54 protein-coding genes and 5 pseudogenes (1 of these 59 only partly in view) are annotated in these 56,913 nt (G+C 59.5%); 33 read left to right on the forward strand and 26 right to left on the reverse strand.

Annotated features, from left to right (window positions below):
* Positions 1–309, reverse strand: a pseudogene (locus EN949_RS03645) (MipA/OmpV family protein); the annotation flags it as partial.
* Between the two features lie 249 nt (positions 310–558).
* Here EN949_RS03645 and radC point away from each other — a divergent pair.
* Positions 559–1,218 (forward strand): DNA repair protein RadC, encoded by a 660-nt coding sequence (gene radC / locus EN949_RS03650; RefSeq protein WP_127365651.1) that lies wholly within the window; start codon positions 559–561, stop codon positions 1,216–1,218.
* Positions 1,219–1,364: 146 nt separating this feature from the next.
* A complete protein-coding gene (locus EN949_RS03655) occupies positions 1,365–2,618 on the forward strand; it encodes a site-specific integrase (RefSeq protein ID WP_127365650.1) in 1,254 nt (417 codons plus the stop codon).
* A gap of 56 nt (positions 2,619–2,674) precedes the next feature.
* On the opposite strand, the gene EN949_RS03660 is transcribed toward EN949_RS03655, so the two are convergent.
* The 5 genes from EN949_RS03660 to EN949_RS03680 all read right to left on the reverse strand — a co-directional run bounded on the left by EN949_RS03660 (position 2,675) and on the right by EN949_RS03680 (position 9,363).
* A complete protein-coding gene (locus EN949_RS03660) occupies positions 2,675–4,840 on the reverse strand; it encodes a phage infection protein (RefSeq protein ID WP_127371634.1) in 2,166 nt (721 codons plus the stop codon).
* Between the two features lie 165 nt (positions 4,841–5,005).
* Complete coding sequence (locus EN949_RS03665; protein WP_127365648.1) at positions 5,006–6,043, reverse strand: hypothetical protein; 1,038 nt, start codon at positions 6,041–6,043, stop codon at positions 5,006–5,008.
* A gap of 2 nt (positions 6,044–6,045) precedes the next feature.
* Positions 6,046–6,264 (reverse strand): KTSC domain-containing protein, encoded by a 219-nt coding sequence (locus EN949_RS03670; RefSeq protein ID WP_206523555.1) that lies wholly within the window; start codon positions 6,262–6,264, stop codon positions 6,046–6,048.
* A gap of 2 nt (positions 6,265–6,266) precedes the next feature.
* Positions 6,267–8,159, reverse strand: coding sequence for an ATP-binding protein (locus EN949_RS03675; protein ID WP_206523554.1), 1,893 nt, complete (start codon positions 8,157–8,159; stop codon positions 6,267–6,269).
* 4 nt (positions 8,160–8,163) lie between these two features.
* Positions 8,164–9,363 (reverse strand): SIR2 family protein, encoded by a 1,200-nt coding sequence (locus tag EN949_RS03680; RefSeq protein WP_127365646.1) that lies wholly within the window; start codon positions 9,361–9,363, stop codon positions 8,164–8,166.
* A 744-nt stretch (positions 9,364–10,107) separates the two neighbouring features.
* Here EN949_RS03680 and EN949_RS03685 point away from each other — a divergent pair.
* A complete protein-coding gene (locus EN949_RS03685) occupies positions 10,108–11,250 on the forward strand; it encodes a hypothetical protein (RefSeq protein WP_127365645.1) in 1,143 nt (380 codons plus the stop codon).
* A 130-nt stretch (positions 11,251–11,380) separates the two neighbouring features.
* Here EN949_RS03685 and EN949_RS03690 read toward each other — a convergent pair whose 3' ends face one another.
* Positions 11,381–11,962 (reverse strand): hypothetical protein, encoded by a 582-nt coding sequence (locus EN949_RS03690; protein ID WP_127365644.1) that lies wholly within the window; start codon positions 11,960–11,962, stop codon positions 11,381–11,383.
* Positions 11,963–12,081: 119 nt separating this feature from the next.
* On the opposite strand from EN949_RS03690, the gene EN949_RS03695 reads away from it, so the two are divergent.
* The gene (locus tag EN949_RS03695) at positions 12,082–12,321 is read left to right on the forward strand and encodes a helix-turn-helix transcriptional regulator (protein WP_127365643.1); all 240 of its coding nucleotides are present in this window, start codon (positions 12,082–12,084) and stop codon (positions 12,319–12,321) included.
* Here EN949_RS03695 and EN949_RS03700 read toward each other — a convergent pair.
* Together EN949_RS03700 and traA are read right to left on the reverse strand one after the other, a co-directional pair.
* A complete protein-coding gene (locus EN949_RS03700; RefSeq protein WP_127365642.1) occupies positions 12,318–12,515 on the reverse strand; it encodes an AlpA family phage regulatory protein in 198 nt (65 codons plus the stop codon). The genes EN949_RS03695 and EN949_RS03700 overlap by 4 nt on opposite strands.
* A 128-nt stretch (positions 12,516–12,643) precedes the next feature.
* Positions 12,644–15,691, reverse strand: a complete 3,048-nt coding sequence (traA, locus tag EN949_RS03705; RefSeq protein WP_127365641.1) for a Ti-type conjugative transfer relaxase TraA — start codon at positions 15,689–15,691, stop codon at positions 12,644–12,646.
* 172 nt (positions 15,692–15,863) lie between these two features.
* On the opposite strand from traA, the gene EN949_RS03710 reads away from it, so the two are divergent.
* The 3 genes from EN949_RS03710 (at position 15,864) to EN949_RS03720 (ending at position 17,519) form a co-directional block, all read left to right on the forward strand.
* Positions 15,864–16,190, forward strand: a complete 327-nt coding sequence (locus tag EN949_RS03710) for a conjugal transfer protein TraD (protein ID WP_127365640.1) — start codon at positions 15,864–15,866, stop codon at positions 16,188–16,190.
* A 1-nt stretch (position 16,191) separates the two neighbouring features.
* Positions 16,192–16,440, forward strand: a complete 249-nt coding sequence (locus EN949_RS03715; protein WP_127365639.1) for a conjugal transfer protein TraD — start codon at positions 16,192–16,194, stop codon at positions 16,438–16,440.
* Between the two features lie 554 nt (positions 16,441–16,994).
* Complete coding sequence (locus EN949_RS03720; RefSeq protein ID WP_127366688.1) at positions 16,995–17,519, forward strand: MucR family transcriptional regulator; 525 nt, start codon at positions 16,995–16,997, stop codon at positions 17,517–17,519.
* An 87-nt stretch (positions 17,520–17,606) separates the two neighbouring features.
* Here the strand turns inward: EN949_RS03720 and EN949_RS03725 are convergent, their stop codons facing one another.
* Positions 17,607–17,918, reverse strand: coding sequence for a DUF736 domain-containing protein (locus EN949_RS03725; protein ID WP_127366687.1), 312 nt, complete (start codon positions 17,916–17,918; stop codon positions 17,607–17,609).
* Between the two features lie 984 nt (positions 17,919–18,902).
* Here EN949_RS03725 and EN949_RS03730 point away from each other — a divergent pair.
* Together EN949_RS03730 and EN949_RS03735 are read left to right on the forward strand one after the other, a co-directional pair.
* Positions 18,903–19,346 carry a hypothetical protein gene (locus tag EN949_RS03730; protein WP_127366686.1) on the forward strand — a complete coding sequence of 148 codons (444 nt, stop codon included), beginning with the start codon at positions 18,903–18,905 and terminating at the stop codon, positions 19,344–19,346.
* Positions 19,347–19,739: 393 nt separating this feature from the next.
* Positions 19,740–21,425, forward strand: coding sequence for an SIR2 family protein (locus tag EN949_RS03735; RefSeq protein ID WP_127366685.1), 1,686 nt, complete (start codon positions 19,740–19,742; stop codon positions 21,423–21,425).
* Positions 21,426–21,482: 57 nt separating this feature from the next.
* On the opposite strand, the gene EN949_RS35770 is transcribed toward EN949_RS03735, so the two are convergent.
* Complete coding sequence (locus EN949_RS35770; RefSeq protein ID WP_164755320.1) at positions 21,483–21,629, reverse strand: hypothetical protein; 147 nt, start codon at positions 21,627–21,629, stop codon at positions 21,483–21,485.
* 92 nt (positions 21,630–21,721) lie between these two features.
* Between EN949_RS35770 and EN949_RS03740 the strand changes: the two genes are divergently transcribed.
* From EN949_RS03740 to EN949_RS03755, 4 genes and pseudogenes are all read left to right on the forward strand, one after another.
* Complete coding sequence (locus EN949_RS03740) at positions 21,722–22,153, forward strand: potassium channel family protein (protein WP_127366684.1); 432 nt, start codon at positions 21,722–21,724, stop codon at positions 22,151–22,153.
* 192 nt (positions 22,154–22,345) lie between these two features.
* Positions 22,346–23,314, forward strand: coding sequence for a helix-turn-helix domain-containing protein (locus EN949_RS03745; protein WP_127366683.1), 969 nt, complete (start codon positions 22,346–22,348; stop codon positions 23,312–23,314).
* 144 nt (positions 23,315–23,458) lie between these two features.
* Positions 23,459–24,976, forward strand: coding sequence for an aldehyde dehydrogenase (gene adh / locus EN949_RS03750; RefSeq protein WP_127371635.1), 1,518 nt, complete (start codon positions 23,459–23,461; stop codon positions 24,974–24,976).
* Between the two features lie 63 nt (positions 24,977–25,039).
* Positions 25,040–25,337 (forward strand): annotated as a pseudogene (locus EN949_RS03755) (DUF779 domain-containing protein).
* A 101-nt stretch (positions 25,338–25,438) separates the two neighbouring features.
* Here the strand turns inward: EN949_RS03755 and hemN are convergent.
* On the reverse strand, positions 25,439–26,788 hold the full coding sequence (gene hemN / locus EN949_RS03760) for an oxygen-independent coproporphyrinogen III oxidase (protein WP_127371636.1): 1,350 nt from the start codon (positions 26,786–26,788) through the stop codon (positions 25,439–25,441).
* A 162-nt stretch (positions 26,789–26,950) separates the two neighbouring features.
* On the opposite strand from hemN, the gene EN949_RS03765 reads away from it, so the two are divergent.
* A complete protein-coding gene (locus EN949_RS03765) occupies positions 26,951–27,679 on the forward strand; it encodes a Crp/Fnr family transcriptional regulator (RefSeq protein ID WP_127365815.1) in 729 nt (242 codons plus the stop codon).
* A 3-nt stretch (positions 27,680–27,682) separates the two neighbouring features.
* On the opposite strand, the pseudogene EN949_RS03770 reads toward EN949_RS03765, so the two are convergent.
* A pseudogene (locus tag EN949_RS03770) lies at positions 27,683–28,092 on the reverse strand (hemerythrin domain-containing protein).
* Between the two features lie 245 nt (positions 28,093–28,337).
* Here EN949_RS03770 and ccoN point away from each other — a divergent pair.
* The 11 genes from ccoN (at position 28,338) to EN949_RS03825 (ending at position 39,595) form a co-directional block, all read left to right on the forward strand.
* Entirely contained in the window at positions 28,338–29,948 is a 1,611-nt protein-coding gene (gene ccoN, locus EN949_RS03775) for a cytochrome-c oxidase, cbb3-type subunit I (protein ID WP_127365816.1), read from the forward strand.
* Between the two features lie 11 nt (positions 29,949–29,959).
* Positions 29,960–30,691 carry a cytochrome-c oxidase, cbb3-type subunit II gene (gene ccoO, locus EN949_RS03780; protein WP_127365817.1) on the forward strand — a complete coding sequence of 244 codons (732 nt, stop codon included), beginning with the start codon at positions 29,960–29,962 and terminating at the stop codon, positions 30,689–30,691.
* A 12-nt stretch (positions 30,692–30,703) separates the two neighbouring features.
* Entirely contained in the window at positions 30,704–30,853 is a 150-nt protein-coding gene (locus EN949_RS03785; RefSeq protein ID WP_127365818.1) for a cbb3-type cytochrome c oxidase subunit 3, read from the forward strand.
* A 2-nt stretch (positions 30,854–30,855) separates the two neighbouring features.
* Complete coding sequence (gene ccoP / locus EN949_RS03790) at positions 30,856–31,719, forward strand: cytochrome-c oxidase, cbb3-type subunit III (protein WP_127365819.1); 864 nt, start codon at positions 30,856–30,858, stop codon at positions 31,717–31,719.
* A 173-nt stretch (positions 31,720–31,892) separates the two neighbouring features.
* On the forward strand, positions 31,893–33,452 hold the full coding sequence (gene ccoG / locus EN949_RS03795) for a cytochrome c oxidase accessory protein CcoG (protein WP_127365820.1): 1,560 nt from the start codon (positions 31,893–31,895) through the stop codon (positions 33,450–33,452).
* Positions 33,449–33,946 (forward strand): FixH family protein, encoded by a 498-nt coding sequence (locus tag EN949_RS03800; RefSeq protein WP_127365821.1) that lies wholly within the window; start codon positions 33,449–33,451, stop codon positions 33,944–33,946. Before ccoG ends, EN949_RS03800 begins: the two co-directional genes overlap by 4 nt.
* Positions 33,943–36,231 (forward strand): cation-translocating P-type ATPase, encoded by a 2,289-nt coding sequence (locus EN949_RS03805; protein WP_127365822.1) that lies wholly within the window; start codon positions 33,943–33,945, stop codon positions 36,229–36,231. Before EN949_RS03800 ends, EN949_RS03805 begins: the two co-directional genes overlap by 4 nt.
* Positions 36,228–36,398, forward strand: coding sequence for a cbb3-type cytochrome oxidase assembly protein CcoS (gene ccoS, locus EN949_RS03810; RefSeq protein WP_127365823.1), 171 nt, complete (start codon positions 36,228–36,230; stop codon positions 36,396–36,398). Before EN949_RS03805 ends, ccoS begins: the two co-directional genes overlap by 4 nt.
* A gap of 64 nt (positions 36,399–36,462) precedes the next feature.
* Positions 36,463–37,119 carry a CBS domain-containing protein gene (locus EN949_RS03815; RefSeq protein WP_127365824.1) on the forward strand — a complete coding sequence of 219 codons (657 nt, stop codon included), beginning with the start codon at positions 36,463–36,465 and terminating at the stop codon, positions 37,117–37,119.
* Positions 37,120–37,560: 441 nt separating this feature from the next.
* Positions 37,561–38,667 carry a copper-containing nitrite reductase gene (nirK, locus tag EN949_RS03820; protein ID WP_127365825.1) on the forward strand — a complete coding sequence of 369 codons (1,107 nt, stop codon included), beginning with the start codon at positions 37,561–37,563 and terminating at the stop codon, positions 38,665–38,667.
* A 52-nt stretch (positions 38,668–38,719) separates the two neighbouring features.
* A complete protein-coding gene (locus EN949_RS03825; protein WP_127365826.1) occupies positions 38,720–39,595 on the forward strand; it encodes an SUMF1/EgtB/PvdO family nonheme iron enzyme in 876 nt (291 codons plus the stop codon).
* A 57-nt stretch (positions 39,596–39,652) separates the two neighbouring features.
* On the opposite strand, the pseudogene EN949_RS03830 reads toward EN949_RS03825, so the two are convergent.
* Positions 39,653–40,826, reverse strand: a pseudogene (locus EN949_RS03830) (NnrS family protein).
* Between the two features lie 106 nt (positions 40,827–40,932).
* Positions 40,933–41,370, reverse strand: a complete 438-nt coding sequence (locus tag EN949_RS03835) for a pseudoazurin (protein ID WP_127365827.1) — start codon at positions 41,368–41,370, stop codon at positions 40,933–40,935.
* A gap of 150 nt (positions 41,371–41,520) precedes the next feature.
* Here EN949_RS03835 and EN949_RS03840 point away from each other — a divergent pair, with 150 nt between their 5' ends.
* The gene (locus EN949_RS03840) at positions 41,521–42,222 is read left to right on the forward strand and encodes a Crp/Fnr family transcriptional regulator (RefSeq protein WP_127371314.1); all 702 of its coding nucleotides are present in this window, start codon (positions 41,521–41,523) and stop codon (positions 42,220–42,222) included.
* Between the two features lie 3 nt (positions 42,223–42,225).
* On the opposite strand, the gene EN949_RS03845 is transcribed toward EN949_RS03840, so the two are convergent.
* The 3 genes from EN949_RS03845 to EN949_RS03855 form a co-directional block, all read right to left on the reverse strand.
* Positions 42,226–42,441, reverse strand: a complete 216-nt coding sequence (locus EN949_RS03845; protein ID WP_127367688.1) for a DUF1858 domain-containing protein — start codon at positions 42,439–42,441, stop codon at positions 42,226–42,228.
* A 160-nt stretch (positions 42,442–42,601) separates the two neighbouring features.
* Positions 42,602–43,297, reverse strand: a complete 696-nt coding sequence (locus tag EN949_RS03850; protein WP_127367687.1) for a VIT family protein — start codon at positions 43,295–43,297, stop codon at positions 42,602–42,604.
* Positions 43,294–43,821 carry a cytochrome b/b6 domain-containing protein gene (locus EN949_RS03855; RefSeq protein WP_224619433.1) on the reverse strand — a complete coding sequence of 176 codons (528 nt, stop codon included), beginning with the start codon at positions 43,819–43,821 and terminating at the stop codon, positions 43,294–43,296. Before EN949_RS03855 ends, EN949_RS03850 begins: the two co-directional genes overlap by 4 nt.
* Before the next feature lie 689 nt (positions 43,822–44,510).
* Here EN949_RS03855 and EN949_RS36385 point away from each other — a divergent pair.
* Genes EN949_RS36385 through EN949_RS03870 form a run of 3 tightly spaced genes read left to right on the forward strand, consistent with a single transcriptional unit; the run spans position 44,511 to position 47,069 of the window.
* Complete coding sequence (locus EN949_RS36385) at positions 44,511–44,813, forward strand: FMN-binding protein (RefSeq protein WP_224619435.1); 303 nt, start codon at positions 44,511–44,513, stop codon at positions 44,811–44,813.
* 25 nt (positions 44,814–44,838) lie between these two features.
* Positions 44,839–45,561, forward strand: coding sequence for an FAD:protein FMN transferase (locus EN949_RS03865; protein ID WP_224619445.1), 723 nt, complete (start codon positions 44,839–44,841; stop codon positions 45,559–45,561).
* Positions 45,558–47,069 (forward strand): RnfABCDGE type electron transport complex subunit D, encoded by a 1,512-nt coding sequence (locus EN949_RS03870; protein WP_127366133.1) that lies wholly within the window; start codon positions 45,558–45,560, stop codon positions 47,067–47,069. Before EN949_RS03865 ends, EN949_RS03870 begins: the two co-directional genes overlap by 4 nt.
* Positions 47,070–47,076: 7 nt before the next feature.
* On the opposite strand, the gene EN949_RS03875 is transcribed toward EN949_RS03870, so the two are convergent.
* The 3 genes from EN949_RS03875 to EN949_RS03885 form a co-directional block, all read right to left on the reverse strand.
* A complete protein-coding gene (locus EN949_RS03875) occupies positions 47,077–48,339 on the reverse strand; it encodes a HAMP domain-containing sensor histidine kinase (RefSeq protein ID WP_224619447.1) in 1,263 nt (420 codons plus the stop codon).
* Between the two features lie 80 nt (positions 48,340–48,419).
* Entirely contained in the window at positions 48,420–49,085 is a 666-nt protein-coding gene (locus tag EN949_RS03880; RefSeq protein WP_127371637.1) for a response regulator transcription factor, read from the reverse strand.
* Positions 49,085–49,396, reverse strand: a complete 312-nt coding sequence (locus EN949_RS03885; RefSeq protein WP_224619663.1) for a PepSY domain-containing protein — start codon at positions 49,394–49,396, stop codon at positions 49,085–49,087. The genes EN949_RS03880 and EN949_RS03885 overlap by 1 nt, the downstream gene beginning before the upstream one ends.
* A 142-nt stretch (positions 49,397–49,538) precedes the next feature.
* Between EN949_RS03885 and EN949_RS03890 the strand changes: the two genes are divergently transcribed.
* The 3 genes from EN949_RS03890 to EN949_RS03900 all read left to right on the forward strand — a co-directional run bounded on the left by EN949_RS03890 (position 49,539) and on the right by EN949_RS03900 (position 51,188).
* The gene (locus tag EN949_RS03890; RefSeq protein WP_127366130.1) at positions 49,539–49,772 is read left to right on the forward strand and encodes a hypothetical protein; all 234 of its coding nucleotides are present in this window, start codon (positions 49,539–49,541) and stop codon (positions 49,770–49,772) included.
* A gap of 117 nt (positions 49,773–49,889) precedes the next feature.
* Complete coding sequence (locus tag EN949_RS03895) at positions 49,890–50,357, forward strand: DUF2231 domain-containing protein (protein WP_127366129.1); 468 nt, start codon at positions 49,890–49,892, stop codon at positions 50,355–50,357.
* 132 nt (positions 50,358–50,489) lie between these two features.
* Positions 50,490–51,188 carry a CBS domain-containing protein gene (locus EN949_RS03900; protein WP_127366128.1) on the forward strand — a complete coding sequence of 233 codons (699 nt, stop codon included), beginning with the start codon at positions 50,490–50,492 and terminating at the stop codon, positions 51,186–51,188.
* A 114-nt stretch (positions 51,189–51,302) separates the two neighbouring features.
* On the opposite strand, the gene EN949_RS36390 is transcribed toward EN949_RS03900, so the two are convergent.
* From EN949_RS36390 to EN949_RS03925, 5 genes and pseudogenes are all read right to left on the reverse strand, one after another.
* Positions 51,303–51,500: a hypothetical protein gene (locus EN949_RS36390; RefSeq protein ID WP_224619451.1), complete on the reverse strand. Its 198-nt coding sequence runs from the start codon at positions 51,498–51,500 to the stop codon at positions 51,303–51,305.
* A 347-nt stretch (positions 51,501–51,847) separates the two neighbouring features.
* A complete protein-coding gene (locus EN949_RS03910; protein WP_127366127.1) occupies positions 51,848–52,117 on the reverse strand; it encodes a DUF6455 family protein in 270 nt (89 codons plus the stop codon).
* 62 nt (positions 52,118–52,179) lie between these two features.
* A pseudogene (locus EN949_RS03915) lies at positions 52,180–52,649 on the reverse strand (NUDIX domain-containing protein).
* Positions 52,650–52,672: 23 nt separating this feature from the next.
* Positions 52,673–55,390: a magnesium-translocating P-type ATPase gene (gene mgtA / locus EN949_RS03920; RefSeq protein ID WP_127371638.1), complete on the reverse strand. Its 2,718-nt coding sequence runs from the start codon at positions 55,388–55,390 to the stop codon at positions 52,673–52,675.
* Positions 55,321–56,130, reverse strand: a complete 810-nt coding sequence (locus EN949_RS03925; protein WP_127367698.1) for a universal stress protein — start codon at positions 56,128–56,130, stop codon at positions 55,321–55,323. The genes mgtA and EN949_RS03925 overlap by 70 nt, the downstream gene beginning before the upstream one ends.
* Positions 56,131–56,324: 194 nt before the next feature.
* On the opposite strand from EN949_RS03925, the gene EN949_RS03930 reads away from it, so the two are divergent.
* Positions 56,325–56,913: the 5' portion of a PAS domain-containing sensor histidine kinase gene (locus tag EN949_RS03930; protein WP_127371639.1), read on the forward strand. 968 nt of this gene lie beyond the right edge of the window; only the first 589 of its 1,557 coding nucleotides appear in the window; it begins with the start codon at positions 56,325–56,327; the stop codon falls past the right edge of the window.

Below are 56,913 nucleotides of genomic sequence, written 5' to 3' on the forward strand. Positions count from 1 at the left end.
TGTCGGATCGATCGTCACCGTGTCGAGGAACGTCGCCGTGACGAAAGGCACCGGCATGATCTTGAACTCATTGCTGCCCTCGTATTTGGGGACGATGATGGCGCCGCCGCCGAGCACGACGTGCCAGTCGGACAGTTTCTGTTCGAAGCGCCCGAAACGGGAAGGCTCGGGCGGCAGGGTAAAATCGTCGGAATTCACCGCAATGGCGTCTGCCGCCAGCGCGCCGTCCGAATGGGCTGAAAGCAGGATTGCCATGACCGCAAGAGATGCCCGGCCGGCAAATAGTCCAGAGTCAATTTTGGCGAACATGCGTGCTCCAGTATAGCGAGGCAAAGAGCCTCCGGTGGCGTCACCATGTCAGGTGAAAGTGGCCGCATGCGTTAAGTGATGTTAAGTTTTGTTGCGCAATCGTGGTTTCATCTTGCCGTATAGGGAGGCCATAGGCTGACAGCGGGCTGCCACGATCTGCCGTGGATCGTCTCGCGATCGGAGAACGGAACTGTTTCAATCCAGGCCAGAACAGCTCTAATGTCTGTGCCGGAGCAATGTGGGCGGGGTATGGGGAACACAAGCGACGATGACGAGCGGAGTTTCTTCTCCGAAGCGCCGATGCGGCCTGCTGCGAAAGCCAAGGCGACGCTCGACGAAAAGCCGCGTTACCTCGGCCATCGCGACCGCTTGCGCGAGCGCTTTGCCCTGGCGGGTCCGGACGCCCTGCCCGATTACGAACTTCTGGAACTTCTGCTCTTTCGCCTGATCCCTCGTGCCGACACCAAACCGGCGGCCAAGGCGCTGCTGGCACGCTTCGGCACGCTGGCCGAAGTGCTTGGCGCCCCGGTGGGCCTGCTGCAGGAGGTCAAGGGCATCGGCCCTGCGGTGGCACTCGACCTGAAAATCCTCGCCGCAACGGCGCAGCGCATGGCACGCGGCGAGGTCCACGGCCGCGAGATCCTCTCGTCCTGGCAGCAGCTCCTCGACTATTGCCGCTCAGCAATGGCCTTCGAGGCGCGCGAGCAGTTCCGCATCCTGTTCCTCGACAAGAAGAACGCGCTGATCGCCGACGAGGTGCAGCAGACGGGTACTGTCGACCACACGCCTGTCTACCCGCGAGAAGTGATCAAGCGGGCGCTCGAACTCTCGGCGACTGCCATTATCCTGGTCCACAATCATCCCACTCGCCTCTTTTCAATCACGCACAAGCACTCTTTAGCACGTTGATACATATTGCTTTTTCGACTTGTCGCAGAGCCGGATACCGTGGCATATTGGGGTCGGTTTTAGGGGGATCAAAGCCCGTTTTGAACCCAGCCACAGACCCCTACTACCCGTCAGCCGATCCCACTCGAAAGCCTACGGGAGACCCAGTGCCAAGCCTTACCGATGGAGAAATTCGCCGCGCTTTGAAGCAGGTCGAGGAGACCGGAAAGCAGCAGAACCTTGTCGATGGCGAGGGCCACGGAACAGGGCGCCTCGTCCTCGTGATAAAGCCAATGCCGACCCGCGTAACGGCCGACTGGATGGCCCAGCAGTGGCGAGACCAAAAGCGTCTCAAGAAAAAGCTCGGCTCTTATCCGTCAATGGGCCTCCGCCAGGCCCGCGAGATTTTCAGACGCGACTTCGCCGACATGATCCAGAAGGGACGTAGCATCAAGATTGCGGGCGACACGCGACCCGGCACGGTCGCCGATCTGTTCGAGGCTTACGTCGCGTCGCTCAAGGCAGATGGAAAACCGTCCTGGAAAGAGGTCGAAAAGGGCTTGAACAAGATCGCCGATTCGCTCGGTCGCAACCGCCCTGCCCGCGACATCGAGCCCGATGAGATCAGAGACATCATTCGCCCGATCTATCAGCGAGGCAAACGGTCCATGGCCGATCATGTTCGCAGCTATATTCGATCGGCCTACAGTTGGGGGCTGAAATCCGAGCACGACTACCGCTCAACCTCGGTCCGTCGCTTTCGTCTCGTCTACAATCCAGCTGCAGGTATTCCAACCGAACCGAAAAACGTTGGAACGCGTTGGTTGGACGAGGAGGAATTTATCCGTCTCTATCGTTGGCTCGAATCTCCCAACGCGCCGGTCCACCCACCTTACACGCGTGCCGTCAGAATTCTCATGCTGACCGGCCAGCGGGTCGAGGAGATCGCTCGGCTTCACGTCGATCAATGGGATGCGGCCGAGCGCATCATCGATTGGTCCAAGACTAAGAATGGAAAGCCTCACGCCATCCCCGTGCCCAAGATCGCGGCCGAGCTTATCGGGTCGGTCATACCGAATGAATTTGGCTGGTTTTTCCCATCCGCAACCGACCCGTCCAAGCCAGTCAGTCATGGAACGCTCTATTCGTTCATGTGGCGCCAACGTGATCGCGAGGTCATCCCCGTCGTGACAAACCGCGATCTCCGCCGAACCTGGAAGACGCTTGCCGGTAAGGCAGGGCTCTCGAAAGAGATCCGAGACCGATTGCAGAACCACACTCTGCAGGACGTCAGTTCCAAGAGCTACGATCGCTGGAATTATATGCCGGAAAAGCGTGCTGCCATGGCGCGGTGGGACAAGTTTGTCCGCGAGCTCCTGATGAAGAAGAAGCGCAAGGCCGCACCCATGGAAGCTACATGACTATCTGTGACCGCCGGCAGGGGTAGAACTTCAATCGACACTATCGAAACCGGTGACTAAGCAAGGGCGACCACCTCTCCATAAAGTTTGCGGAGATGCTCGTCCGACATATCTAGGATTGGCTCATACATGAACGCATTGAGGTGGATGTTTTCCGGGGTCATTAACACCACCTTGTCGAGCACCTTCACAGATGGATCGCCACTGAACTGCGCAGTATAGCGCTTGAGAAGCTTCGGCGTCTGGTTCTGGGAAATTGACGCAAGGAAAGACGGATCGTTGATTTTGCCAGCCATGAACTCTTCAGCCTTTAGCCGAATGGCGATAGACAGCACGATTTTATGCTCGAAGTTCGCGCCATCGGGTGCCACCAGACACTCGCTAGCCGCGGCGTAGATACCGTTGACGACGGAACCTGTGCGGTCATCAACCGGCTTTTGACCTAACCCGAATAGCCCCTGATAGATCTCGTCCAACTCGGCCTCAGTAGTGCTTGCCGTATCGGCCCTCCAATGCAGCAGCGAGTTCAGTGTGAGATAGCCCGCATCGCCATCTCCCTTCGTAAACTCAATGAGGTTCCGCATAAAAGGCACAGAAGCGATGCGCTTTTTGGAATCGTTGAAGAAGTGCGCCTTCCAATCGTTAACGAACACGTTGTCTATGCCGGCCGCCTTGGCCAAGGTGATGCCGTCGCTGTTGCGCGACACCATTAGACAATTTCCATAACCAACGAAGCGGCTCTTAATGGTCCGGAAGAAATCGAAATTGTGCGTCAGGATGACCTGCTGAAAGCCATCGCCCTCTGCGACGTCCTTGAGGTACTGTATGATGGCGTACTTATTCTTGTAGTCGAAGGAATCCGCGACATCATCGACCACCATAAAGGTTGCTTGACCCGCTTCCTGACGCACACGGATATCGAAAATGATATTTAGGATGTAGAGGGCCTTTTTCTCGCCCGTGCTGAGCGTAGCCAACAGATCCGCATGCTCTACCGACGCAGTGTCTGCCCCGTCCTCAAACGTGAATCCGACGCTAAGTATTGGTTCCCGGCCGAGGACCACCTCCGTAAAATTCTTAGGAACCAGCTTGAATGGCACGAAGAAGCGGTCGTTGAAGATCTCGATCACGTCCGCCCACTGCGTCCGTTCCTTTGCAGCCTCAGCCTCGATCTCGCCGCGCCTCTTCTCCGCTGCCTGATACTTTTCGATCACGTCCTTATAGAGGTCCAGAAACGTGAACAGGTAACTCTTCCAGACCTCCTCCTTGAACGCCGGCATGCTTGCCAAGTGGGGCAGCAGGTCCTCGTTGTCGGTTAAGTAGGTTTCAAACTGCCGGACGTTGACATTTTTAGTGATCAGCTTTTCAACGGCCGCGAACTTCTTCCGAAGATCTGGATCGTTGTTGATCGCCTCTTTTTCCTTGTCCACCAGCTCCTTCAGCTGCTGCTCGGTTGTGATCTCAAGCTTCGCTCCTGAATTAAAATTGATAGAGTGCTTGGCCTTGAAAAACCCGTTGTCAGCCAAATTTTTGGTGATTTCCGAGGCATTGTAGTACGTAAACGTACCCTTCCTAAAGTACGTCGATTTTGCTATCAGCTGGTTGTACTGCTTAATGTAATTTTCGATGCTAGCCTTTACGTTGGCATTGTCCAGCAAGGCTAACACCTTGTCATCAAAGATAACGTCGTATTTGACCATAGCAAACGGCGCGGTCTTCTGCTTCATGAGCTCGTCCTGAACGCGCAACAGCGCCTTGTAAAATTGGTCCCCACCCGGCGTGAAGGTCGAAGATATCTCGCGTCCCAAGTCTTTCTTCGAGCCTGTGTGTTGCTTCAGTGCCGCGAGTAGCCGCTGCCTGGCGTCTTCAAAGCCAAGATTAAGCTTTTCGTACTCCTCGCGAAGCTTGCTGTTCACCAGCAAAGTGGACGTCTTTTCGCTGTGACCAAAGGCTTCCTCGTAGGGAAGCACGACCATGATGCTTTCCGGCGATAGCGCCACCCCCTTTTCGTCGCTCACGACTCGCTTGTTGATGCGGTCTTTGAATATTCGATCACCACTGCTCTTACCATCAGCTATGTCTTGAAAGGTTTTTGCCAGTGACGACTTCATAGCACCGTTCGGGGCATAGATCGCGATCGCGTTCGTATTACTGAAATCTAGATCAGCTTTGAGCTTCTTGATCCCGTAACAATTCTCGAGGTTCAACAACAACTTATTCAAAACGAAACCCTCCTATGTCGCAGACCGACGAAAAATGACGCGAACGCCCCATAGTGGGAATGAAGCGGTAAATACTATTCTCGTCTCGATTTGCACCCGCTCTAAGTGATAGATCGATCTGCTGAAAATTCCCCGTTTGCGTTTTATAGCAATGCTTATGCGTAGTCATGAGGCCAGTTCGTTTATCTCTCGCTCGATTAGCCTAAAGCGATCCCTCACTTCTTCTCCCGCATAAAACTCCAGCAGATCTCGCTTGGAAAGGGTTCCCTCTGCGAGGAACTTCACAAAATAACGTTGACTAAATTCCATCAGCAGCATGCTCTTTTCTATCTGCGAGATGATCTTCTTGCAGTTGTTGATGTTCGCATAAACCAGGGCCTTGATGGACGTGACGTCAACTAGGTCCTTGATGATGCGGTTAAGGAGGACATTCAGGACATCCACGTCCAATGAGACTTCCTTGGTGTTGAGCACAACGTCTCGCGCAAGCATGTAGGCGATGGCCAGGTTCTTGTAGTCCCCCTTCTGGGAGTCAATGATCGCGACGAAGCCGACGGCCGACACGAACCTAACGTCCTGGATGGCGTTCAAGATGGAGCTGTCGACTAACGACAGATCAAATACGATGATGCCGGCCCGCCCATCGCGATTAGCCTGCGCCTCTAGGAGCTGGCTCCAAGCCGTGTCTGATTTGCGCGTGAAAACATCCTTGCTCTGGATGTCGCCTAGCCGAATACCTTTGTCGAATTTGCATTCGATAGCTATGCGACGCCCTCCGTCGCCGTTGAGGTAGCAGACTATGTCCCCAGTCTTGTTCCTGTGGAGGCGCCCCGCGACGTCGCCTGTCAGCTCAACCCGATCTGGCAGCCGCTGCTCCTCCAAGAAGCCGACTAAGAACTCGGCGATGTCCTCTTCAGCTAGCACGCCCTTCACCGACGATCGGTAAAACAGCTCCTTCTTCATGTCGAAGATGAGCTTGAGGCTTTCCAACTCAGTTCCAAGCTCGTTGCTCGTTCGAGAAAAGAAGCTTGAGAGCCGATCCTCCATCAGCGCTAAGACGCCGATGTAGAGGGCCTTGTGGAACTGCTCGTCACGATCACCAATGCCGATCTTGTTGAAAAACTCGAAGAGGATTCGATTTTCGATCTCGAAGGAGGAGACGTGAACTCTCCCCGATTTCTGATCCAGACTAACGATTGCCATGCTCAAACTTTGCTATAGCGATAATGGCCCTTGACGCGCTCGGCAAGGAACACGCCTTTGGATTCCGCAGCCTTGAACTCGTCGACTAGTTGCGGCGGAACGTCGAAATAGTGGTAGGCAGCGCCGCCATTGAAGACGACCTCCAGCAGCATCTGTTCGTTATCGTACCTCAGCCCGGCAATATTTGACGAGGTGTATGGTGGAAAATCTTGCAAGGCCACTGTTACTCTCCGCTTGTGTTAGGTTTCGTGCTCAGGATTGGATTCTGCGCAAGCCAGGTCTCGACGAAACTACCGTAGTCAGGGTGCTTCACTTTGCTGATGTTCCACCCGCCGGGAGTCGTGGATTCCTCAGGCGGCAACTCGTCGCAAACCACCGGATCCTGACTGTCCGGACGGCGGTCCTTTGGCGGGGCTTGGATCATCGTCCGCATCGGCAGCCCAACAGCCTCGCCAAGAATGATCGCCTCCCCTGTCCTGAGGATGGGTAACATGTTCGTGAGCCCCTCCAGATTGTCTGGCAAAACTCCTGTCACGTGCGATCGGTCGGATGCGTTGCTGAGCCTCATGGCGAAGAACGTTCCGCACTGGGAGAGAATAGTAGGATTGATCTCGGACGGCCGTTGGCTGACGATCATTGCGCCAATTCCGTATTTGCGCCCCTCTTTCACGATCCGTTGCGTTACGATTGAGGCGGCACTTTCGAACTTGTCATTGAGGTACGCATGGGCCTCCTCCATGACGACCAGGAGCGGGCGTTCCCGACCGCCTTCCGACTGGTTCCTCGCCCAGAACAATCCGTCGTAGAGAACTCGAAGCACGTTGCCGATGATGTCGTTCGTCATCTGCGACGGAACACCGGACAGATCGAGGATGGTAACGGGATTGGGACTTCCGACCCAATCCTTCATCAAGTCGGCCAAACCGCTGACGATCTTTCCATCAAGGTCGGGATGCCAATCGCCGGCACGCAGCAGGAAATCATATCGTGAAACCCGTAGCTTCGACCCGAGGGATTCGAGTTGGCCGCGAAGGTTGAGCCCGTCCGGGATATAATTGATCTTCTCTGGGTCCTCCTTGACGTTTTTGATCTTCTTGAAACGGGGCGGAATTCCGGCCTCTGCGTCGCCTAGGAGCGGCTTACCGCTGACGTCAATTTCATAGGCCCAATTCGCGGGGTCCGCGGCGCTCCCCTTGTTGCTGTAGTAGGTTCCGAATTCGGTGCAATAGAGCTGGTGCCACAGTTTGTTGAGTGAAAATGGGACGGGGCTGTCGGCACTGACGGTCTCAGTCGTTACTCCGTCAATTGGATTAGCCTTCAGAGAATGTGCCTTTGCCTCGATTACTCGCTCGAGGATGATGTTCCTGGCCTTACCGTCAGCCGGCAGCGGTCCGAAGGTGACGCGCAGCAGCTCGTCGAAGCTCAGCGCCCAGAATGGGATACAGAGCTTGCGTTCGGTATCCCTGCGTTCGTCTGGGTTGACCTTAAAAACGTTTGCTCGATCACCCAAGGCTTGCGAGTATTCTCCATGGAGATCCAGCACAACAATCCGGGCGGAGGGAAACCGCTCAGTGTTCGACAGGACATTCAGGATTCCGGCGACTGTGGTCGACTTGCCGGAACCGGTCGTGCCTACAATCGCCGAATGACGGGTGATAAGCTTGTTGATGTCAACCAGGGCGTCAATCGACTCGCTGCCGGCGATGTGACCTATCCTGACAAAGTGGTTCTGCCTACCCGAACTTCCATAGATGGAATGGAGGTCGGCTTCGGAGACCAAGTGGACTTCGTCGTCGATAGTTGGGTACTGGGATATGCCTCGTTGGAATTTTCCTGATCGATATCCCTCACCGACCAGTTGCACTGTTATCCAGCGCTGGCCATTTGGCATCGCCTTTGCTAGGCTCTCCGGCACTGCGCTCGCGCCGACCTGCGAAACGATTCCGAAGAGGTCTACATAGCCGACCGGAATCTTTACGAAACTGCCGATCTGGCCAATCCTGTAGCCTTGGCCGCCGACAAAACTCAGGCCTGAGAAGCGATCTGCTCGCAAGGTAGCGCTTACAGACGTACCACTCACATCCTGAACGGCGCCAATCACGGTGGCATCGCTCAAGCCGCTAGGCTTCATCCGACTGCTCCTGCTCACCGGCAAGGCCACGAAGAAGATTGCCTAACGCCGCGAAGTCGCCGAGCCGGACCGAGACCGTTGCTCCATCGCTGACGATCACGTTCTGCGGCAGCTCCAACTCGTCAGCTCCGTCCCCTCGCCATTCGCCGTGATTGCGACCGATAATCGCTTTATCGAACCCCAGCATACTTAGATTGGGCGTCGAAAACGCGCACCTGCGACCGTACTCGTACTTCGGCTCGTCTAGCTTGCCGTACATGAAAGCGAAGGCTTGTGCTGTCGAATTGGTCTCGAGGCTGCGGCATATGACGTCATTAATATGTTCGTCGGCGAACGAGTATCCGCATACGAATAGCAACGCCGAAGGCTTAAGCAGGAAGGACTTGAGACGGTCGAGCATCGCCAGATAAGGCATCTTACGGCTCTGATCATATTTCAAATGCGATGGGTAGATGAGATAGGACCGGGCACCTGTCTTCTCGTTACTTCGCACCACCGCTCCGTTGGCGTCGAGGCGCCAGTTCAGCGAGCCGTGGATCTTCCATAGGCGCGACCATCGAGGAGGGAGCAAATCCTCGTCCTCGACGGCCCCTAGGTCAAAGAACGCCCTGCGCGTCCCGACGAAACCATCGAAATAGGGGGCTGAACTCTCCTCCAAGGCTTGCTCGAGCAATAGATCGTAGTTGGTCGTAAACAAGTGGACTGGCTGCGCTCGGCGGATTGAACGAGCCCAGATCGCCAGATTGTGGTAGGCAGTATCCCTGTGGGGGAGCTCCCTGTCGACCTGATCCGAGATGACACTACAAATCTGATCGTCGAGCTTGTCGAGCTCGTCGGCCGAAAGTCCACGTACCAAGCCCTTGCCTGCTACGCCACTCAGTTGGCGTATCTTGCTAAGCAGAAGCTCGATGTTTTTGGTATCGGTACCGTCCTCCTCCGCCACTTCCACGATCTTGTCCCAAGTGGATGGCTTTCCTTCCTCCTTGCTCTTCAGCGCGTCAGCGATGGTAGTGGTTAGGCCGCTGACGTCCTGAATCAGCGGTCGGTTCATGGTCTCCCCGTTGACGGTTTCTTCAACGCGCACGGATAGTGGGCAACCAGCCCCGATAAAGAATGCTATTGGTTTTCGATTCTGCGACAAGGCCTGCTGGATGAAACTGACCTGGCGGACTGGATCGTGGAGCTGCAAGAGCGAACATCCTATCGCGACAATTGTGGGAGCGGTCTTACGCTAGCGACTGTAGGTTATCAACGTCGCTATCTCAGGTGGTATCGGTAATACACAGAAGTATTCTATTTATGTCGCCCAAGGTCGAATTGCAGGAAACTTGTGTGAGAAGACCCTTAGGGTCGCACTTCTTCCAGGTAATTGGAATTTTTGTGGGCGGAACGCCATTTGAACCCGTGACACCCATGCAAAGGGAGTTACATGAAAATTACACAGGATTATTTAGCTAATTTATCAGCAGCAGAATTATTTGAAAAACTTGGCTTCCCCGAGGCGGTTCGATCGCATGCCCCCCTTCCTCGGAGACACGACCCGCTTTTTGCGGCGCTCTCAAGCCCAGTGCGAACACTTCGCCTGCCCGGTACATGAAAGTTACATAGAAGGGATTTGCGCCAGCAAACCTCTTGTAGTTTACTGAAAAAACTGGGCTGCCAGAGAGGATTGAAGTCCCTCAAACGTGACACCCAGCATTGAAAAGACAGAGCTTTTCGGGGCCGAGACTTCAAGTTCCATAGCAGTGGACCATAGCACTTGCAACCCGAAGGCTCCGCACTTAGCCAGTCTGCACAATCGCAGGACGGCCAGGCGAAGACCCTAGACTTCAGCGAGCCCCGTTGCGCAGAGCAGAACCTGGAGAAGCCGTAGCGGGCGCTTGTCGAGGCCGTCAGACTGCCGGTATAGCGATTGGTGGGCTGGCGGGAGCGTATGATGGAAGTTCGAAGGCTTGGTGAGGAGTTCGTGAGGCTTTGCGAAGAGCTGATTCGCGCTAAAGGCTACACAACAACCCTGGATTGGCGACCTACGGCAGGGTGGCCGCAAGCAGCAGACATACTGGCCAACTCAAAGGAAGATCGGCTATCGATCGACACGAAGGTTGTGCCGTCAAATCCGCCAAGCCTAAGTGAGTTGAGAGATACCGTAGCGCGGTCCAAGGCGCTTCTCTCGCTGGTTGATCAAGCCGGCAGCCATGTTGTCATTCTCAGTTGCACCGTAGAGCCTGAACATCTCCTCTGGGCTCAGCGCAACTTTGCGATCCAGGTGTGGGATAGGACGCACTTAGAGCAGGAATTGCACAGCCTCACCCATAGGCACATCGGACTAAAGAAACGTTTCCAGAAGTACTTCAAGGAGCTTGCCGAGGTCGAGTACGTCGGTGCCCTGGCGCGTGGCTTTGCCGAGACGCCCTACCACCTTGAGGCAGACACGGGACGCCTTACAATTTCAGGAGGACAGGTAACCTTTGGCGGAGCCGCGAGGCAAGACCCGGCAAATGAAGGCGAACGTCTGCGGAAGAAGCTTGCTGCTCTTCCACCAGGACGGGATAGCGCCAAGGCCTACGAGGCAGTGATACAGGAGATCGTTTTCTACCTCTTTGGCGACTTTCTTGTCGATCCCAGGCCGCAAAGTCGGACCGAGGATGGTTTAGATATCCTGGACATTGTGTATCGAGTTAGAGCGGGACATCCCTTCTGGGACACGCTAACTCGCGACTTCCGTACGAGAGCGATCATATTCGAGTGTAAGAACTACAGCGAAGGGATCACGCCAAACCAAATCTACTCGACGGAGCGCTACGTCAACGTGGGCGCATTGCGATCTGTTTGTTTCTTGGTCAGTCGGAAAGACCCGCAAGAGAACGCGGAATTGGCCGCCTTTGGGGCGATGCGAGAAGGTGGCAAGCTGTTCGTCCTGCTTCACGACAAGCACCTTGCGGAGATGCTCGACATTCGCCAGACCCAATTGCGCCGGGAAATGGAGATCGGGACGCCAAATCGCGATTTTGCCAACGACCCTTCGGAAATCCTGGATCAGGTCATATATGACTTCCTCACCCGCGTAGGACGGTAGCCCGGATCACAACAAGGGGTCGCTCATTCGAGATTGCTTCGTGAATCGCGCACCGGCACGAAATGCATCGGCCTAGCTCTATGTTTCAAGCCCGCGTTCAGTGACGCACAGCCGCCTTCAATGCATGAGTTTATTCTGGACCATGTTGTCCCAACGCAGGCCCCTGCCCCAAAGGGAGGCTAGCGCACTGCATTTGCAAACCGACGAAGTCGGCCGCAATTGCCTGATAATGCCTGCAGTCCGCGTGAACGACAGATCGCTGAGGCTGTTCGAATGGCAGGCTCCCGGTTATTTCCTTCAGGTCATCAAGGACCGACGCAATATGCGGCCAGGGAAAATCTGTGGGGTCGTCGATGTCGCGATCTGCGCCGGCAATGATTTCAAGCTTGGCGACGATGCCTAAAAGCGACCGCGCCCGTATGTGCGGTAGCTTGTCTTGAAGCTTCAAAGCCGCGGTTGTGGCCTCGACCTCCGCCTGGCAGGCGATCGAATAGTCGACCTGCTTATCCACCGCTTCTGAGCATCCAGCGTTGAGAAAACGCCTCTCTAGACGCTGTTGAAGTCGGCAAAGGACCTGAGAAACTTGGTGCGCCCGCGACCAATCTCGCAGCAGTAGAATTACGGGGTCTGCATCCCGCAACCGGTTCAACGCATTGGCAGTCTTGCCATTCGTGACCGGAGGCATAGTCGTGCTATGGTCGGAATCAGCCATGATCCGAGCTCCGCAGAGTTTAGGCGTGGTTAGGCTGTTGGAAGCGGACGCACCAGTTCCAACGGTCGTTTCCCAAAACAAGCATATTTGCACTTTTTGTGCAACAGGGCATTTGAACAATGAACGTAAGTGCGGCCCAAATTCGCGCGGCCCGTGGGCTTCTCGACATTTCTCAACAGGAACTGGCTGATTTATCCAAGGTAAGTTTGAGGACAATCGTGCAGTTCGAACGTGGTTCGAAATCCGCATCGGAATCCATCCTGCAAGCGCTGAAGCTATCACTCGAAGCTGCGGGGATCGAATTCATCCCAGAGAACGGCGGCGGCCCTGGCGTTCGTTTGTCTCGCAATCAGAGCTAACGCTCTGCTCGCCATGCAACTGGATCGTTAACCCATCGATTGAGATCGGATTCACGCCAACCGGCGCCACTGACGCTGATCTTGATTTGGGCCGGGAACGTGCCTTCGGCGATCTTGCGATAGATGGTCGACCGGGACAGGCCGGTCCGGGCAAGGACGGTTTTGAGGCGTATGATACGATCTGGCTCGGACATAGCTTGCCTGCACATCTTTGGTTGTTGCTGATTTATGCTGGGACAGACTGCGCGAACCGATGCTCGACGCAATGGAAGATGCCGCCTCGCCTATCTATGGCGTGTAGCCGGCGGGAAATCGGCATGTCTTAGAGCCCAACGCCCCGCCCCTTGCCGATGCCATGACTGAAGGCCAGTTCCGCGCCCAAGCGACGACCCGAATCCACGTTGATGCCAAGCTCGCGTTTGCGGTTTGCCAGCAGGGATTCAAGTTGAGGGTCGCGTTCGAGGCTCTTGGCCATATCGGACATGGCCGAACGCGTCGACTTGTAGCCGGACATGTCGCCGGCCTGATATTGCTCCCGTCCCGTCCGGTCGAGCTTCTGCCAACGTTCGACGAAACGGTCGGCGCGGCGGCCCGGATCGTTGTCTAGTCCGGTGCGGATTTCCGTCTCAAGCTGGAGAGCAAGCACGATGCGATTGACGCGGCCGGCCCCCGCCTCGCGGACAAGTTCGAGATTTTTCACATAGGCCGCTTCGGCATCGCGCCAGCCATGAGGCCGAACCTTCTCGAAAGCGCTACGGGCATCCCTCAATTCGCGCATCTGGTCGGGACTGCCCTGCCCGTCCGCATTTCCAGTACTGAGGACCGCGTCGAGCGCACGCGCGTGCCGCACAAGCGCCTGGGTGCGGGCTCGGCGCATCTCTGCTTCTGGGTTCCCCGGCACATTCGCGTCGCGCGGTACTCCGGTGGTGGGAGTTTTCCTTTCGGGCGTGGAGCCAGCATCTCCGATCCGCACCCCAACATTTTCCCTTCCCGGCCCAGGTCCACGTTCCTGCAGAGGCTCGGCGTCTCCGGGCGAGCGCAACCCGTCCAGCAACCCCCCGATCTTGTCGCGCAGCTTCTCCGGAACGATCCGGCGCACGATCTCGACCACGCGCTCGCGGAACGTGATGCCGCGCCGCTCGGCATAGCTCCGCGCCGGGTCGATCCGCTCGTAATCCGACGCCATGTCCTTGGCGCGGTCCCGTGACAGCGTCCGGACGAGCCGTTCTCTAGTGGCAAAGTCGTCGCCGCCATAATGCAGGTCCAGCCCGTCTCGATGCCGCGACAGTGCGACGTAGCAGCCATGCGCATCCAAGCCCGCGGTGGCGAGCACATGCGTCCGGTCGACGGTCATGCCCTGCGCCTTGTGAATGGTCGCGGCATAGCCGTGGTCGATGTGCGTGTAGTCTTTCAGGTCGAAGCGAACCGATCTGTCGTCATCGGTGCGCACGGTCATGCTCTGTGTGCTGAGCTCCTCGACGATGCCGAGCGTGCCGTTCTTGACGCCAAGCGACCGCTCGTTGCGCAGGAACATGACCCGGTCGCCGCTGGCGAACGCCCTTGGACCTCGTTCGACATTCACGTGAACCTCGTCGCCAAGTTCTCCAGCAGCGCGTAGCCGCTCGCGCGCTGCCTGGTTGAGTGCGCGAACCTCGTCGTTGGTGTGGGTGAGGATGATCCGGCTCGCCTCTGGATGCGCCTGCCTGTCGCGATCCCAGCGCTCGACGAGTTCAGCTCGCGCCTCATTGCGCGTTGCAGCCTGATGCACCATGCCTTGCGCGTCGTAGGCGCTGATCGCGGCGCCGATCCTGCCGGTTGCCAGATCGCGCGTGGCGTCGCGCTGCCAGTCCTCGCGCTGTCGGCGCACCTGACCGATTTCGACGCCGCCATGTCGCTCGTGAATCGAGCGGAATGCAGCACCGGCTTCGATCGCCTGCAGCTGCTGCGGGTCACCAACAAGGACGACCTTTGCGCCAACGTTGGCGGCATGGGAGAGCACGCGCTCCAACTGGCGCGTGCCGACCATGCCGGCCTCATCGATCACCAGGACATCGCGCGTGGTGAGCAGATCCCTGCCCTGTGCCCAGCTATGCTCCATACTGGGGATGGTGCGTGACGAGATGCCCGAACCGCCTTCCAGATTCTCGGCGGCAATGCCGGAGAGTGCCGCGCCTCGAACCTCGTAGCCCGCCGCTGCCCATGCCTGGCGCGCAACGCCCAGCATGGCGCTCTTGCCAGTTCCGGCAAAGCCGACAATGACGCCAAGACCGCGACCATCGGTGATGTGCGCAAGCGCATCGCTCTGCTCGCCTGACAGGACAAGCCCGCGTTGCGCTGCCCGCGCCAGAGCGGCCTCGCGATGGACGTCACTCACCGCGTGGCGCTCGTCCAAATCGATACGCTCCGCGGTGCGGTGAAGGCGCTGTTCGGTCTCGATCATTTGCCGGGTGGTGAAACGGTCTTCGCCGCGTCCGTCCTTGCCCAGTTCGACCAGATCGGGTGCATTGCTGATGGCTGCCACCACCTCGTTGAACTGCTCCACTCCATCGCTGTGGCGATGCGCAAACTTCGCGATGTCTTTTCGGGTGAAGGTCGATTGCTGATGGGTGATGGCATCGAGCGCCAGGTGAGGATCCGCAATGATGCGCGCACCATTGTTGCGCGAGATCTCGCGATGCAGTTCGGCGCGATCTGCTTCACTGTCGCCAGCAACAAGGCCGCCACCCTCAATGCGCTGGGCCGGCGCGCCAATCTGCGTTTGCGGCTCCAGGGCAATGCCCTGCGCTTCCAGACTGCGATGATCAATACGCGCGTCGATGTCGAGTTCGGCAAGGCGCTCATTGGCAAGCTCCGCCCACCGCTCGCGCCAGCGCTCGACCAGCTGGGTAGCATTCCAGTCTCGGACCTTGGCACCAAAACCGTTCTGGCCCACGGACCGCATGGTCAGCATGACATGGGCATGAGGTTTTGGGCTGCCATCTTCCGCCCTGTCCCAATGCACATTGAGATCGGCGACCATGCCCTTGCTGACAAACTCGACTTGTACAAAGTCGCGCGCCAGTTCGATGCCTTGCGCCTGGCTGAGTTCACGCGGGAGCGCAAACTCGACCTCGCGGGCAAGCTGCGCATCCTTCCTCACCTCGAAGCTCTCGACCTCGTTCCACAGCCGTTCGCGGTCGCGCCACGCCTCCGGTGCATCCTCCGGCAGCTTGACCTCGGAATGGACAACACCACGCTTGGCGGAGAAGTCATGCGTGCGTTCGATCCGTTCATCGCGCAGCCGCGAGGCCGAGCGGTAGGCGGCTGACGCCACAGCACTGCTCCCAGCATTGCGGCCAATGACCTTGACGTGAAGATGATAGATCGCCATCGCGACAGGATCATTTGCACGGCAAAGCCTACGTCGGCACGACGTATAAGCGCGCCCTCCCTCGAAAAAATCTCGGGATGGACCAGCCCGTCCCGGGCTGTCTCGGCAACCCTGAAGCCTTCCGGCAGCCGCTCCCCTATCATCCAGAGATCGACAATCAATGGAGGCAGACATGCGCAAACCACGTGACTTCGATACCGAACTGAAGGCACTGGAAGACAAGGCGCGCGAGCTCAAAACGCGAAAGGTGCAGCAGCTTGGCGAACTAGTGATCGCCACCGGTGCCGATCAACTCAGCACCGACGAACTGGCCGGCGCACTCGTCGCAATCACTGAGACGAAAGACACCTCAAAGCGTGAGGCATGGGCCAAGCGTGGAGTGGTGTTTTTCGAGAGCCGGTCCCGGCGAACTGCTTCGGAATCTCAGCGCAACCCTCGCAGCACTCCGGCACAACCGGGCAGCGCGCAATCGCCGGCAGACGGCACTGGCTCGCAATGACATGAGGACCTGGCAGGTCGAGCGCCGCAAGCGCACACGGCAACTGATCGAACTCGGCGGTCTCGTCGTCAAGGCAGGCGTCGTCGAGCTGACCAATGACGATCGCGCCACCATCTACGGAGCGCTCCTCTGGATCGCCGACAAGCTGCAGAGCGATCAAGGTGAGCATGCGCGTGACCTATGGGCCGCGAAAGGATGGCAGGCGTTCGGTGGTGAACGGCGTGAGGAGAAGACGAGCCAGCGAACTTAGCCCCAGTTGGCGCGAGCAGCGGCCGGTACGAAGCCCAACAGCAGACTTCCGCCGGTGCGCCAGCGCCGACGCCGCAGTCAAGCGGTTGCGCAGGAGGCCTTCGCGATTGTCGCTACCGGCGACAATCTTCTCTCGCGCGCCTTGATCCAGATGATGAAGGGCGCAAGGCTCGAGTTGGCAAAGCTCGTCAAAGCAGGCGCTGCCGTATAAGCAAACTTCAAATGCCAGATCGTGTTGCCCTCGAAACCTTGCACACCCCACACACGCGATCATGCACACTGCGCGTTGATAGAAACTCTGTAGCCAGGGCGCGAGCCAGCGGCATTGCTCTGCACAGCTGGAACGGGCGGAAAAGTGAAGGAAGCTCCTCGCTTTAGATGAGATAGGCAAAGGCATCCCAGCCGATTGGACGACAAGAGCGAAATTCTACTCTTGTCATGTTGCGCAAGAGAGGTGGATTTTACGAAGAAATGTACTATTTGCGCTGTGGGCAGGGCAGAAAACTCAAACGTCGCTCAATTCATCCGATACAAACAAGGGAAATTATATGACCACTGCTCTCGCAGCAAGGCAACAAACTGGATACTGTGTCTATAACGGCTGACATTGTCGCGGCCTATGTATCGAACAATCCAGTACCGGTTGGCGAGTTGCCGAAACTAATCGGCGACATTCATGCCGCCCTGAATGGCATCGGCACGCCGGCGATAGAACCTGTGGTAAAACAACAGCCGGCGGTTTCGATCAAGAAATCGGTAACGCCCGACTTCATCAGCTGTCTGGAAGACGGAAAGAAATTCAAATCGCTCAAGCGGCATCTTCAGCACTTTAACCTGACCCCCGACGAATACCGGCAGAAGTGGAACCTGCCGGCCGATTACCCGATGGTGGCGCCGAACTACGCGGCTACCCGGTCGGCTCTGGCGAAATCAATAGGGCTCGGGCGCAAGGCGGCGACGCCCACGTCTGCCGCGGCGGAAAAACGCAAACCGGCCGTGCGGGCGGCGGCAGCGAGAACCACTGCGGCGGCAATCAAGTCGCCGGTGAAGAAGGCGCGCAAGGCGCGGGCCAAAGCGTAACCTGCTGCATCTGACAGAGGCCTAGGCTGCGCCTGACCTGAACATGGCGAAGCCCCGCCTTGCGGTGGGGCTTCGTGTTGAGATGGATCATTCTGCGGTGCGGCGGGACCAGATGAGCGAGAAGTCGCCCTCGGTGTCGGTCTCGACCAGGCTCGCGTAGATCGGAGCGGGGAAGCTGGGATCGTCGAGCTTGACGGAGTGGTAGTCGCTGCCCTCGCGCGAGGTCTTCTTCCATGCCGCCCCGAACTCGGTGGCGCCAGCGAAGATGCGGAAGTCGGGACCCTTTTCATTTTCGCCATCGGCCGGAGAGAACGTTACCGTCTTGACGTTGAGATTGAGGGTCTTGACCGAGCCGGAGAAGCCGTTCGCGGTGCGGGAGAAAGTGCCGATCGTAGCCATGGTGATGTTCCTTCTTGTTTTCCCGGGCCGCGCCCATCGCGGCCTCGATGGTGGTCGTGAGACCGGAGACGATCGGTCCGCACCCCTGAAGGGGCTGAAACGAAGTGAAAGACGGCGACGCGAGGCTTTCTTGGATCGCGAGGAATGGACGCGCAGCGGACAGGGGAAGAAAACGCAGCGGCGTCGTTGCGGGAAGACGATCGAGACTGAGCGCAGCGAAGGCGGTCTTCGATCAGACCCAATCCATTCGAGGACGCCGTGGGCGTGGCCTGGAAAGAACACCCGGAAGAAACGCCACATTGGCTAAGATCAGTCACGGCCATTGTCGCTTGCGCCGCTGCGCTTCTCTATTTCGGTCAAAGACGCTTCCTCACACGCGAGGGCGGTGTTGGTCCTACTCCAACCGGTGAAGAAGGGACGTCCGATTTCCCTAATCTGGGCTGACCCGTCATCGAGTTCGGGCGGCTCCGAAGACGACCGATTGATTGCTGAACGCAGCGGGTTCTGAGACCGCCAATCCTTGTGACGATTTCCTGTCTCACGTCGATTTGATGCAAGTCTGATTTGAGATCGGAGGCGAGGATAGCTGCGTCACACCTGATCCTCCACCGCATGGCCGAGTGATCCCGCTGCGGTCACGCCTCCCGCACGGGTGAGGCATTGCTGGGAAAGGGTCGGCTCCACACCGGGCGAGGTGATGCGCTACGTGACTTTCGCGAGAGGAGTGGTGGAAATTCCCGGTTCGAGCGCAGGGCGCTGCCGTCGGCGAGCGCAGCGTTCGTCGTGTCCGGCTCGTGGGCTTCCGGCAGATGACGGTTGAATGATCTGCAGCCCGTTGTCACGCTGCTTTTTGCGTGTAAGGAGAAGTGGATGTTTCAGCACAAGCCTTGGGTAGGTCCCAATTACAGAGTTGGCATCTCTGGGGCCCGAGTCGCGATTGTCGGAAACTCACACTGGTCCGAAGACGACAGTGAGGATTCTACGATGTTTGTCATTTCCAAAATTCTGGATGGGACTTGGAAAAACATCGCTTTCTTCCGGCAGATAAAGGACTATTTCTCCTTTGCAGATGCTCTGGAATTTTGGAACCAAGTGATTTTTTTCAACTACGCGCCACGATCGATCGGTGGCGCTGACGATCGATATAATCAGATCCCCGGCGAGATGGTTGAAGAGGCGAAAGAGCGTTTCACCTCTATTTTGGTGAGGTATAAACCTGAGAACGTTTTTGTGTTCTCCAGCAAAATTCGCTGGGCCCTGCCTGAGATGCATCTTTCCATTCCCAACGTACCCTTAAAGAGCGCCAGGACCGGTCTGTTAACGTCGGGCGAGAGCCCGGCTCACATCTTTCTGTTGAGGCATACGCAAGGGGCAAACAAATGCGAAATGACCGATACGGTCAAGAAGCTGCTTGGTTCCAAGGAATAGCGCCTAGAGATGAAACCCGCCCTGAGAGATGGCAGGGGCTAAGAGGTGATGATCGGTCGGCGGACGGAACCTATGGCAGTCTTTCAAGACTCGTCGCATTCTATCAGCGCAATGGGTTGCCGGCAGACCTTTTTAAAACGCGGGGAACCTGAGGCGTGATGCACTCAATTTCAACATGAGAATAGTTTGACACCAACGTCCCCACGCACGTTAGAAGACATTGTAGAGGCGCTGCGGCCGAAACCAGGCACAACGCGAAAATGCACCGTACTACTCGGTGCTGGCTCTTCGATCAGCGCGAGGATTCCGTCGGCAGGTGCCGTGGTAGAGCATATAAGGACCACATATCCTGCCGCCTACGCGCGTGCGACCCCGAAAGACTATCCTGGCTGCATGGCAGCGCTTGACCGTGGGGTCCGGCGCGACCTTATTGGCGGATACATCGACAATGCGAAAATCAATTGGGCCCACCTCGCGCTCGCTCAACTTATTGATCACGACTTTGTCGATCGGGTACTTACCACCAATTTTGATCCTCTCGTTTCCCGGGCCTGCTCCCTTATAAATTCGTTCCCGGCGATTTATGACTTCGCCGCATCGCATCTTTTCAATCCCGACCAGGTGAGTGAAAAGTCGATATTCCATCTCCATGGTCAGCGTGATGGCTTTGTGCTTCTCAACACGCGTGAAGAGGTGAACAAACATCGCCGATATGTGAAACCTGTTTTCGAGGATGCGCACAAAGGCCGGATTTGGATTGTGGTCGGTTATAGTGGCGAGAACGATCCGGTTTTTGATCTTCTGGCCGATGTTAGGACGTTCGAGTATGGCCTCTATTGGGTAGGCTATGGAAAGACGCCACCGGCCCATGTCTCCAAACGGCTCCTCACCCCCGGACGCGGCACGCACTTTTTGGGCGACTGGGATGCCGATGATTTCTTCGTCACGCTGGCTCAAAAGCTCGGATGCTTTCCCCCGCGTTTCGTAACGCAGCCGTTTTCGCATTTAAAATCTATGTTTCAGATGCTGAAGGACTACAAAGCTCCGAGAAACGATCTGTACGACGAGCCTGGGCTCCGCGAAAGCCGGTTTGACGCCGCCGCCGTCATACGACCCCAGCTCGACGCGCTGATCGCCGGCCAAGAGCAGGCCCTATCTACCGAATACTATTTCCTCGCAGGCGAGCATGAGCGCGTTGCCGCGTTGTTCAAGGGCCGGCAGCTGGAGAAGCTGACCGAACGGGAACGGGACACTTACGGCTGGCCCCAAATGATTCTGGGCGATCGCGCCCACTCAGCGGCGAAAATCGACGATGATCGTGACCTTTATCGGAAAGCCGCTGAGCATTTCGCCATCGCAACGAAAATTCGGGTCACAGAAGCTGATGCCCTCTACAACTGGGGCAATGTCCTGTTCGACCTGTCTAGGGCAGTCCGAGATGGTGCACTGGAAGTGATGACTAGGGCGGCGGAAGCGCTGCTCCACCGCGCCGTCGTGAAATATCGGGCCGCACTGGTTATAGATCCTCAGTTTTCAGACGCCCACAACAATTTGGCGAATGCGCTGGCGGATCTGGCACGCGCAGAATATCCCCGCAACGACAATGGGATACTGAGAGAAGCATTTGGCCATTACGAAGCAGCGCTCCGACACACCCGGACGCCCGACGTCGTTCACAACAATTTTGCCAAGGCACTACATGATTTGGCGCGGATCACGGACGACCTCGCGCTGTTTAAGAAGTCGATGGGGCATTTCCAGGCTGCGGGAGCGGCTAATCCAAATTATTACAGCGTCTATCTGAGCTGGGGCCACGCGCTGGCCGATCTGGCCCGTAGAACCGGCGCCGCCAAGACCTATAAGGCGGCATTTGAGAAATACCGCCGGGCTGCGGAGATTGAGCCGACGGGTACAGCCACGCATCACAGCTGGTATTATACGATGCTGGAATTCGCCAAGAAATTGAAGGGAAAGGAAAAGGCGGCTTATCTGAAGCAGGCTGCGGCCGTGTCCGCGGAACAAAAGCGCCGGCGCCGCAATCGGGAGCGGCGCATTTCACGGTCCGAGGGAGCAAAGTAAGGAGAGGCAGATGCCGAAGGCTTGCGGTTGAGCTTCAGCCCTCGCGGCGTAGATCGTTCATCCAATAACCCCAGGGCAATTGGAGGCCAGATCTTTTGCAGCCGCAGCAGAAAGCCACTTTTCACAAGTAAGTCTTTCTGCACACATGGTGCAAACAAAGCCTGCGACGACCTTGTCTTCAGAAACGGCAACCAATGCGTTCATGCGAACGCAGTCCCCGTCGCGGTTTGGAGTATGCTGCGGTGGATTTGATTTCGCACAAGGACCCAGATCCATGCGTCATCTAGCTTTCGCCGATGATCCTCAATCTACTCATCGGCACTGCGGTCATAAGTCTGACGGTCCTGGTCCATTCCTTTGGTCTGATCGCCGTGACACACGCGATGGGACACCTGGTCGCCCGGTTTCGCATGCACGGGCGCCGCAGCCGCATCGTCGCGATGATCAGCGTGGTGATGGGGCTCTTTGGGGTTATGACCGTAGAGGTCTGGCTTTGGGCCGGGCTCTACTGGTTGCTCGATATCTTCGCTGATTTCGAAACGGCGTTGTACTTTTCCACCATTACCTTTTCGACGGTTGGCTACGGCGACATCGTACCCGCCCATGCGTGGCGGGTCCTGGCCGCGCTTGAAGGCGTAAACGGGTTCCTGCTCATCGGCTGGTCCACGGCTTATCTGATCGCGGCAGGCACCCGCATCGGGCCGTTCAAGGCCGGCGAGCATTTCTGACCAACGATGCTCAGACTTGCTCCTGATCAATGATTGCGTGGCATTCTGTTGGTAGGCTTTGTCGTTGGGAGCTTAGGCAACAGGAAGCGATCTGCCTTTCTGCTTCTTTCGACGAATTGACTACGTGCTGATCGGACCGCAAACCGGTCGGCCAGGACGGAGGAAAGACATCAGGTTGCGGGAGGATAAGTAATGCGCGAAGATCAATACGGTCATCATGCTGACCGCATCCAGGTGGCGATTGCCTCGGACGCTGCAGCGAAGTCCGCGCTGGTAGCCTCCTGGCGACGGTCGTCCAATTTGCATCGGCTCGATCCAGCGGACTGCAGTCTCCCACCCTATCTGACAGAGGCCGAACTGGGGCACGCCCGGCAACGCATCGAACCTCTCGTCCAAGCTGCCCAATCGAGTCTCGACCGTCTCTATCTTGCTGTTGGCGGCGTCGGATGCTGTGTCCTGCTCGCCGATCGTGACGGCGTGCCGGTCGAACGGCGTGGGGCGCCTGTCGACGATGAGACGTTTCATTCTTGGGGTTTGTGGACCGGCTCCGTCTGGAATGAGGAAAGCCAGGGCACCAACGGAATCGGCACCTGCCTAGTTGAGCGCCGGGCGTTGACAATTCACCGTGACCAGCATTTCCACACGCGCAACACGCTGCTCAGTTGCACCACCGCTCCGGTCCATGATCATGAGGGGAACCTTGTAGCCGCGCTTGACGTGTCCTCCTGCCGGGCCGATCTGACCGAAGCCTTCGCCAATCTCATCTCGATGGCTGTCGTCGACGCGGCGCGACGGATCGAAAGTGAAAACTTCAAGATGGCGTTCGCAAAGGCGCGCATTCTACTTGCACCGGTGATCGACAAAGGTTCCGGTGCGCTGATTGCCGTCGACGCGGACGATCTCGTGGTCGGCGCGACCCGTTCGGCCCGCCTGGCGCTTGGCCTTACGCAACAGTGTCTCGACAGACCGATGCCCGCCGCCGATCTGCTCGGCTGGGCCGAGAGTGACTCCAAAGTCCTCGCCGAAGCAGAGCGCGGCGCCCTGCAGCGTGCGCTGGCGCGGGCAGACGGAAATGTCTCCGCGGCGGCTCAGGCGCTGGGTATCAGCCGCGCGACGCTTCACCGCAAACTCAACCGCCTGGATGTCCACCGGTCACACTGAACACCCTTGGCGACCATGACTGTCGCAATTCTGCGACACATCATGTCCAACCGCAGTGACCGGTGCGGTGACAACTCCAGGCGGAAATCGCAAGTCTCTTCCGAAGCGTCGCATCCCGCGACGTCAGCTTTGGGAGGAAGACACATGAACAAGGTTGAATTCTCACGCCCGGTCAAGGCGCCCTTCGACAAGCGCTATGGCAATTTTATCGGCGGCAAATGGGCCGAGCCGCGGTCCTGCCGCTACTTCGAGAACTACTCACCTGTGAACGGCCAGCTACTCTGCGAGGTTGCTCGTTCGGATGCCCAGGATATCGAGGCGGCCCTGGATGCGGCGCACGCCGCCAAGGATGCCTGGGGACGCACCAGCGTGGCCGAGCGGTCGCTTATCCTCAACCGCATCGCCGACTGCATGGAGGAGAACCTCGATCTCCTAGCCTGTGCCGAAACCTGGGACAACGGCAAGCCGATCCGCGAAACGACCGCGGCCGACCTGCCTTTGGCCATCGACCATTTCCGCTATTTCGCCGGCGCGGTGCGTGGCCAGGAAGGCAGCCTTTCCCAGATCGACGACGACACTGTCGCTTATCATTTCCATGAGCCGCTCGGCGTGGTCGCCCAGATCATCCCGTGGAACTTCCCGTTGCTGATGGCATGCTGGAAGCTTGCGCCTGCCCTCGCCGCCGGAAACTGCGTCGTTCTCAAGCCTGCCGAGCAGACCCCGGCTGCGATCTTGCTGTGGGCGGATCTCATCGGCGACCTGCTGCCGCCAGGCGTGCTCAACATTGTCAACGGCTTCGGCCTCGAGGCTGGCAAGCCGCTCGCGTCGTCGCCGCGCATTGCCAAGATCGCCTTTACCGGCGAAACCACGACCGGTCGGCTGATCATGCAATATGCCAGCCAGAACCTGATCCCCGTGACGCTCGAGCTCGGCGGCAAGTCGCCCAATATCTTCTTTAGGGATGTCGTCGCCGAAGACGACGATTTCTTCGACAAGGCGATCGAAGGCTTCGTAATGTTCGCGCTGAACCAGGGCGAGGTCTGCACCTGCCCGAGCCGAGCGCTCATCCAGGAATCGATCTACGATAGGTTCATGGAACGCGCCCTCAAGCGCGTCGAGGCCATCGTGCAGGGCGACCCGCTCGACCCGGCGACGATGATCGGTGCTCAGGCCTCGTCTGAGCAGATGGAAAAGATCCTGTCCTACATCGACATCGGCCGCCAGGAAGGAGCCGAGTTGCTGGCCGGTGGGGCACGCAATCTTCTACCCGGCGACCTGGCTGGTGGCTACTACGTCCAGCCGACGGTGTTCAAGGGCCACAACAAGATGCGCATCTTCCAGGAGGAGATTTTTGGGCCGGTGGTTTCGGTCACGACTTTCAAGGACGACGAGGAAGCACTGGCGATTGCCAACGATACGCTCTACGGCCTGGGTGCCGGCGTCTGGACACGCGACGCCAACCGCGCCTACCGCTTCGGCCGGGCGATCCAGGCTGGCCGCGTCTGGACCAATTGCTACCACGCCTATCCCGCGCATGCGGCCTTCGGCGGTTACAAGCAGTCCGGCATCGGCCGCGAGACCCACAAGATGATGCTCGACCACTATCAGCAGACCAAGAACATGCTGGTCAGCTACAGCCCGAAGAAGCTCGGCTTCTTCTGATCACTGCGCTCATGCGCGCGGCTCCATTGGGGCCGCGCGCATGGTTGGAAAGCGGACAAGACCATGCTTGCAAAAGTCACGGCGACACCGGCTGCCCTTGAACTGATGGCGGAGATCGTCACCGATCATGGGCCGGTGCTGTTCCATCAGTCCGGCGGCTGTTGCGACGGCTCTTCGCCGATGTGCTGTCCGGTGGCGGGCTTCATCATTGGTGACCAGGATGTGCTGCTCGGCCACATCGGCGAGGCCCCCTTCTACATCGGAGCCTCGCAAGGTGGCTGGTCGCGGCGGCATGTTCTCGCTGGACAACGGGCGGGAGAAGCGATTCCTGACGCGGTCGACCATTTGCGCTGTCAGATGAGGATGTAGGTCATCCATCAGGTCATGGACACGGTCGTCATAGGCTTGACGGCCCTGGCCCAAAATCGGGTCTCATCGCACTCGGTCCTACCAAGCTGACGCTCAGACGGCTACGGAATGTCTCGCCTTGCCGGTTTCGAAATATTTGTCGAACTTTGCCGCGATGCTCCTGACAAAGGGGCGGTTTTCCGCCGGCACGACGAAGCGGTCACCGTCAAGTTCAAGCAACCGCGCAGGATCGTGAAGGGCGGTGGAACTCGCCTTGACGAGAAGTCTCTGGCCGGGTTCGCCAAAGCGCTCCACCAAGTCGATTGCGGAGAAGCCGAAATCGCACATCAGGCGCTCGATGATCCAGCCGCGAACGCGGTCGTCATCGGAAAGCGCAACGCCGCGGACCGTAGCCAATCCGCCGTCCGCGACCATGCGCCCATACTCGGCGGTCGAAGGGATGTTCTGTGCATAGCCCCGGCGAAACTGACTGATTGACGATGGGCCGAGGCCGATCAAGGTTTCGCAACGATCCTCGGTGTAGCCCTGAAAATTCCGGTGCAAGGTCCCGGCGCGGGCCGCAAGCGCCAGCGCATCGCCCGGTTTGGCGAAATGGTCGAGCCCGATTGCTTCGTAGCCCTGGTCCACGATCACCTGCGCGGCCAGTTGCGATTGGGCAAATCGTTCCGCGGGACCGGGGAGCCAAGCCTCGTCGATCATCGTCTGATGTTTCTTGAACCACGGTACATGGGCGTAGCCAAAAAGCGCGATCCGGTCCGGCTCCAGGGTCAGTGCCTGCGCAACCGTGGAGGCGACGCTCTCCCTGGTCTGGTGCGGCAGGCCGTAGAGTAGGTCGAGATTGACGGATTCGACGCCGCGCGAACGAACGCCGTCCACGACCGTCTTGGTCTGTAGGAAGCTCTGCTCGCGGTTGATTGCCTTCTGCACCTTCGGACCGAAATCCTGAACGCCGAGGCTCGCCCTTGTCATGCCGATTTCGGTAAGCGCGTCGAGGCGGGCATCGTCCATATCATTGGGCTCGATTTCGACGCTGATCTTGGCGCCGGCAAGAAAGGCGAAGCTGTTGCGCAGGACCGTTCCCAGCGCCACCATATCCTCGGGCTTGAGCATCGTCGGCGAACCGCCGCCGAAATGGACGGCACGCACGCGGCCCTTGCCTGCGACAAGACCGGCGACGGTGGCGATCTCGGCATGCAGTGAACGCAGATAGGTGGTCACCGGCTCGTAATGGCGGGTCTGCTTGGTATGGCAAGCACAGAACCAGCATAGCTTGTCGCAGTAAGGGATGTGCAGATAGAGCGAAATCTCGTCATCCCCGCCAAGCGTTTGCAACCAGCCGCGACAAACGGCAGCATCGACACCTGGATGAAAATGCGGCGCCGTCGGATAGCTGGTGTAACGCGGCACGTTCTCGCCAAGTCGGGCAACTAAATCTGGGCGCATGTCCTAATCTGCTCCGGGCTGTTTCGCACGACTCTGCTCACGAGACGCAATAGCCGCCTTGATTTCGGTCAACGCCCATCGGCTGCGGACAAACTGCCGCAAGCGCTTTTGCTTGGGTCGATGCTATATCGTGAAAGGACTTTGGGTCCGCGGACGATCACGATGACAGTGCGTCAGGATGTTCATAGCATCGGCATTCCCGTGCTTTGCCAATCATGCGAAGCTCGGCACCATGGCGTTTGCGGCGCGCTCGATCCGGATCAGCTGGTGGGCCTTGCCAAGACCTCGTCGAAGCATACTGTTGAAGCGGGCGTGGAATTGATCGGTGACGCCGAGGCCGTCGACAGTTACGCGAACGTGCTCTCCGGCGTGGTCAAGCTCACAAAGAGCCTTTCGGATGGGCGCCAGCAGATCGTCGGCCTGCAGTTCGCACCCGATTTTCTGGGACGGCCTTTCAAGGGAGAAAGCGCGATCAACGCCGAAGCCGCTACCGCCGTCTCCCTGTGCTCATTCCCCAAGGCCGCGATCGAACGGATGATGAAAGAGTCGCCGGGACTGGAGCACCGCCTCTTCAAACAGACGCTGAACGAACTCGACGACGCGCGCGACTGGATGGTGACGCTGGGGCGCAAGAGTGCTTCGGAAAAGGTGGCGAGTTTTCTGTTGATGATCGCCAGAAACATCGATCCCGCGCTCGACCCCGCCGCCCAGTCGACACGTTTCGAGCTACCTCTGACCCGCGCCGACATCGCCGATTTCCTCGGTCTGACGATCGAGACTGTAAGCCGTCAGCTGACCCGGCTGCGATCGGATCACGTGATCCGCATCGAGAACAATCGGCATGTTGTTGTCGAGAACTTGGATCGGCTGCAAATGCGCTCTGGCGCTTAAGAGTTAATCGACGATCCCGATCATCGGCAGGACATGCTCGCGCTCAAAGGCGATGTGGCGGCGCACGCTTTCGAAGAAGCCGCGCAGCATGAAACCAACCGCTTCGGCATTGTCGATGGTCTTGCCATGGCCGATCGCCAGCAGAATTTCAGTCACCTCGCCGGCAAAGCATTCGTCCTCGACATGTTCGGCGCGCAATCGCCGGGTGGAATCGAGGTTGGCGTCGCGGCTGTTCAAACCAGCCTCGTAGGCCGGGAAGATCATCGTCTCTTCGTATCGATGAATGTTTCGCAATGGCGGGACGATCGCGTTTGCCGTGCTCAGGCATTCAAACGATCAACCTTCGGCAAGGTGTCGGCGATTCTTTCGAGGGCCTCGCAGAGCTGCAGCTTTTCCAGATGGGCACGTTTCATCACCGCCGCCGGAACCGCCTCCCGGCCAGATCGAGCTGTCGTATTTTCACGGCCTGTTTCGTTCAGCGACGATCCCAGCTCCTTCAACCTGTTCAACGGCAGCCTCCTGATCGTTTGTGCGACCGACGCTGCCCAATCCAAAAGGATGTGGCTTTGACATGGATCAAGGCGGCGGTGGGCCGACTGCTGAATTGGTGTCACGCGGATTGGCGTCCGCGCATCGGAATCGACGTCGGGGACATGTCATGAAGTTTGGTACACAAATCTTCGCTTTGGGGCTGTTCACATTTGCCGCCCTTGTCGCGGCCGGGTTCGGTGTCGACGAGCCTTTCCGCCAGCACATGTGGGTGCTGTTTTTTGTGCTGCTCGGGTTTGTCGGCATCCTCATCCGCAACACAAGCTTCGAAGTGGCCGCTCCGATCGACCCATCCGCCTACATGGACGGTCCAATCCGCTACGGCGCCATCGCCACGATGTTTTGGGGTGTCGTCGGCATGCTGGTCGGCGTCGTCATCGCGCTGCAGCTTGCCTACCCCGATCTCAACATCCAGCCCTGGTTCAATTTCGGCCGCTTGCGGCCGCTGCATACCTCGGGGGTCGTCTTCGCCTTCGGCGGCAACGCATTGCTTTGCACGTCATTGTATGTCGTGCAGCGGACCTGCCGCGCCCGGCTTTTCGGCGGCGATCTCGCCTGGTTCGTCTTTTGGGGTTACCAGCTTTTCATCGTCATGGCCGCTACCGGCTATCTGCTCGGCATCACCGAGAGCCGCGAATACGCCGAACCTGAATGGTATGTCGACATCTGGCTGACCATTGTCTGGGTCGCCTACCTCGTCCTGTTCCTTGGCACGATCCTGAAGCGCAAGGAACCGCACATCTATGTCGCCAACTGGTTCTATCTGTCCTTCATCGTGACGATCGCGATGCTCCACGTGATCAACAACCTGTCGATGCCGGCCTCGTTTCTCGGCTCCAAGAGCTACTCCGCTTTTTCCGGGGTCCAGGACGCCCTGACGCAATGGTGGTATGGCCACAACGCCGTCGGCTTCTTCCTCACTGCCGGCTTCCTCGGCATGATGTATTACTTCGTCCCCAAGCAGGCGAACCGGCCGGTCTATTCCTATCGGCTGTCGATCATCCATTTCTGGGCGATCATCTTTCTCTACATCTGGGCCGGGCCGCATCACCTGCACTACACTGCCCTGCCCGATTGGGCGCAGACGCTCGGCATGGTGTTCTCGATCATGCTGTGGATGCCGTCATGGGGTGGCATGATCAATGGCCTGATGACCTTGTCAGGCGCTTGGGACAAGCTGCGTACCGACCCGATCATCCGCATGATGGTGATGGCCATCGCCTTCTACGGCATGTCGACCTTCGAAGGGCCGATGATGTCGATAAAGACGGTCAACTCGCTATCGCACTATACCGACTGGACCATTGGTCATGTGCACTCCGGCGCACTCGGCTGGGTCGGCATGATCTCGTTCGGCGCGATCTACTACATGGTGCCGAAGCTCTGGAACCGTCAACGGCTCTATTCCCTGCGGCTGGTTACCTGGCACTTCTGGTTGGCGACGCTGGGCATCGTTGTCTACGCCGCGGTGATGTGGGTGTCCGGCATCATGCAGGGCCTGATGTGGCGCGAATACGACGAGCAGGGCTTTCTGGTCTACTCCTTCGCTGAAACCGTCGCCGCCATGCACCCCTACTATGTCATGCGGGCCATGGGCGGCGCCATGTACCTCTCCGGCGCCCTGATCATGGCCTGGAACATCGCCATGACCATCCTCGGCCACCAGCGCGAGGAGCAACCAATGCCTGGCGCCGTTCCCACCCTTCAGCCTGCCGAATAAGGAGCCAGAACATGGGCTTGATGGATAGACACGCAATCATCGAGAAGAACGCGACGCTGCTTCTCGTGGGCTCCCTTCTTGTGGTGACCGTCGGCGGCATCGTCGAGATCGCACCGCTCTTCTACCTCGACAACACGATCGAGAAGGTGGAAGGCATGCGCCCCTATTCACCGCTCGAACTTGTCGGGCGCAACATCTATGTGCGCGAAGGCTGCTACCTCTGCCACAGCCAGATGATCAGGCCGTTCCGCGACGAAGTCGAGCGCTACGGTCACTACAGCCTGGCTGCCGAGTCGATGTACGATCATCCTTTCCAGTGGGGATCGAAGCGGACCGGGCCGGACCTCGCCAGGGTTGGCGACCGCTACTCGAATCTGTGGCATGTCGAGCATCTGACGGATCCGCGTTCGGTGGTGCCGGAATCGATCATGCCGAGCTACGCGTTCCTCAAAGACACGCCGATCGAGGTGAAGGACTTCTCGACGCATCTGGTTGCCAACAGGCGTGTCGGTGTCCCCTACAGCGATGACATGGTCGCCCACGCCAACGCCGACCTGATGGCGCAAGCCGATCCCAACGCCGACACGTCCGGCCTCGAAGCCCGCTACCCCAAAGCCAAGATCGGCGACTTCGACGGCAACCAGCAACAGGTCACCGAAATGGATGCCCTCGTTGCGTACCTGCAGATGCTCGGGACCTTGGTGGATTTCAAGAACTACGACGAGGCCGCCGGTTACCGCTGAGGAGGTTTATCCATGGAATACAATTTGATGCGGGAGTTTGCTGACAGCTGGGGTCTGGTCGCCATGGCGCTCTTCTTTGTCGGAGCAATTGTCTTTGCCCTGCGCCCCGGCAGCCGCAGGCTGGCCGACGAAGCTGCCCGGATTCCCCTTGAGGACGAGTGATCATGAGCGACGAGCACATCGATGAAATCTCTGGCGTCTCAACCACTGGCCATGAGTGGGACGGCATCCGGGAACTGAACAATCCGCTTCCGCGCTGGTGGGTCATCACGTTCTACGTCACCATCGTCTGGGCGATCGGCTACACGATCGCCTATCCGGCATGGCCGCTGCTGCACTCCGCGACAACCGGTGTGCTCGGCTATTCGAGCCGCAAGGACGTCAAGAACGAGTTGGTGGCGGCAGAAGTGTCGAAGGGCAAGTATGTCGCGGCCGTAGAGTCGAAGACCGTCTCGGAAATCGCAGCGGACGATGCCTTGCGCGAATTCGCGGTCGCGGCCGGCGGCGCCGCATTCAAGGTCAATTGCACGCAGTGCCACGGCTCCGGCGCCCAAGGTTCCAAGGGCTTTCCCAACCTCAACGACGACGACTGGCTGTGGGGCGGCAAGGCCGAGCAGGTCCAGCAGACGATCACGCATGGCATCCGCTTTGCGAACGATGCAGAAACGCGCCTGTCGGAAATGCCGGCCTTTGGCGACATCATCACCGCTGACCAGATTGCACAGGTCAGCGCCTACGTCGCCAGCCTGTCAGGCAAGGTCAACGATGCAAGTCTGATCCAACCCGGCGCCAAGGTCTTTGCCGAAAACTGCGTTGCCTGTCATGGCGACAATGCGAAAGGCAACAGGGAACTCGGCGCGCCCGACCTGACCGACGCGATCTGGCTTTACGGGTCGGGCGAGACGGCAATCGGTGACCAGGTTCGCGCACCGAAGCAGGGCGTGATGCCTGCATGGGGCGCGCGTCTCGGCGAGACCAAGGTCAAGGAGTTGGCGGTCTACATCCATTCGCTCGGCGGTGGGGAATAGGTCGGGGGCCCTATTTCCTGCCCTTCACCGCCTGAGCGACGAGGCCCGGCCAGTCCGGGCCTCGATCTTTTCGGCATTCGCCGATTGACCTGCATCAACGCGGGTCGGTCCATGCGGCGGCAATGTTGCCCGGCGCGCTCAAAATCACAGTCTGCGCGCAAGTGGAGATAATCGTGCTCGACAAGACGCAGGTGGAACGGCTGGAAGCGGAGGCGGTCAATTCCGCCAAGACACGTCAGCCCCTCTACGCCGCGCGCAAGAAGATCTTTCCAAAACGCGCCTCGGGCAATTTTCGACGCTTCAAATGGCTGGTGATGGCGATCACGCTTGGCATTTACTATCTAACGCCATGGCTGCGATGGGACCGTGGTCCGTTTGCGCCCGACCAGGCCGTGCTGCTCGATGTCGCCAATCGGCGCTTCTACTTCTTCTTCATCGAGATATGGCCGCAGGAATTCTTTTACGTGGCTGGCCTTCTGGTCATGGCGGGCGTCGGTCTTTTCCTGATCACGTCGACTGTCGGCCGTGCCTGGTGCGGCTATGCATGCCCACAGACGGTGTGGGTCGATCTGTTCCTCGTCGTCGAGCGCGCGATAGAGGGCGACCGCAACGCCCGCATGAAGCTCGATGCAGGTCCCTGGACCGCCCGCAAGCTGATGCTGCGCGTATCGAAGCACACGATCTGGCTGGTCATCGGCGCGGCGACCGGCGGCGCCTGGATTTTCTACTTTGCCGATGCACCGACGCTGGTTGGCGAGCTTTTCACCGGTACCGCCGCGCCTATCGCCTACATCACCATCGCCGTGTTGACGGCGACCACCTACACGTTCGGCGGGCTGATGCGCGAGCAGGTCTGCACCTATATGTGCCCATGGCCGCGCATCCAGGCGGCCATGCTCGACGAGAATTCGCTCACCGTCACCTACAATGACTGGCGCGGCGAACCGCGCTCGCGTCATGCGAAGAAGGTGCAAGCCTCGGGGCAGTCCGTCGGCGACTGCGTCGACTGCAATGCCTGTGTCGCGGTGTGCCCGATGGGGATCGACATTCGCGACGGCCAGCAGCTCGAATGCATTACCTGCGCACTGTGCATCGACGCCTGCGACGGCGTCATGGACAAGCTCGGCAAGGAGCGCGGGCTGATCGCCTACGCGACGCTCTCCGACTACAACGCCAACATGATGCTGGCGACCGCGGGCGGCTCCAGTTCAGTCAATCCGTCACTGGTCAGGACGGCCGTCGGCACCTTCTCCGATCAGGTGGCGCATTTTCACATTCGCAAGATCTTCCGGCCGCGCACCTACGTCTACATGGGCCTGTGGTCGCTGATCGGGCTGGGCCTGCTCTATTCGCTGCTGACGCGCGATCGGCTCGAACTGAACGTGCTGCATGACCGCAATCCGCAATTCGTCACGCTATCCGATGGCTCCATCCGCAATGGCTATACCGTCAAGCTGCTCAACATGATCCCCGAGCCAAGGACAATCGTCGTCACCATGCAGGGCCTGGAGGGTGCCGACATGCTCGTCGTCGGCGACGACATTCCGGCCGGCCGGTCTTTCGCCATCCCGGTCGAGCCCGACCGCCTGAAAACGTTGAAGGTCTTCGTTCGCCAGCCGGCGGACCAGATCCACGCCCCGGCACAGACCTTCAAGTTCCGTGTCGAGGACAGAGCGAGCTTCGAGTCGAACGAGTACACCGCAACATTCAATGCGCCAGAGGCCGCCAAATGACCGCCAATGCCCAAAAGCCTCGCGAATTCACCGGCAGGCACATGCTGGCCATCATTCTCACCTTTTTCGGGGTGGTCATCGCGGTCAACCTGACAATGGCCACGCTCGCCAATACGAGTTGGACCGGCCTCGTCGTCGAGAACACATATGTGGCCAGCCAGCAATTCAACAAGGAGGCCGAGGCCGGCCGCGCCCAAGCAGCGCTCGGTTGGACCGGCAAGCTGACCATCGCATGGGGCGAGGTCCGCTACAGCCTCTCCGACGCTGCCGGCAAGCCAGTTCCCCTGCACGGCGTCAAGGTCCTGTTTCGTCATCCCGCCTACGAGAAAGAGGACGAGTCCGTCACGCTCGCCCTCGCCTCCGGCCCGGAGTTCGCCGCGCAGCACATGCCGAAGGACGGCGTCTGGATCGTTGAAGTCGACGCCGATGCCGGCCTGGCGCGACCCTATCGCGACGTCCGCAGGATCATGATTTCGCATGGAGCGCTGCAATGAGCTGTTGTGCACCGGGCGCTGAAATGGCGCTGGATCTGAAGGGCGCCACGTCGGTCCTGCCATCCAGCCAGGAGATCAGGTTGGCGAGCCGATCGCTTGGCGACAACCTTCGCCAGACCGACCTTTCAGTGCCGGCGGTTCATTGCGCCGCCTGCATCCAGACGATCGAGGCGGCACTTGGAAAGCTTGATCATGTCGAAAGCGCGCGCGTCAACCTGTCGACGAAGCGGGTCGCGGTCCAGTGGCGTGGAGACGAGGTGCCACCCTTCGTCGCCGCGCTTGGCAGGCTGGGCTACGAAGCGCATCTGTTCGCACCCGAGGTCGACGACAAGGACAAGACGCTTGCCGAACTGATCCGCGCCGTCGCTGTTGCTGGCTTTGCGGCGGGCAACATCATGCTGCTTTCGGTCTCGGTCTGGTCCGGCGCCGAAGGTGCGACCCGCGACCTGTTTCACTGGGTCTCGGCGCTGATCGCCATTCCTGTCCTCGCCTTCGCCGGCGGCATCTTCTTCCGCTCGGCCTGGAATGCCTTGCGTCATGGCCGCATGAATATGGACGTGCCCATCGCGGTCGGTGTTTCGCTCGCCTACGCCATGAGCCTTTATGAGACGATCAATCATGGCGACCATGCCTATTTCGACGCGTCGGTATCGCTGCTGTTCTTCCTTTTGATCGGACGCACGCTGGATCATGTGATGCGGGAGCGTGCCCGGACTGCCGTGAAAGGCCTGTCTCAGCTGGCCGCGCGTGGCGCCATGGTGCTGCGCGGCGATGGCGCGCGCGACTATCTGCCGGTCGGCGAGATCGAACCGGGGATGCAGCTGTTGATCGCGGCTGGTGAAAGGATACCCGTCGACGGCAAGATCATCCAGGGAACGTCGGATCTCGACTGCTCGCTGGCCTCAGGCGAAAGCACGCCGAAAAACGTGGCGCCGGGCGAAGCTGTACAGGCCGGTGTGCTCAATCTTACAGGCCCGCTGACGATCCAGGCGGCAGCCGCCGCGAAGGATTCGTTCCTGGCGGAAATGGTCCGGTTGATGGAGGCCGCCGAGGGCGGCCGCGCGCAATATCGCCGTATCGCCGACCGCGTTTCAGCGCTTTATGCCCCGGTGGTCCATCTCACCGCGTTTGTGACATTCCTGGGCTGGATGGCGGCGACCGGCGACTGGCATCGGGCGACAACCGTCGCCATTGCCGTTCTGATCATCACATGCCCGTGCGCACTCGGCCTCGCGGTGCCGATCGTGCAGGTGGTCGCCGCGCGACGCCTGTTCGAGAACGGCATCATGGTCAAGGACGGCTCGGCCATGGAACGCCTGGCGACAATCGACACGGCGGTGTTCGACAAGACCGGCACGCTCACGCTTGGCCAGCCGCGGCTCGTCAACGCGACGTCGATCGATCCCGCCATGCTGAAAATCGCAGCCGACATGGCCGCGCATTCGCGCCATCCATATTCAAAGGCTATTGCCGGCCTTGCCGCTAGCAGCAGCCAGCACAAATTCGATAAAGTAACCGAGCACCCAGGGTTCGGGATCGAAGCCGCCGCCGCTGGAAGCATTTGGCGGCTGGGTCGACGCGGATGGGCGGGCTGGAAGGCTCGAACCGGCGGTGAAGGCAAACATGGCTACGGCGGAACAGTCCTGACGGAAAACGGGATGATTGTCGCATCCTTCGTTTTCGAGGATGCGCTGCGCGCCGACGCTAGAACAGCCATTGATCAACTGCACAATGCGGGTCTGCACGTGGAGATGCTCTCGGGCGACACCGCCAAAGCCTGCTCGGAGGTTGCGGACGTTCTGAGTGTCGATGACTTCGTCCCTTGCCTCCTGCCGTCCGGCAAGGTCGAACGCATCGAGAGTCTGGCGAGAGACGGGCACAAGGTCCTGATGGTTGGCGACGGGCTCAACGACACGCCGGCGCTGAGCGCTGCGCATGTCTCGATCGCGCCCGCCACGGCCGCCGACATTGGCCGCAATGCAGCCGACTTCGTTTTTCTGCGCGAAAGCCTCCTGGCCATCCCACTGGCGCTGGACGTCTCGCGCCAGGCAGGACGCTTGATCCGGCAGAACATCGTCATCGCGATCGTCTACAATGCGGTCGCGGTACCGATCGCCATCCTCGGGCACGTCACGCCTTTGATAGCGGCGGTCGCCATGTCCGCCTCGTCGCTGCTTGTCATTGGCAATGCGCTGCGCCTGCGCTCGTCAGAGCCAATTTCACCGGCCAAGAACATTCGCCGCGAAAGACTGGCCAACGCCAACGAACTGGTCGGATCGTCATGACCACTCTCACTTACCTCATACCTGTCGCGCTTTTTCTGGGCGCACTCGGCCTGTCCGGCTTCCTGTGGGCGTTGAGAAGCGGTCAGTACGAGGATCTCGACGGCGCGGCGGAGCGCATTCTCATCGAACGCGACGACGGCGCGGAGAGTGCCCCCCGTTCCAAGTGACTCAGATCAAAGCGCCGCGTGTCGCAATGTCCCATCGTCGTCTGACAAAAATCAGGAGGTGAGCATGCAAGCCGAAGCCATAATGACGAAGCCAGTCATCACAACGGATGCGAACGCGACGATTGCCGAAGCAGTCGAGCTCATGCTCTCAAACAAAATAAGCTGCCTCCCGGTAACGGGCAGCGACGGTGCCCTTGTTGGCATTGTAAGCAAAAGCGACTTCTTGCGCCGAGAGGAACTGGGAACTGAGCGGGCGCGTCCTCGCTGGCTGGAGTTTGATCTTGGCCCGGGCACAATCGCCGATGACTATGCGCGCTCGAACGGCCCAGGCGCCTCGATTGCTGATATTGTAAACTTGATGATGCAACACCGCATCAACAATGTGCCGATTGTCGATCGGGAAAGGGTCGTCGGAATCGTCACGCGAACTGATTTGCTACGTGTCCTGATCCGCACCACGTCGAAACAGGGCACCACGCCACCCGATGACGACCTGATCCGCAAGGCTATACTTGCCGAGCTGCAGGGACAATCGTGGGCCGGTGGTGACTTGATTGATGTTAGGGTCAGCGACTGCGTCGTCGAACTGACCGGGGCGATTGTCGACGAGCGTCAACGGAAAGCTGCAATCGTTGCAGCGGAGAACGTTGCCGGCGTCGGGCAAGTCAAGGACAGCCTCTTCCTCGGTACAGATCCGCTCTCCGTGATGATGGTTTCGTAGCTGCGGAAAAGCGGGGACGCAAAGAAGAGTCCTGTCGGGTTCTGCTCGCTTCCTACATCGCTTGGATGTGAGGCCGTTGGCGCCTCCTGCGGCGTGTAGCGCCCTTCATGCTTGGCGAGCACGCTCTCGGCAGGCGCACTGACGGAAATGCGATGGCCGTTGCCCTCTGTCGAGGTGGGCTTGGCCACCTTGCAAACTCAAATCTATCTGCAGAACGATACCGGCGGCTGATCTTCAGAGAGCCGCCAGTGACTGCGCAGGCTTGCAGAAAGATGCGACACCAAAACTGCAGCATATCAAACTTGGCTCACAAGGCTGACGCAATCCGAGGGCTGTTGTTTCTGGGATTAACATCCGCCAATTTGCGCCAGCGCAAAGAAACGCTGCGTCAGGTCCGATAGTTTCTACTCATCCGCAACGGTAGAAAGACAGGAGACTGACATGATCACGCGACGCGAGGCCCTTTTCGGAGCAGCCATTGGCGCTGCCGCCGTGGCGGCATTGCCGGCATTTTCGGCAACGGTGACAAAGGCAGACATTCAGGGGCTCCCCCGGGAAAAGATCAAGCTCGTGGCGCCGCCGTTCGTGCATCCGCATCACCAGATCGCCGAGGGCGGACCGAAGATCCTCGAGTTCACCATGTCGATCGAGGAAAAGCCTGTCGTCATCGACGCCGATGGCACGAAGCTCAATGCGATGACCTATGCCGGCTCGATCCCCGGCCCGCTGATGGTCGTGCACCAGGACGACTATGTCGAACTGACGCTCATCAACCCCGATACCAACTCACTCGCCCACAACATCGACTTTCACGCCGCGACCGGCGCTCTGGGCGGCGGCGGTCTCACGCTGATCAATCCCGGCGAACAGGTGACCTTGCGCTTCAAGGCGACGCGGACGGGAACGTTCGTCTATCACTGCGCCCCTGGTGGTCCGATGATCCCTTGGCATGTCGTCTCCGGCATGAATGGCGCAATCATGGTGCTGCCGCGCGACGGACTCAGGAACGACAAGGGCGAGCCGGTCAAATACGACAAGATCTTCTACATCGGCGAGAGCGACTTCTATATTCCGCGCGACGAGAAGGGCAATTTCAAGAGCTACGAATCGGCCGGCGACGGCTACGACGACATCGTCAAGGTCATGCGCGGGTTGATCCCGACGCATGTCGTGTTCAACGGCAAGGTCGGATCCCTGACCGGTGACAACGCCATGAAAGCCAAGGTCGGCGAAACCGTCTTGATCGTCCATTCACAGGCCAACCGCGATACGCGACCACATCTCATCGGTGGACACGGCGACTATGTTTGGGAACAAGGAAAATTTGCCAACCCGCCGGCTAAGGACCTGGAAACCTGGTTCATCCGTGGCGGCTCGGCGGGCTCGGCGCTCTATACGTTCCTGCAGCCCGGTGTCTACGCTTACGTCAACCACAATCTGATCGAAGCCGTGGAACTCGGGGCGACCGCTCACTTCATGGTCGAGGGCGATTGGGACGACGACCTGATGACACAGGTCGAGGCGCCTAAACCCATCGCCACCAACTGACGGCACTCCAATTTGCCCGGACGGCGATGCTGTCCGGGCATGGACAAAAGCCATGTCTTCTTTCACCCTGAAGGTTGTTTCGGTCGCCATGGCGGCCGCGACGGTGCCAATGGGCTTGTCCTGGCTCAACATCGGCTGGAGCGGACATCGACCGCCCCACTCTGCCGCCACGACAGTCACCTTGGACCCTGGCTCGATCACCTATCCCCTGCCGGGCGAGTACCTGAGGAATGGACGCCCGCAATCAAATCCCCGGCTCAGCCGACAGTTCAACGAACCCATCGAAATCATGACCTATCAGGTCAGCGTGTCAGACTATGCGAGCTGTGTTGCGGCTGGCGGTTGTCAGACAGCACAGGAGACGCGCGCGATCGCGCCCGGTGCTCCCGTTACCGGAGTGAGTTATCTCGACGCCAATGCCTACGCCCAATGGTATTCGAAGGCGACAGGCGACGACTGGCGGCTGCCGTCCGATGAGGAGTGGGCGTTTGCCGCGGCGGAGCGGTTCGCAGGAGAATTTGAGGGTGTCGAAAACGATGCCAGCAACCCTGCCAGGCGTTGGCTCACCAGCTACCAGGCCGAGGTGGACCTCAATCGCAAACCGGATCCCTTGCCCAGGAGCCGTGGCTCTTTTGGAGCGAATTCGCGCGGCCTCTACGACTTTTCCGGTAACGTCTGGGAGTGGACGTCGACCTGCTATGTCCGCACCACGTTGGCGGCGGATGGGACCGGTGTTGCCAGTTCCGTCGACAATTGCGGTGTCCACGTCCTTGAAGGGCTTCACAGAGCCTACATGTCGAACTTCGTCAGCGACGGGAAAAGCGGAGGCTGTGCTGTTGGCACGCCTCCCGACAATCTTGGATTCAGGCTAGTCCGGGACCATCGAGGGTGGGCGAACCGTTTCCTCGGCCACCTCGGCATTGCGTGAAAAAAGAGCAGCGGCTGTTCCATCGCGTTTCGACTGTCACCTGCTCTCCCCGTCGCCTCACCGTGCCTTTGGCGTCATCAATGCGGTTCCGTAGATCAGGGTGAAGCCGGCAAATGCCGCCACCCATGCGGTGCCGGCCATGTCGATCACCACGTCATAGGGCAAGAAGGCGGCCAGGATTCTAAATGATCCCGCGAGAAGGACGGCCACGAAGATGAACAAGGCGCCTTTCCCGGCCTTGAGCTTTTGCCCGGTGTGCCCAAGCGTCGCGCGGATCATCACGGCAAGCGTCATTGAACCTACCGCACCAGTGCCGAGCGCGTGAAGTCCTGCCGCCGCCGGTACGGCATCGGGAAAGAAGATCGACGCCGAGACCAAGGCAAGACCGACCGGCACGAAGGTATAGGCAAGATGGAGAACCAGCACCAACGGATCCCGCAGTGTGCGCTCGCCGGCCCAGCGCGACAGACGCCACGCCTGGCAGACTGCGGCGACGGCCATAAGCGTTCCTGACGCGCGGTGGTCGGGAGCGAACGTCCACGCTGCCAGCGCCATGCCTGAGATGACAAGCGATGCGATGTCGAAACGCTCGAATGGGGCCGGCAGCCTGCCCGGATTTTCGCGCACGAGCCAGTTACGGGTGAAGCTTGGAATGATGCGCCCACCGATCAGCGAGATGAGCATGATCGCCGCAGCCATGCCGAGCCTGAGGCTGATGGCCGATGTGCCTTGAAGGTGCCTCGATGTGGAACGCGCCGTTGGCGCCCGCCAGAACGCCAAGCGGCAGCAGCACCTTGAGATTGCGCCAATTGCGTCCGGCGACGATCTCGCGTGCCGCCGCCGCTGCGACCGCAAGCAGAAAAGAGCCATCGATCACAGCCGCTGCTTCCCAGCCGATATCCGTCGAGAAGAAGACAGCGGCGCGTCCGGCAAGCCACAGGACAACCAGCGCCAGCAGCGGCAGGCCTTGCACGGGCAGCCGGCCGGTCCAGTTGGGAATGGCGGTCAGCAGGAACCCGGTGACGATCGCCGGCAGATAGCCGAACAGCATCTCGTGGATGTGCCAGTCGACGGGAACAAAAACACTATGAGCATCGAGTTCGCCCGCATACACCGGCAGCCAAAGCAGAATTGAGAGCGCGGCATAAAGCGACCCGAGGAAGAAGAAGGGCCTGAACCCGTAGGAAAGAAATGCAGGCCCGATGTAGGCCCGATGGCGAGGAATTCCCATGATTTGCATCCTTCAAACGAGCAGGGCCGGATGAACCGCCGTCCTCGGTCCATCCGGCCCGCACCTACCCTTTCATGGAGCAGGGATGGCTGTAGTCGATTGCTGGTCAGTTGGCGGGAATCTGAGTGAACAGATCGGCGAACACCGTCTTTGCTTTGCCTGCGTGCTTGACCGCCTTGGCGGCATCGAGGTTGACCGGCTTGCCGACAACGATCAGTGCGACCATGCCCATGCCGTAATGGGGTGCACATTTGACGCCGTAGACGCCCTCCTTCGTCAGCGTGACAGTGATTTCCTCGCTGGGCTTTCCCTTGAAAGGCTCGGCGCCATCCGGAAGCATGCCCTTGATCGACTCGGCATCATGCGTCTTGTCGGTCGGTACGAACTTCACGGTGTCGCCAGGAGCCGCCTGGACGAAGTCCGGCTGGAAAACCATTGCGCCTTTTTCGCCCTTGTTGAGCATTTGCACTACATGCTCTGCGGCACTTGCGCCGCTGGCGAGCGCGAGGATGGTGACGGCGGCGGCGAGGATGGAGAGTTTCATTGATTTGTCCTTTGTTTCGTCTTCGCGGCACTGCGCCGTTCCATGCCATTTAGCCTGATGCGGCCGGGGACAATTTGCGCTGGCGCAAACTCGGGATAAGAAAGGTTTGCCGCACGAATGGTGCGTGCCGTACGCTGTGAGGAAATCTGCTTGGTTGCGCTGGACCGATCGCTGATATCGCAGCTGCCGCTCTTCCAGGGGATGGCGCCCCAGGAGCAAAGCGAGATTCTCAAAGGCGCTCGATCGTCACGCTATGCTAAAGACACAACGATCTTCGAGCAGGAGGCCGAGGCGCAATCCTTCTTCGTGCTGATCTCTGGCCACATACGGGTCGTCCGCACCACGCCGGATGGGCAGCAGGTCATCGCCAGATACATCAGCGAAGGCGAGATCTTTGGTGTCGCCGCAGCGCTTGGCCGGACGACCTATCCCGCCAGCGCTGTTGCGGCGGTCGACTGCGTGGTGCTGGCCTGGCCCAACGCTCTTTGGCCGGAATTGGCGCGACGGTTTCCGGCGTTTGGGGCAACCATCTACAGGACGGTTGGAACCAGGCTGCAGGAGGCCCAGACACGGGTGGTCGAAATGTCCACGGAGCAGGTGGAGCAGCGGGTTGCACATGCGTTGTTGCGGTTGGCAAACCAGACCGGCCGAAAGACCGACAGCGGCATCGAAATCGACTTCCCGATTTCAAGGCAGGATATTGCCGAGATGACGGGAACGACGCTGCACACCGTCAGCCGCCTGCTCAGCAAGTGGGAAGACAATGGAATCATCGTCAGCGGGCGCCAGAAAGTCACCGTGAAGGATGCGCATCGCCTTGTGGTTCTGGCCGAGAACCGGAACAAGAGGTGATCCTCACCGTTCTCGTCGAACAGCCGATTCCAGGTCCAAAATGAAGCGGGTCTCGTCGATCCGATGTTCTCGGCATGCTTCGGCCACGGTATGGAAAGTGCCGATCGGGCAGCCAACGCAAAGCATCCCGTGGCTCAGCATCACTGCCACCGTTGCCGGCCATTTTCTCATGATCTCGTCGACGACCATGTCTCGCTTGATCGAACTGAGTTCCTTCACGATGGGGTCTCCGCGATTTGCGAAGTCTCGTGATATATCCCGCTCGCGCCGCCTTCGTTGCGCTTTCGCAACTTCACAGAACTGGCGTTGAATCCTGGCGGGATTATTTGAGGTACGACAAGCGCCCATGGGAAGGGCCGGGATTAAGGTCGCAGGACCGTCAGATGGCAGTACCAACGACGGCACCAATACCGGCGGTCAGCGCCATTGCCAGCGCCCCCCAGAAGGTGACGCGAACAGTTGCCCTCAACACATTGGCGCCGCCGGCTTTGGCCCCAATGGCGCCCAGAACCGCCAGGAACAGGAGCGAGGCAACAGACACCGTTGCGGCAAGCCAGACGGCCGGCGAAACAAGCACCATCGCCAACGGCATGGCCGCGCCAACCGAAAAGGCCGCCGCAGAGGTCAGCGCGGCCTGGATCGGTCTGGCCGTCGTCACCTCCGAAATACCGAGTTCGTCACGAGCGTGGGCGCCGAGCGCGTCCTTGGCCATCAACTGGTCGGCGACCTGCAAGGCCAGCGTTGGCTCCAGGCCACGTTTGACATAGATCTCCGCAAGCTCCTGTCGCTCGAAGTCCGGCTGCGTCGCCAGTTCCCCCTTTTCGCGGGCAAGGTCGGCCTGTTCGGTATCGGACTGCGAACTGACCGAGACATACTCGCCGGCCGCCATGGACATCGCACCGGCGACCAGTCCGGCGACGCCGGCCACCAAAACATTGGACGCCGCGGCATTGGCCGCCGCCACGCCAACGATCAGGCTGGCCGTCGACACGATGCCGTCATTGGCGCCAAGCACGGCGGCGCGCAGCCAGCCGACGCGCGATACGAGATGGTTTTCGGCATGCAGGCGGCTCATGAGATCACGGCGCGCGCCGTCCAGCAGGTCGCAGCATCCTGACCAGAACATCCGATTTCATATAGAAAATGTTGCCACAGCGCCGCTGCGGCATGGAGGCCGACGACAATGATGATCACCGGCTTGGCGAGTTCGTGAATCTCGCCCATCGCCCGAAAGCTGAAGTACCAAGCCAGCGCCCCGGTAATCGGCATCCCGAAGATGAAAAGATACAGCAGGAAATGGGCGGCCGCGGCAATCCGCTTCAGCAGGACGCTTTCTTCGGGCGGCGCCGCCGGCACGCCATGCCTGAGACGTAGCGCAAACCTGCAGATCGCCAGCACCAATACTGCCAGACCGACATAGACATGAATGTTGGCGCTGAAGATGTCGCCAGCTGCCGGCTCGGTGCCGCGCGAGAACGCCCGGTAAGCCGGCTTGATGTCCTCGCCGATTACAAGCTGCAGGACGATCAGCACCGCGATTGCCCAATGCAGCACTATCTGGGTTCCGGTGTACCCGGCGGGCTCGTTGGCAACATTCATAAGGCAGCTACCTCGCTTGAGAGAACCTTCCTACCTCGCTGCTTATGCGACGATCTTGATCTGGGACAAATCAATTCCTGTCTCCTGCGCTTTCACGGACTCCTCGCCGTTCGACCTCGGCTGACAGCCAGTTGTCAGCTTGGTCGTGGGATATTGCATCCGAAGCGGACGACCAGATGGACCGCCGTGCTAGAAATCAACCTGGAAACACAATTCCGATGAAACAGATTGCCTTGTCGATTTTTGTGATCGCAGCCTCTGGCGCTTATGTCTGGGATCAGGCCGGCAAGGATCCGGCAAACGATATGCTCGGCGAGGCGCTGCCGGCCGACGCGGTCAAAGCGCCTTCCGTGCAGCCAAAAGAGCCCGCATCCGCTGCGGCTTTGCCGGTGCTCAGCACCTCGCCGGCGCCCCTCGATCCCCGGTTCAGAACAAGGCTCCCGATTGCCCGGGAAACGACGGCTGCCATAGCAGTGCCCGCTGAACGGCCAAATGATCCAGACAAGCAGACAGTGGTTCCGGTGGCACCACAACCGTCGCCGACGCCGTCGGCTCAGCCAGTGGCTTCGGCTGCCTCCGATCCTGCGCCAAGAGCACCTTCCTTCGCCATAACTCCCGCCGTTTACATACCGGTCCCGCAGCCGAGGCCGGCATACCCAGAGACGCCAGCGCGTGTCGTCCGGGTGGGGATGAAGCTCGCGGCACATGGCTATGCTGACGGCGTCTACACCGGCCCCACGGCCGATGCCTACTACGGCATCATCCAGATTCAGGCTCTCGTACAGAGCGGGCAGCTTACGGCGCTGAAAGTGCTCAAATATCCCTCCGATCGCCGCACCTCTGTCAACATCAACAGGCAGGCGCTGCCCATGCTGCGTGACGAAGCGATCAGCGCCCAGAGCGCCAATGTCGACATTATTTCGGGCGCGACGCTGACCAGCAGGGCTTTCATCCAGTCGCTGCGCGGCGCGCTGAAGAAAGCGTCGTCGTAGGTCCATGCGCGACACGCGAATTTTGATGGGCATGCCCATCACGGTCGACATTGGCGGCGCGTCGGCCGATGGGTTGATCGACACGGTCTTCGGCTATTTCCAGCATATCGATCGGCGCTTCAGCACATACCGGGCCGACAGCGAGATCGCGGCCATCAACCGCGGCGACTTTCCGGTCGTCGACTGGAGTGGCGAGATGATGGAAGTGCTGGCCATTGCCAAACAGACGAAAGAGGAGACGGATGGATACTTCGATATTCGCAAGCCCGACGGTTCGATCGATCCTTCCGGCATCGTGAAGGGCTGGGCCATTCGCAACGCGGCAGCCATCATTCAGCGAAGCGGCATCAGGGATTTCTTCATCGAGGCGGGCGGCGATATCCAGTCCTGCGGCAAGAATGCATCGGGCCATGACTGGAGCGTCGGCATCCGCAATCCCTTCAACCCGGACGAAATCGTGAAGATCGTCTATCCACGCGGTCGCGGGCTGGCGACCTCCGGATCCTATGTGCGGGGCCAACACATCTACAACCCGCATGCAATTGACAGTCCGATCCAGGACATTGTCAGCCTGACCGTCATCGGCGCCGATGTGCTCGAAGCCGATCGTTTTGCCACCGCGGCCTTCGCCATGGGACGGGACGGTATTCTCTTCATCGAGCAGATGCCTGGCCTGGAGGGCTATCTCGTCGACGCCAATGGCCGCGCCACGCCGACAACCGGGTTCGGAGCCCTTTGCCTGCCATGATCAAAACCATCGACCGTTTTCTCGATCATCTGACAATGTACAGACTGGTCCTCTACTATTTGATGGCGCTGGTCGGCGCCGCGCTCGTGCTCGGCTTCGCCAAGCTCGTGCCACATGATCCGATTGCGCTCGCCTTCACGACGGCTTTGGCGCTGGCCGCCTGCTGGCTCACCAACAAGGTCTTTGCGCGGATCTTTGCAGTCCCAGCTAACAACGAGTCTGTCTACATTACCGCGCTCATCCTTGCGCTCATCCTCGATCCGGTAGCCGCCACGGACATCAAGGGAATCGCGGCGGTGGCGTTCGCCTCCGTCTGGGCGATTTCATCAAAGTTCATTCTCGCCATCGGCCGGAAGCACCTTTTCAATCCGGCTGCACTGGGCGTGGCGCTGTCTGCGTTGCTGCTCGACCAGCCAGCCACCTGGTGGGTTGGCGGCAATCTGACTCTGCTTCCACTCGTGCTCGTCGGCGGCATGCTCATTGTCCGCAAATTGCGCCGGCTTGATCTTGTATCGACTTTTGTGATCGTGGCGCTTGCGACGATTCTGGCAACCAGCGACCCATCGCAGTATCGGAGCGCACTTGCGGAGACCTTGGGTTCATCGCCGCTGCTGTTTTTTGCCTTCGTGATGCTGACCGAGCCGCTGACGGCACCGACGATGCGTTGGCCGCGCATCGCCTTTGCCGCCATGGTCGGCTTTCTCTTTGCTCCCAACATCCATATCGCCTCGTTATATTTCACGCCGGAACTGGCGCTGCTTGCCGGCAACCTGTTTGCCTATGCGGCGGGTCCCAAGGGACGCTTCGTGCTGACGCTGGAACGCATCGAGCAATCGGCCGTCGACAGCTTTGACTTCATCTTCCGCTCGCCGCGCAAGCTCGCCTTCGAGGCTGGCCAGTATCTCGAATGGACACTTGGCCTCGATCGTGCCGACAATCGCGGCAACCGACGCTTTTTCACGGTGGCCTCGGCACCGACGGAGGAAACGATCCGTCTCGGCGTCAAGTTCTACCCGCAATCAAGTGCCTTCAAGCGCGAACTGATGACCATGAAGCCAGGCAGAACGATCCACGCCGCGCAACTGGCCGGCAATTTCACGCTGCCCGCCCGGCGCGAAACCAAGATCGCGTTCCTGGCCGGAGGCATCGGCATCACGCCATTCCGGTCGATGCTGCAATATCTACTCGACCGCAAGGAGCGGCGACCGATCGTCATCCTCTACGGAACCGAGGGACAGCAGGACATCGCATATCGGGACGTGCTTGGCGCGGCCAGGCAGGAACTTGGCATCAAAACGGTCCATGCTGTGGCGCAAGGGGGCGAGCGCGGGCAGTACCCCGGCTACATCGACGAGCGCCTGATACGTCTGACTATGCCCGACTATCTCGAGCGCACCTTCTACATTTCCGGCCCGCAAGCGATGGTCAAGGCGCTGCGTCAGAAACTCCTGGCCATGGGCGTTCGCCGTTCGAAGATAAAGGTCGACTACTTCCCGGGTTTTGCCTGAAGCACGCTCAGATGTGTCGCGGCAAGGAAATGCTCACGACCAGACCCGGATCGGCGTTGGCCATGGCAAGGCGTCCGCCATAGGCTTCGACGATGTCGGAAACGATGGCCAGGCCTAAGCCGCTGCTACCGCCCTTGCTGTCGAGCTGGACGCCACGCGACAAGGCGGACTCCCTATCGGCATCAGGTATGCCTGGACCATCATCGGCGACAGTGACGACTACCTCGCCGGCGGTTGCGGAGGCATCGACACGGACTGACGACTTTGCGTAGCGGGCGGCGTTCTCGACCAGATTGCCGAGGATTTCCGACAGGTCGCCTTCGTCGATTGGCGCCATCAGATCTTCCGCGACCCCCATAGTGAAAGAAAGCTGTTTGCCGCTTGGCGTTCGTTTGACGACGGTAACGACGCCAGCCGCGACGTCCGACACCCCACAGGATGCCTTGCCCGAGACTCCGGGCGCGAGGCGGGCGCGTGCGAGCTCCCGCTCGACATGGCGGCGGATCGCGCCGGTGCTCTTCTCGATCTCCTCGGCCAGATCCGTCTCGCCTTTTTTTCTCAACGCGCGGATGTCGGCCGAAAGAACTTGCAGCGGCGTCTTGAGGCCGTGCGCCAGATCGGTAGCGCGCGAGCGCGCCCGAGCGAGAGCCTTCTCCTGGGCATCGAGAAGGCGATTGATTTCGTCAGCGAGCGGCTGCACCTCGCTCGGTGCCACCACATCGAGCCGCGCTGATCGCTGCGCAATCACGCTTCTGACGGCGACCCGCAAGGTCTCCAGCGGTGCAAGGCCGATGGTGATCTGTATGAAAAACGCGGCCATGAGAACTGCAGCTAGCATCAGGAGAGCCGGAGCGAGATCACGAACATATTCGCTTACAGATACTTCAACGGTTCGATGATCTTCCGCCACGATGGCACGGAAGGACCGGCCTCCGGCATCGATGATCGTACGCTCGACCGCAATAGTGAGTTCTCCGCCCGGACCCGTGAACTCCTCGACCGTTCGCTGCCCACCACTTGCGCTCCGGGCAGGCAGGAGCAGCTTGGCGTCCCACAATGATCGCGAACGCTCGAGGCTGCCGTTGGCGTCGTCCTCCACCTGCCAGTAGTAACCGGACAGCGGATTGGCAAACCGCGGGTCGGTCAGCACTGGGGTCACGACAAGGCGGCCATCGCTTGTGAAGGTCGTTGCGCCGATTAGCTCGTTGAGGTCGACCGTCAACTCGCCCACAACGCGCCGCTCGACGTGAAGTTCGAACAGATAGCGCAAGCCGGCGCCGGCTATGGCGAGCGCGGCAAGGATCGAGATGGTTGCCGCCAACCACAGCCGGAAGCGGATAGAGTTACCCATCAGGCGGGATCATCGGGCATCAGATACCCGAACCCGCGCCGCGTTTCGATGACGCCACTCCCGAGCTTGCGGCGCAAGCGCGCGACGATCACCTCGATCGTGTTCGGATCGCGGTCGTTGCCTGAATCGTAGAGATGCTCAGCCAGTTCGGTCGGCGCCACCACCCGCCCTGCATGATGCATCAGAAACGCCAGGAGCCGGTACTCCAGCGGCGACAGGGAAACGGGAATGCCGCGCAGCGAAATGCGCATCTGGCGCGTGTCCAGAAGCAGCGGGCCGGACCTCAGAACGGGTGCCGCCTGTCCTGCCGAGCGGCGCAGGATTGCGCGCAACCGAGCGAGCAGTTCTTCCATTTCAAAAGGCTTGGGAAGATAGTCGTCAGCACCGGAGTTGATGCCCTCGACCCGCTCCGTCCACATCCCCCTTGCGGTGAGGATCAGAACCGGAAACCGGCGGGCGTTGGCCCGCCACCGCTTCAAGATCGTGAGGCCATCGAGCTTGGGCAATCCAAGATCCAGAATCGCTGCGTCATAAGTCTCGACATCGCCCGCGAACCAGGCGGCTTCACCATCCTTTACAACATCGACCGCCATTCCGGACGCCTTGAGGGCGGTCGCGATATCGGCAGCGATACGGGGCTCGTCTTCGGCGAGGAGGATCTTCATCAGTCGCCCTCCCCATCGTGGATGACGACACCGGCACCGGCGTCGACATCGACGGTCTTTCGTCGGCCATCGGCACCGACGACCTGGAGCCGGTAGACCCATCTATTGGCGTTGCGGATGAGATCGACCGCCACGACATCGCCTGGCGCTTTGGCACGGACAACGTCGAGTATGTCGGCAAGGCCCTTGATTTCGCCGTGCTCGTACAAATCTCGTGCCCGGTCATGGTCGCCGTCATCGTCCTCGTCGGCGTGGGCAGCGAGAGGCATGGCAAGGACAAGTCCAGCGAGCCCCAGCGCCGCCAAACGCATCAACAGGCTTTTCATCGGCAAGGCATGTCGCACATTGAAGCTTTCAATTTGCTGTCAGTCATCCTCAGCCCACAGCAAGCAGAGGATCCCTATCAGGCATTGTCGCGTCCAATCATGGCCGCGCCGAGAAGGATACCAGACCATGCGCAATTCCATGCTTGTCCTTGCAGTACTTGCAGGCCTCACGATCTTTGCCCTGCCGGCGGCGGCTGAATCGGACGATGGATCATGTGGGGCGCCGTCGTCCGTTGATCCGTCCGGCCCGATCGACCTGCAGGCCATCCCGATGCAGGATGCCACCACTCCGAAAGCCATCAGGGGTGATGACGAGGCGTGTGACGACCGGCAGGGCGATGAGGCCGACGAAAACGACTAGATCTCTCGTTGCCAGTGCGTGGCCCGTCGCAGCACATAACGATCACAAATGTCGGGCCAAGGCTCGCCGTAAGGCCGGCAATTGTCCAAAGTCCCTACCAATTTCTGGAGAGTTTTCGTGGTTCCCATTCAGCATATCCACCCCATTCTTGTTCATTTTCCTATCGTCCTGATCTACACGCTTGCGGCTATCGACCTTGTGGCGCTGGCTGGCGGCAGCGCCGTCACCAGGAAATCGGGCGCCGGCACGATCTCTACTTTTGTGGCCCTGGCTGCCGGAGTGTTCGCCATCGGGACCTGGTTCTTCGGCGGTCTTGCCCTGGATCACGCCGAAGCGGCCGGCTTCAGCAGCGATATCGCAGAAATCCACGAGAGCCTGGGGGGTATCACTGCCTTTGCCTTCCTGATCTGGGGACTGGTGCGGCTCGCGCTTTGGGTACGGAATCGCGAGTTTCGGGCTGTAACGATCGCCATCCCTTTGATTGAAATCTGCGGAGCAATTCTGGTCACTGCGACGGCTTATTATGGTGGACTGCTTGTCTACGAACTTGGCGTGAATGTCGCCAGGACCGCGATCGCTGGCTAACGGAAACGCGCCCGTCACTTGCGAGCCAACCTTTGGACCATTTGCCTCGATGGCAAAATGATTCAGATCAAGGCGCTTCGTGCATGTGGAGCCTAAGAAGCCGGAGGTTTTGAGAAACTCCGGAGAGCGAACATGCAAGCCGCAGCCATAATGAGCAAGCCGGTCGTCGGCATAGACCCGTCCGCATCGATCGCCGAGGCGGCCGGGTTGATGCTCTTTAAAAAGATCAGCGGCTTTCCCGTCATTCGCGACGACGGCACCCTGGTCGGGATCGTCAGCGAGGGCGATTTCCTGCGTCGCGGGGAACTGGGCACGCAGCGCAAGCGCTCGCGCTGGCTGGAGTTTCTCGTCAGTCCCGGAAAGGCCGCCGATGAATATGCCCACGCGAACGGGCGACGGATCGAGGAGGTGATGTCGCAAGATGTCGTCACGGCACCGCCTACCGCATCGCTCGCCGAGGTCGTCGAGCTCATGACGCGTCACCATGTCAAACGCGTTCCAGTTGTCGACGCCGGGAAAGTCGTCGGCATCATCACCCGCTCTGATCTTCTGCGGGCATTGCTGAACGTCCTTCCAGATGCAACGCCTTCAGCCATCGATGACGAAGAGATTCGGCAGAACATCACGACCGAGCTGGCGACAAAGAAATGGGCCGGCAAGGACCTGATCAACGTGACGGTGAAAAACGGGGTGGTGAAACTGAGCGGTGCCATCTTCGACGAACGTGAGCGCCAGGCGGCCATTGTTGCGGCCGAAAACGTCTCCGGCGTCAAAGCGGTCGAGGATGGTCTCTTCTGCGCTGATCCCGTGTCCGTCCTCCTGGTTTCTTAGTGCTGGCCGACCAACGCCGGGTTGGTGTCGCGAGCCGCTGTGCCCAGAGAGCTTGAACTTGCGTCGGAGGAAAGCTCGGCAGCGAAACAGGTGAGCGCTTACGCTTCGCTGCGCTCAGATCGCGACTAGAAGGATCAATGGCCGAAGGAGCAGCAGGGCGAATGCAACAAGCGCCGCGCCGGTAACTCTCTCTGCCATTCTTTTGCCTCCGCTGAAGCGCCGACCTAGCAACAGCCACAACGATCCTGTGGCAGCTGTCATCACAAGCAGCGTAATCCAGAAGAGTCCCAGCGCCCGCAGTTCGATGTCCATCGGCACGATAGCCAGGCAATAAATAAGGCCTTCGGGTCAGGGCACTGGTCGCCGCAACAGAAATGGCATCGCCTTTTTTGGAAACGTTAGTCTCGGCGCTCGCCACCAGGCGCAGCCCACGAATGACGGCCATCCGGCTGCAACCAGCCTCAGTATCTGAATGGCATCCGTGGACGCAGCGACAACCGGCACGCGGATGCGATCCCGTATCCGCATGCCTGAGCGGCTAAAAGTTTGATCGCATTCGCTCGTTTGACCGACCCCGCCATCAAAAGAGCGTTGGTTGGCCCTGGTGCCAGATCGTCCACCGAAGTGATAACGTCCTCAAGGCTGATCTGCTCGATGCACTACCGTTGGCCGGCTACGTGCTGCAGTCGTGCGATCAGGTCGCTGTTACGGCAATAGCCTGGCGGATTCTCGGCTTGCTGATGTTCGTCGAGCCAGGTCATGCATTCGTCCTGATGGCCGCAGGCACGGCAGCGGTTTACTGCCCGATTGGTGACTGCCGCATGGTCTGCCACGACCTTCAAATGTTTGTCGACGCCGACCGTCCGCATCATGCGACCCATCAGAGCCGTTCTGGCGTCGACCGAAATCAGGTAATCGAGAAGGCTCATATTGATCAGTCCTGCCTACTCGCCATCATTGCCATGTTGGCGGCAGGTGGCGTTGATCTCGATCAACAGGCTGTGTGGCGCAAAACCGAAGCGACAAGGCGGTCTAGAAAGGGCCGTTGGCCGGCAAGCAGGTTTGCCCGGGCCAGGTCCAGATCCAGCCATGCACTGCGATCCACCTCGGGAAATGACTGCATGCGGCCGCTGCGTCGTGGCCATTCCATCTCAAACATGTTGCTGCGCAACGTGGCGGTATCGAAATCGCCTTCCAGCGCGAAAGCAAGATTTTGCTCTTTCGCTGGCACAACTCTCCCAGATTGAGCAGGGCTCCCTTTGGCTCCCAACCTGTCTCTTCCTGGAATTCGCGCCGCGCCGCGGCTTCTGGCAGCTCGCTGTCGTCATACTCGCCCTTGGCGATGGACCAGGCGCCAAGATCGCGGCTTTGCCAGGAAGGGCCGCCCGCATGGACGAGCAGCACCTGCAGCCCATTGCTTGATCTGCGATAGGGCAGAATGCCCGCGCTTCTTTTCATCATCGCCTCAAGCCTCCCACACCGGCCTATAACCTCGAGTAGGCCGCATGAGGTTTGGAGACTCTATCGATCATCTGCCCCGCCCTCTTCCGCTGCGACTGGCGGATCTCCGGTCCAAAGAACCAACGCTTGGTCGCCTCCGAGGCCAGGAGATAAAGCGCGGTGATAGCGACAAGCCCGGCAAGCACGGGCAGTGGCAGGGGCACGAAGCCGAACCAGGCAGCAAACGGCAGATAGGGGATCGTGATCGCAACAACCCCGACAGCCAGCGTAAGCCAGGCAAGCAACGGGCTTGGACGGCTTGCCCAGAAAGCTCCGTGTGTGCGCACAATGAGCACGATCGCAAGCTCTGTCAGCAACGATTCGACAAACCAGCCGGTCTGGAAGGCAGCCGCCGTGGCGTGAGCGACGAACAGCAGGAACGCGAACGTGGCGAAATCGAACAGCGAGCTGACTAGGCCAAAGCTGATCATGAACCGCCGCACAAAACGGATGTCCCAGTGGCGCGGCCGGCGCAGCTGGTCTGGATCCACATTGTCGCTCGCGATCGCCAGAGAAGGAACGTCGGAAAGGAAATTGTTGAGCAGGATCTGCGCTGCCAGGAGCGGCAGGAAAGGCAGGAAAAGCGAGGCAATAGCCATGCTAATCATGTTGCCGAAATTGGCGCTGGTGGTGATGGAGATATACTTCATAGTGTTGGCGAATGTCTTGCGGCCGTCGTCTACGCCGCGCACCAGCACACCCAGATCCTGCTTGAGAAGGATAATGTCGGCGGCCTCGCGCGCGACATCGACAGCGGTGTCGACCGAGATGCCAATATCTGCCTCATGGAGAGCAGGCGCATCATTGATGCCATCACCCAGATAACCAACCACACGCCCCCTGCTCCGCAAGGCCTGAACGATGCGCTCCTTCTGGTTGGGATCGATTTCGACGAAGAGATCGGTGTGCTGAACACCTGCAAACAGCGCGCTCTTGGTCAATTTCGAAAGCGCCTCGCCGGTCATGATCTTGTCGGCGCGTAGGCCGACCGCCTGGGCAAGGTGCGCGGCAACGTAGCGATTGTCGCCCGAAATGACCTTTACCGCGATGCCGCGGTGGGCGAGCTCGGCAAGTGTCTCCTTGACGCCTTTCTTGGGCGGGTCAAGGAAAAGCAGGAAGCCCGCGAAGGCGAGATCGATTTCATCAGTCCTGCTAAACGTTTTCCGGGTCTCAAATCGACGGATCGCCACGCCCAGCACGCGGTAGCCGTCCGCGCTCCAGCGCCGGAATTTGTCGTCGATCGCCGCACAGTGCGTTGCATCGAGGGGCTCCAACCCCTTGGCTGTGCGGATGAAGGCGCAGATTTCGAGGACATTTTGCACGGCGCCTTTGGTGATCAGAAAGTCTTCGGCATCCTTGGTCCGCACGACAACGGATAGGCGCTTGCGGATGAAATCATAGGGAATCTCGTCGACCTTGGTGAAAGCGGCCAGTGAAGCGCCCTCGCCCGGCGAACCTGCGATCGCCTCGTCCAGCGGGTTCTTCAGTCCGGTTTGCAGGGTTGCATTGAGGCGTGCCCAAAGCAGGATATCGGTTGACGAATTGCCGTCGACATCGAGCCAACCGTCGAGGTGGATCACGCCTTCCGTCAGCGTGCCGGTCTTGTCGGTGCACAGCAGGTCCATGCTGCCCAGGTTCTCGATGGCGTCGAGACGGCGCACGATCACGCCATTGGCCGCCATGGCGCGAGCGCCTCGCGCCAGCGTCACACTGATAATGGCCGGAAGCAGTTCCGGCGTGAGGCCAACCGCCAGTGCCAGCGAAAACAAAAGCGATTCAATCAGCGGTCGGTGCAGCATCAAATTGGCGAAGAACACCAGGATGACAATCGCCAGCATGATCTCGGTCATCAGATAGCCGAACTGTCTGATCCCGCTGGCGAACCCTGTTTCCGGAATTTGTCGCTCCAGTGCCGCAGCAATCGAGGCGAATTCGGTGCGGGCCCCGGTTGCGGCCGCAAGCACGGTTGCAGTCCCGCTACGCACGGATGTGCCCGTGAAAACCGCATTGTTGCGTTGGGCGACGGAGGCATCTGGGTCAGATCGCCCCGCGGCCTTCAAGACGGGGAAGGTCTCTCCGGTCAGCACGGCCTCGCTGACATTGAAGTCTCGTGCGTCGAGGATTATGCCGTCGGCAGGAATGAGGTTTCCCGCTGATAGCCGGATGAGATCGCCCGGCACGATTTCTTCAGCGGAAACAGAGGATTCAACCCCATCTCGAAGCACGACAGCCTTGCGCGAGATGCGCTGTTTAAGGGCTTCTGTCGCTCGCGATGCTCCATATTCCTGAGTGAAGCTGAGAACGCAGCTTGCGAGCACGATCGCGCCGATGATTGCGGCCTCGTGCCCTTCGCCGACGAAGGCCGAAACGCTGGCTGCGAAGATCAGGATCAGGACAAGCGGGCTGCGGAACTGACGAGCGAACACGGTAAGCGCCGACGCGCGCGACTTCGACCCCGGCGTGTTTGCGCCATACAAGACGAGCCGTGCGGCCGCCTCGGCCCCTGCCAACCCCGACGTGACGGACGTCGCCAGGCTTCGCACCAGCTCGTCGCTGGTGATCGACCAATAGGGACCTGAGGCGGTAGCGCCGGCTTGCTGGTTCACGCCAGGGGGCACCAGGTTCGGTGCCATCAGTATGAGAGGAAGCGGTTGATGCTGCGCTCTTCGATCAGGGTGCGGGTGACGCCACCAAACGCCCATTCGCGCAAGCGGCTGTGGCCATAAGCGCCAGAGATGATCATGTCGGCACGGATAGAGCGTGCCAATGTCAACAACTGTTCGCCGTCGACTTCACCGGCTATCAGTTCGGTGTCAGCCACAATGCCGTGATGCTCGAGATAGACGGCGACATCGGCGAGGCTGTCACGAACGCTGTCGTCGCCTCTGGCCGCGATTGTAGCGACGACAACCTCATCGGCCTTGCCCAGGAAGGGCAACGCATCCGCCACCGCCCTTCGCGCCTCCCTGGTATCCTTCCAGGCAACCAGGACCGTTTTTGCGCGGATGTGTTCAACATTGTTTCCGGTGACCAGGACTGGCCGGCCGATGCCGAGCGCCAGGCTGCCGACATCGACGGCGCGAAACACATTGTCTCCCGATTCGGCGATCACGATAAGGTCGGCTACCCGGGCGAAAGTGCTTAGGAACCTGGTCGGGCTGCAGACGGCTTGTCCCCATTCGCTTGTGATCGAAGCCGGAACCAGGCTTTCAAACTCGGCACGCAATTCGGCAAGCCGCTTTTCGATCTCAGTCCGCTCGATCTGCATCACCTCGCCTTCGTAGACCATGCCTTCGCCGGTCGCGACCAAGGGCGGAACATCTGCCGCCGCCAGCCCGATGAGATGGGATCCAAAGCGCTCCGCGAGCTCGATACCCACCTTTACGATGGCGGTCGGAGGCAGATCTGCGGCGAGATTCACGATGATCGACTTGTAGGACACTGTGCGCGCCTTTCCTTGCAGCAATTCGAATGCTTCATGAATTGCATCAGCGGGCGCATGCTTCCTTGATGCGCGTCAAAGAGCTCGCCGATTGCATTTGCAGGGAAAACCGTTGGCAATCGATCCGTTTTGCCTCTGAACGGAGAAGTGATAGTTAGGCCTTCTTGCATGTGCCTCGAGCCCAGGAACCGCAGGTGATCCAGGACGAATCGCTCAGTTTGTCGCCCGGCGGGACGACACTGAAATCCCTGTTGTCGCAAATGTTCGATCAGGCGCCGGGGTTCATGGCTCTGATACGGGAGCCTGACCATGTATTCGTGCTGACCAATGCCGCCTATCAGCGCCTCATCGGTGACCGGCAAGTTATTGGAAAATCGGCGCGCGAGGCCTTTCCCGAACTCGAAAGACACGAATTTCTCGAACGGCTCGATCGGGTGTACCGAACCGGGGAGACCTACAGCGGCAAAGGCGTGAAGGTCGGCTTCCGCAACAACAGCAATGGGCCAATTGAGGAGCGTATCCTGGATGTTGTCTATCAGCCGATCACGGCCGATGACGGCCGAATTACTGCCATCTTCATCGAAGGCACGGATGTCAGCGATCTCTCATTTGCCAATGCTGCGCTTCTGTTGCGCGAAGATCATCTGCGTTCAATCCTGGCGACCGTGCCCGATGCGATGGTCGTCATCGACGAGCAAGGCAGTATCCAATCTTTCAGCACCGCTGCCGAAATGCTGTTTGGTTACCAGTCAGGCGAGGTCATCGGACAGAACGTCAAAATGC

It is taken from the genome of Mesorhizobium sp. M7A.F.Ca.US.007.01.2.1 (assembly GCF_003998165.1).
Lineage (GTDB): Bacteria > Pseudomonadota > Alphaproteobacteria > Rhizobiales > Rhizobiaceae > Mesorhizobium > Mesorhizobium ciceri.

What these genes read in the sequence shown, in the direction of transcription:
- EN949_RS03665 (WP_127365648.1), bottom strand. Translation starts at nt 6,043, where the DNA reads ATGGCAATCGTTAGTCTGGATCAGAAATCGGGGAGAGTTCACGTCTCC.
- EN949_RS03865 (WP_224619445.1), top strand. Translation starts at nt 44,839, where the DNA reads ATGGGCATGCCCATCACGGTCGACATTGGCGGCGCGTCGGCCGATGGG.
- mgtA (WP_127371638.1), bottom strand. Translation starts at nt 55,390, where the DNA reads ATGGGCGTTTGGTGGCGTCACCCGCACCCTGATCGAAGAGCGCAGCAT.
- EN949_RS03880 (WP_127371637.1), bottom strand. Translation starts at nt 49,085, where the DNA reads ATGAAGATCCTCCTCGCCGAAGACGAGCCCCGTATCGCTGCCGATATC.
- ccoN (WP_127365816.1), top strand. Translation starts at nt 28,338, where the DNA reads ATGAAGTTTGGTACACAAATCTTCGCTTTGGGGCTGTTCACATTTGCC.
- EN949_RS03725 (WP_127366687.1), bottom strand. Translation starts at nt 17,918, where the DNA reads ATGGCTACGATCGGCACTTTCTCCCGCACCGCGAACGGCTTCTCCGGC.
- hemN (WP_127371636.1), bottom strand. Translation starts at nt 26,788, where the DNA reads ATGCGCCCAGATTTAGTTGCCCGACTTGGCGAGAACGTGCCGCGTTAC.
- EN949_RS35770 (WP_164755320.1), bottom strand. Translation starts at nt 21,629, where the DNA reads ATGAACGCATTGGTTGCCGTTTCTGAAGACAAGGTCGTCGCAGGCTTT.
- EN949_RS03825 (WP_127365826.1), top strand. Translation starts at nt 38,720, where the DNA reads ATGTCTTCTTTCACCCTGAAGGTTGTTTCGGTCGCCATGGCGGCCGCG.
- EN949_RS03710 (WP_127365640.1), top strand. Translation starts at nt 15,864, where the DNA reads ATGCGCAAACCACGTGACTTCGATACCGAACTGAAGGCACTGGAAGAC.
- ccoP (WP_127365819.1), top strand. Translation starts at nt 30,856, where the DNA reads ATGAGCGACGAGCACATCGATGAAATCTCTGGCGTCTCAACCACTGGC.
- ccoO (WP_127365817.1), top strand. Translation starts at nt 29,960, where the DNA reads ATGGGCTTGATGGATAGACACGCAATCATCGAGAAGAACGCGACGCTG.
- adh (WP_127371635.1), top strand. Translation starts at nt 23,459, where the DNA reads ATGAACAAGGTTGAATTCTCACGCCCGGTCAAGGCGCCCTTCGACAAG.
- EN949_RS03900 (WP_127366128.1), top strand. Translation starts at nt 50,490, where the DNA reads ATGCAAGCCGCAGCCATAATGAGCAAGCCGGTCGTCGGCATAGACCCG.
- EN949_RS03685 (WP_127365645.1), top strand. Translation starts at nt 10,108, where the DNA reads ATGATGGAAGTTCGAAGGCTTGGTGAGGAGTTCGTGAGGCTTTGCGAA.
- ccoS (WP_127365823.1), top strand. Translation starts at nt 36,228, where the DNA reads ATGACCACTCTCACTTACCTCATACCTGTCGCGCTTTTTCTGGGCGCA.
- EN949_RS03870 (WP_127366133.1), top strand. Translation starts at nt 45,558, where the DNA reads ATGATCAAAACCATCGACCGTTTTCTCGATCATCTGACAATGTACAGA.
- traA (WP_127365641.1), bottom strand. Translation starts at nt 15,691, where the DNA reads ATGGCGATCTATCATCTTCACGTCAAGGTCATTGGCCGCAATGCTGGG.
- EN949_RS03815 (WP_127365824.1), top strand. Translation starts at nt 36,463, where the DNA reads ATGCAAGCCGAAGCCATAATGACGAAGCCAGTCATCACAACGGATGCG.
- EN949_RS36385 (WP_224619435.1), top strand. Translation starts at nt 44,511, where the DNA reads ATGAAGCTCGCGGCACATGGCTATGCTGACGGCGTCTACACCGGCCCC.
- EN949_RS03835 (WP_127365827.1), bottom strand. Translation starts at nt 41,370, where the DNA reads ATGAAACTCTCCATCCTCGCCGCCGCCGTCACCATCCTCGCGCTCGCC.
- EN949_RS03885 (WP_224619663.1), bottom strand. Translation starts at nt 49,396, where the DNA reads ATGCGTTTGGCGGCGCTGGGGCTCGCTGGACTTGTCCTTGCCATGCCT.
- nirK (WP_127365825.1), top strand. Translation starts at nt 37,561, where the DNA reads ATGATCACGCGACGCGAGGCCCTTTTCGGAGCAGCCATTGGCGCTGCC.
- EN949_RS03805 (WP_127365822.1), top strand. Translation starts at nt 33,943, where the DNA reads ATGAGCTGTTGTGCACCGGGCGCTGAAATGGCGCTGGATCTGAAGGGC.
- EN949_RS03695 (WP_127365643.1), top strand. Translation starts at nt 12,082, where the DNA reads ATGAACGTAAGTGCGGCCCAAATTCGCGCGGCCCGTGGGCTTCTCGAC.
- EN949_RS03735 (WP_127366685.1), top strand. Translation starts at nt 19,740, where the DNA reads ATGGCAGCGCTTGACCGTGGGGTCCGGCGCGACCTTATTGGCGGATAC.
- EN949_RS03800 (WP_127365821.1), top strand. Translation starts at nt 33,449, where the DNA reads ATGACCGCCAATGCCCAAAAGCCTCGCGAATTCACCGGCAGGCACATG.
- EN949_RS03765 (WP_127365815.1), top strand. Translation starts at nt 26,951, where the DNA reads ATGACAGTGCGTCAGGATGTTCATAGCATCGGCATTCCCGTGCTTTGC.
- EN949_RS03890 (WP_127366130.1), top strand. Translation starts at nt 49,539, where the DNA reads ATGCGCAATTCCATGCTTGTCCTTGCAGTACTTGCAGGCCTCACGATC.
- EN949_RS03855 (WP_224619433.1), bottom strand. Translation starts at nt 43,821, where the DNA reads ATGAATGTTGCCAACGAGCCCGCCGGGTACACCGGAACCCAGATAGTG.
- EN949_RS36390 (WP_224619451.1), bottom strand. Translation starts at nt 51,500, where the DNA reads ATGGACATCGAACTGCGGGCGCTGGGACTCTTCTGGATTACGCTGCTT.
- EN949_RS03740 (WP_127366684.1), top strand. Translation starts at nt 21,722, where the DNA reads ATGATCCTCAATCTACTCATCGGCACTGCGGTCATAAGTCTGACGGTC.
- radC (WP_127365651.1), top strand. Translation starts at nt 559, where the DNA reads ATGGGGAACACAAGCGACGATGACGAGCGGAGTTTCTTCTCCGAAGCG.
- EN949_RS03715 (WP_127365639.1), top strand. Translation starts at nt 16,192, where the DNA reads ATGAGGACCTGGCAGGTCGAGCGCCGCAAGCGCACACGGCAACTGATC.
- EN949_RS03910 (WP_127366127.1), bottom strand. Translation starts at nt 52,117, where the DNA reads ATGAGCCTTCTCGATTACCTGATTTCGGTCGACGCCAGAACGGCTCTG.
- EN949_RS03745 (WP_127366683.1), top strand. Translation starts at nt 22,346, where the DNA reads ATGCGCGAAGATCAATACGGTCATCATGCTGACCGCATCCAGGTGGCG.
- EN949_RS03700 (WP_127365642.1), bottom strand. Translation starts at nt 12,515, where the DNA reads ATGTCCGAGCCAGATCGTATCATACGCCTCAAAACCGTCCTTGCCCGG.
- EN949_RS03850 (WP_127367687.1), bottom strand. Translation starts at nt 43,297, where the DNA reads ATGAGCCGCCTGCATGCCGAAAACCATCTCGTATCGCGCGTCGGCTGG.
- EN949_RS03730 (WP_127366686.1), top strand. Translation starts at nt 18,903, where the DNA reads ATGTTTGTCATTTCCAAAATTCTGGATGGGACTTGGAAAAACATCGCT.
- EN949_RS03690 (WP_127365644.1), bottom strand. Translation starts at nt 11,962, where the DNA reads ATGGCTGATTCCGACCATAGCACGACTATGCCTCCGGTCACGAATGGC.
- EN949_RS03785 (WP_127365818.1), top strand. Translation starts at nt 30,704, where the DNA reads ATGGAATACAATTTGATGCGGGAGTTTGCTGACAGCTGGGGTCTGGTC.